Genomic DNA, 57671 nt, shown 5'->3' on the forward strand with positions numbered 1-57671 from the left:
GTGTTGGTATATATGAGTTTCTTTTTCCATTTGATTTTTAAATAATAGACTATTATAAAATTAAAGTTTATTTTTATTAATTCAAATGGTTTTTTCATGAAGATATGGTTTAATTATTTTGGTACATTATTATATATCATTATCTAAAATTATTGTACTCATAGAGGTCCCATAGAATAGGTTCTCGCTTTACCTGCTACAATCACTCTTTCCTTTGTCTTTAAAGAGAATAAAGGATGTTTGCTTACTAACTTCATGATAGGTGATTCACCTTTCCAGTCCGTATCTTTATCCAGAAAATAAAAAATAGCTCCATCGTGGGTTTTAATTTCAAAAAAATACGAAGTAGATTTATCCAGAGCATTACTTACAGGCATATAAAATGTATTCTATTATTTTGAAAGAGTTGTGAAAAAAAATATTCGCAAGGGTATGAATTTTCTAATTATAGTTGAAACAAAAAAATCACCACTTTAAATAAGTGGTGGCCTTTTGTGTTAATAGAATTTTGCCTGATAAAGGTAAATGGGAAATTTTACCTGTTGTATCTAATTTCAGTGACTATTCGAGTCGAACTACACTTATGATGAAAGGAGCTGCAATATTTGTTGAACCCGGAGTTGATCCAAAAGAAAGTGCCTGAAATGAAAGGATCTGACCAGCATTCATTTTTAAGAGAGTTGAGTTTGTGCATGTAACAAATGAAGGGGCTCCGTTTTTTTCTGGGAGCGTAACTTTATTACTTGTAAAAGATTGCTGAACTCCGTTTAAACTGATTTGAGCATATCCCGTATATCCATCTCCATCGTCTTCAGTGGCATCTCTTTGAGGATAATTAACCATAAAATCAACCTTATATAATCCGGTGGCATTTGCTGTAAAAGTATTTCCTGTCATTTCATTCAGATTATCAAAAGTCTTTGCGGAAGTTGTAGCATTTGTAAATGTATTGTTTAATGTGATTACCACTACACCGGTTCCTCTTGCGGCACTTACATTGGATGAGTTACGCAATTGTACAACGCCTGTACTGTTTACCGCTAAACTTCCTACCGGACTTGATGCCCCCTGCAATCCTTCCAGCCTTATAGGGTTGGTCGCATTGATGTGAAGTTTATTTGTTGCCGTAGATGTTCCAATGCCTACATTTCCTGTTATTGAATTGATTCTCATTCTTTCAATCAAACCTCCACCAACAGAGTTTCCAATATAGAAATCTTCTTCTGATCCGTTGATTAATGTGGATCCTGTACGAACAGATCCCAACGCCCAGTTAGCCCCGCCTGACGAAGGTCCGCTATTGGTAAAACCAAGTAATGAATAATTTCCTGTGGCCAGAGCGGAAGTATTTCTTAAAGCCAGAATTCCGTATGGGTTGGTTCCGGCGGTCGCATCAATCAAATTATATCGGTTTGAAGATGGAATGGCAGAAACTACATGAAATCGTGTTTCAGGAGAAGCTGTTCCCAATCCGGTTCTGTGATTAGCCGCATCTACCGAAAGGGTAGTCCCGTCAATAGAAAAAGCATTCACAGAGGTAGAGGTAAATGCTAAAGTATTGGCATCTTGAGTTACCACTCTATTGCCCGTGAGACTTCCATCCGAATTGTAAATATTTGTTGAAATTGCTACCCATTGCAATCCCGTAAAATAGTGATATCCGGTATTATGAATACTGCCCACCTGTGCTATACTTGGGATTAATCCGGTTGGTGAAATAATGTCTGTAATATAAACAATGGCTCCAATCTGGTCACTTCCATAAGTTCCGGAGTCTTTTGCGGCTAATTGTTGCTTAGAAACCCTTGGTGGTAAAAGGCCATCCTTCATATTAGGGTTTGTAGTTCCTGCAACATCTAAAGTTGCATTGGGCGTGTCTGTATTTATCCCTACCTGTGCATTTAATATTACAGTTGCACACAAAGCGATCAGGGAGTAGAATTGCTTACCTTTCATGGTTTCGGTTATTGGTTTTCGTTTTCATGGATGTGATTTTAATAAATAATCAATATATTTCATTAGATTGTGATAAATAAAAAAATCAATTAGATATGGTAAATCAGATGCACAAACTTATTTCAATTTTCAGTTTTATCATTACGTATAAATACTGCATTTTATAGAAAATTGCTTTTAAGATCTAAGTGAATAATATAGGAGTAAGGCCATATTTTTGTGCGCAGATTAAGAATTTAATGTATTGTAAATGCCATTTTATTGTGAAATTGTCAAATTTAAGATTGGGGGTTGTACTCAGTGGTACTTGAGATTGAAATGGAGCAGTTGATGGTCATGATAATGATGAAATCAGGGTTTGAATCCGATGTTAACAGCTTTATTTCTTTAGTTGTCAATATTTTACAATTCCATATTTTTGTTTAACTTGGATCTGTTGAAAAAAGATTGGCTGCATTAACGTCATCTGACTTAAAATAAGTAATACCACATTTAATCAATAAAATGAACGAATTAAAAATAAATGCAATTATTCAGGACCTGTCAAATTCCTTACAGACAAGAAGCTATGACAGGTTTGTTAGCTATTTTACAGAGAATGCAATTTTTGAAATACCGTTTACAGTTAATGGAGGAGCTGTAATAAAGGGAAAAGAAAATATAAAAAAGCACTTTGACAATGTACAGCAAAATCCACTGACTAAATTGATTGAAATAGAAAGTGTTTATACAAAAATATACCATTGTGCAGATGACCTTACAGTCACGGTTGAGTATTTCACAAAGGGAAAATCATTAGCTACAAATGAAGCTTTTAAAATACAATCTTCTATTGCACTTATTCAATTTGACGCAAGTGGTATTGTTTATTATAAAGATTTTCCAAATACCCTGGGAATTGCTCAAAAAGCAGGTGTTCTTTCTCAACTGGCAGCAACTTGGATAAATTGAGCTAGATTTACAGTATTCATGTAGAGATGAAAGCTAAAAAAATGACAATAAAAATCTATAGACCTGAAAATCCTATATTAAAAAAGTATATCGAATGCTTTTATATCCTCGAGCAGACCTCTGAAGAATCTTCTGCAACTTATTTTACCTTTCCGAGTATCTATACCATTGTCACGATGAGTGAGAAAACAGAAACTCTGATCATGGAAAACAAAATGACAATTAGATACTGCCAGTCTAATCCCATTGAAACAAATCTTGTGTGTAATTTTAATGAACCTGTATTGATAAACTATGAAGGCGTAATCAATGAAATTACTACGTACTTCAAACCGTTAGGGATCAATGCTTTTATACCAAATAATTTAAGAGATTATGCGGAAGGAAACTTTCCTGATTTTAATCCATATGAGGATTATAAAGAAACCATGGCAGCCATTCTTTCTATAAAAGATCCGGATGAAAAAATCAGAGTGCTGGAATTGTATTGGCTTTCAAAATTTCGTCCGTTTGAGAATGTTTTGTTGGCAGAGGTACTGACTGAAATGTTGCATACAAATAATATCAATCAATCTATGACGAAATTGTCTTATACTACGGGTCGGTCACGAACAACGATCAACAAGCATTTTGATCAGCATATTTGTAAAACGCCTTCCCAGTTCAAAAAAATTATCAGATTCAGGGCAGCTATTCAAAGCCGGCTTGACGACCAAAATCGAGTAGGATTGTCTTATAGTGTTGATTATTTTGACCAGTCACACATGATCAGGGATTTTAAAAAATTAACAGATTTTACACCAAAAGTTTTTTTTTCAAAAATAACAACACTTGAAAAAGGTGTTATAAAATGGATGTTTATTTAGTGGGTTTACAAAAATACAATGATGCTGGTTTATTAAGTAGTAACATTGCAGTCTAGTAATATCATTAAATCGTCTATGAAGCTAACACTACTAATTCTGTTATTTCCATTTCTCATTTTTGGACAGAAAAATGTATCAGCTAATCTTGAGAAATATATGCAGGCTCAGGTTGAAGTCAACAACTTTAGTGGAACTGTCCTTGTGAAAAAAGACGGTCATGTTTTACTAAAAAAAGCATATGGTTTGGCAGATTATGAATGGAATATTAAAAATACTGTAGATACTAAATTTCAGTTGGCTTCAGTAACCAAACAATTTACTGCAACCGCTATACTTCTGTTGGTTGAAAAAGGGAAACTCTCCCTTGATGATAAACTGAGTAAATTTCTGCCAGATTACCCCAAGGGTGATAGTGTGACGATCCATATGTTGTTATCGCATAGCTCAGGGTTGGCTATGGGCTTTAAAGAAATAGCCTTAAGCACTAAGGATCAAGATTCTGCCTATGCCGAAATAAAGAAAATACCTTATGAATTCTCTCCTGGAATTAAAAGCGGATACAGTAATATTGGCTATTATTTATTGGCTAAGATCATTGAAAAAGTCTCGGGGGAGAAGTATGCAGTTTTCTTAAAGAAAAATATATTTGAAAAAGCCGGGATGAAGAATACAGGAGTCAGTAATAATGATTCTATAGTTTTAAAAAAAGCAAAGGCTTACTATCGGACAGAAAGTGGGCTTATTCATAATCCTTATATCAACTGGCAAATTAATGTAGGTCATGATGGCGTTTATTCTACTGTTGAAGATCTGGCCTTATGGGATAAAGCTTTATATGGAACAGATATTCTTTCCGCGCAGATGAAAAAATTAATGTTTAAACCTTATGGTGATGAAAATTGGGGATATGGATTTATCATCAATCCGTTCTACAATCACGGACATCAATTAATAGCCCATGATGGAGGCTTTTTTGGAACAATGACTTCCTTTAACCGGTTTACAGATGACAATCTTTTTGTGACCGTACTTTCTAATAACGAATCATTTTCCTATATTATAAGTTATGGGCTTTCCGCCATTGCATTGGGAAAAGAGGTGGAGCTTCCTTATAAACACCACCGAATTGAAATAGATCCAAATTTATACAATCAATATGCAGGGAAATATGATAAAATTACCGTATTGAAAATTGATGGTAAACTTTATTTTAACGATGTGGAAATGGAACTTATTCCAGAGTCTAAAACCAAATTTTTTAGAAAAGATAATAATGACAGGACAGTAGAATTTATTCCCGATAGTGCGGGGATTTACAACGCTATAATTCTGACAAAAGGTGGGGTGAAAGAGGTTATCAGAAGGAGTAAATAGCCACAATGACCCTGAGGTTTACCAGCTGGCCCAATCAGATACAAATCTATCAGCTTCTTTCAATTTCAAATCTAAAATTCAAAATTTCTACAAAATCATGATGGTTATTTGTACTATAAATTAATAAAATAGTACAATGAAAAAGTTAACATTTCTAGTGGCTGCCTTGGCTGGTATTTCGTTTGTCTGTGCACAGCGAATTCAGGAAAAAGATGTTCCTTCAAACGTAAAAGCTGGATTTCAGAAGCATTTTCCCGAGGCCAAAAACGTAAAATGGGAAAAAGAAGAAGGCAATTATGAAGCCGGATTCAAAGCCCAAAAAATAGAACATTCCGTTTTGCTGGATGCTTACGGTAATATTGTAGAGAGTGAGGTAACAATAAACAGGAGTGAACTTTCAGCTCCCATAAAAGACTACATCACTAAACATTATCCAGGTAAGAGAATAAAAGAAGCTGCAAAAATTACGGATGCTAAAGGTGTACTGACTTACGAAGCGGAAATAGAGGGAATGGATATTATTTTTGATAAGTCAGGTACATTTATAAAAGAGGTGAAAGACTAATTCGGTTTTGAGGAGAAGACTTCAAAAGAGTTGTATAAATGATTTTTTACTGTAAAAGTTGTTTTAAAGATAGTTCCTGCATGCACGTTGACACAACAAATTTATATTACTCTGAGGATTTTTTGAATAAGATTGAGAAATGAGTTCAAATAAAATGATTTAGTAATTTGTAAAAAAGAAATAAAATAACAACTCGGGCAATTTAAAAACAGGGTTACTTTAAAAATAAGTAGCGCTGTTTTGCTCTGTATGAACTCCACAAGACGCTCTTTCAAGTATTTTATTGCCGATTTCGAAAATATTTTACATTTATGCTATTGAAAATCATTGATTTGGGATTTATTCGTTCGTTAACGAGCTATTTAATGCACTTTTGATGAAAAAAAATCAAACAAAGTCAATCTAATTTTTATATTTGCATCTGTTGGATTTTTAACTCTGATAAACCTTCAGGATTCCAATGAAAATTTAAAAATAAAACAGCAATAAACAAATAAGAGTAAAGAATGGATAATATTAATTTATTAGTTATTGTAAACATCGTTTCTTTATTCATTTCATTGTTTTTAGCCTTTTTTCTGATTACCCTTAAAACAAAGTACAAAATCAGTAATTGTTTGTTCGCTTTTTTTCTAATATTAAATGCAATAGATATTAGTGAGCCCTTGTTTAACATGGTGGTTGATGGCCCGTCTAATCTGGGAATGTTTAGAACCACCTTCGCATTCCTCCAAATTCCTGTTTTTTATCTTTATATAATATCAGTCTGCTACTCTGATTTTAAGCTAAAGCCAAAGTATTTGCTACATCTGATCCCATTTTTAATGGTTAATTTGGTGTTACTGCCCCGTTTTTATACAGTGGATGCAGCATCTAAAATGAGTTTTATTCAGAATCGTCAAAATATGATAGAGTTCCAGTTCATTCATATTTTAATACATCTTCAGATGGTTCTATATATCATTACTGTTTTTAGAGTACTAACAAAAACAAAGAAACTATATCTTGAAAACTATGCCGGTAAAAACATCAGCTCCTATAATTGGTTATTCCAGTTTACCGTTGTACTAACTATTTTATATGCGGTAGCTTTTTTAAAAAATATTTTAAAATTTTCTGACTATCAAAATATTTCGGAATGGATCAAGATCGGACTTTTATCGTCTTCTCTTTTGGTTTTTTGTTGGTATTTATTCAAAGCGTTAAATAACCCTGGCCTTTTTAGAAATATTGATTCGAAACTAAAGCTTGTTTCTGAGATTGTTTCAGAAGAAAAAAGCCGTAAGGAATCAATAGTAGATGAAAGAGAATATAATGAGGAACTTTTAAAGCTAAAAAAATATATGGTTGAGAAAAGACCATATCTCAACTCTTCGCTCACCATTCAGGATGTTTCCAATGATATTGAAATTCCTGTTCGCGATTTATCTCTTTTAATCAATCATCAATTAGGGCAACATTTTTATGATTTTGTGAATGCCTATCGAATAGAAAGTGCTATGGGTATTTTAAAAGATACTTCAAAAAGTAAAGTGACGGTTTTAGAAATTCTATACGAAGTCGGTTTTAATTCAAAATCTTCTTTTAATACTGCTTTTAAAAAACACACAGGCAATACCCCAACGGCTTATCGTAAGGGTGTGTAAAACAGTGTTTTGTAATTATTCGAACTCTTTTTTATAAAGATTCCTACTCATTTTTTATACAAATTCGACCGATTGCTTTTACTCGGTCGCATTGCTTTAATGCCTTCCGCATCTTTGTATCGAAATAATTTTTAACATAAAAAACGATACCATGAAAAGCCCCTTTTATTTACTGATTCTTATAGCACTGGTTTCAAGCTGCCAAACAAGTAAAAAAGTTTTTTCGGAAAATAGAGATTACCGTTTTCTTACAGATAGTTTAAACATTGAACCACAATTAGAAAAGTACAAGCTTCCTGGATTTAGCCTTGTGGTTTTTGAAAATTATAAGATTGTTTATTCAAATCAGGTAGGAGTGAAGTCAATGGATTCTAAAGAAAAATTAGATGTAAACACTGCTTTTTCCACAGCGTCAATCACAAAACCAATCACCGCACTTCTTTGCCATATCCTTGAAGAAAAAGGATTAATTAACCTGGATGAGCCCATTGATAAATCTTTAAAACGCTGGCATTTACCCAAAAGTAAGTTTACTGAAAACAAGAGTCCAACCTGGAGACTATTTTTTAATCATACTTCGGGTACAAATCAAGGTGGATTCTCAGATTATTATAACGGAGATGTTATTCCAACTATAAAACAAAGTCTTTTAGGACAAATACCAAGATATGATAAAGAAATTGAATTCCTGTTTACGCCGGGAACCGGTTTTGAATATAGCGGGGGAGGATATGTAATTGTCCAAATGGCATTAGAAGATACTTTCAATAAGTCTATTGCAGAACTGGCACAGGAACATCTTTTTACCCCTCTTGGTTTGATGAATACCACCATGATACAGCCTAATGAAAAGGGGTTTCTAACAGATGTAGCTTCTGTTCACGATAAAGATGGAAAAGTGATAAAAACAGGCTTACCAATTACGCCACAGATTGGAGCATCAGGAGTATGGTCTACGCCTACAGATCTAGCGAAGCTTTCTATTGAGATACAAAATGCTTTACGCAATAAAAATAATAAAGTCATTTCTCATCAGGTTGCCAAAAGAGTAACGGAAGTAACAGCGTTGAAAGATGCCGTTGGAGGTTGGGGGTATGGCTGGCAAAAGTCTGTTGCTTATAATCACTATGATTGGTTTATGTGTAATGGCTCCAATACGGGAGTTGGGGGAAGTATTTTGGCTACTATGGAAGACGGAAATGGTTTTGTAATTCTTGCGAATGGTGAAAAACCTAATCGTATTCCGGTGATCAACGAAGCCCGCATAAAACTTCTGACTTTAATGAACTGGAATAAGAAAATATCCAATAAAAATATTCAGGAACTTCCTTTGGGTTTAAAAAAACAACTTATCGGAACGTATAACGATTTTCTTTATGGACAGGGAGCAGAAACGAAAATTGTAGAAAAGGATAACCGTCTCTATGTTGAGTCTCCATTTTTGGGATATTTTAAAGGAAAAAATGCTAATGAATTGCTGTATATGGGAAATGGGACCTTTACAATTGTAGATTATCCCAACCTATTAAAATTCGATTTCAGCAATGGAAAGGTAAACTCTGTCATCTTAACAAGAGATTCTCTGAAAACAGAAGTTCAAATTATTAAAAAATAGATCTGACAAATAGTAAAAAAAACAAAACTTAAACCCAAGAAGAATGAACCCATTATTTTTAATTCCAGTCGTCATAATAATTGCAGGTATGGCTTTGATGATAATCATGAATAATAAACACAAAGTTGCAAAATCGGAAATTGATTTGGATTCTGAAAGAACTCAATATGACCAATACAAACAAGAGCTTCTGGCTCAGGATTTTTCAAAATTACAAGAATGGATGGAAGATAAACCAATTGATGCATTTACTTCTGCCTCTGTTCCCCAGTCAACAGCCAATAAAGTGCAGGAACTTGTAACTGACGGGATAAAAAATGTAGCATTATCTACGATTGGTGTAAAGCTTAAACGAATTGAAACAGATTGTTTTTGGGTGTTAAGTGGAAACGATCTGCATTTTTTCAGTACCGATACAGTTGGCGGATTAGATGAGCACATTGTATTTGATCATTTTAAAGTTGAAAAAGCTAGCCTTCAATATGGAGGACTTTTGAAATCGCAATTGGGCGTTTATTCAAAATCATCAGAAGAATATTTGCCAAAAACATATATTATCACCTTTGATATTGACGGAAGTTCATTACCCCTTGAAATTCATGATAGACTTAATTATAGAGTGGATCCGGAAGATATGCTCAATTTAAAAAAGCAATTGGAAACAAGAGTGAAATATCAGGTAGTGGGTGAAAAATTTGTAAAAATTTCTCAGGATAAATTCCCTAATCTAAAAATGTTTTAACAGAGGATGAGAATTTTATCAAAATTTTTAAGCTCATTTAAAAGCATACGATTAAATGATAAAATGAGTGGATAGTGCAGATTGTCAATAATTTATTGAACAAGAAGCCCACTCAACAATAAAACAAAGAACTATTTTAAAAACCCGGCAAGTATATTAATGAATGATATAAAAAAATGGCACCATTTACATTAAAATGATGCCATTTTAGCTATTTGTGGCCAGATGAGTATATCTTCAAACGCTTTTAGAAATGATTTGATTTCGCTTTTTTTATTGAATCAGATGCATTGCATCAGATGGTTTGCAAATACAATTCCTGCAATTCCTCAGCAGAAAACGATTTGGACGGAAGATTTTGTACCAGTTCGCCCTGTTTCATAATTCCGATATTCGTAGCAACACTTACGGCATTGAAGATATCATGGGTTGCCATTAAAATAGTTCTTCCTTCGTGGCCCAGCTGTCTTACAATTTCTGTAAATTCAGCAGTGGCAATCGGGTCAAGTCCGCTAGTGGGTTCATCAAGGAGTAATACTTTAGCATCTTTGGCAAGAGCGATAGCAATTCCAACTTTCTGTCGCATTCCCTTTGAATAACCGCCCAATGGCTTTTCATGGGCAATTTCCTGCAAACCGGTACGCTGCAAAAGCGTGGAAAGTTCTTCTTTATTATAATGAAAGCCTGCAATTTTTGAGAAGAAATCAAGATTTTCAATTCCGGTAAGATTCGGATAAAGCAACACCGTCTCAGGAATGTACGCCAGATGTTTTTTGATTTTTTCAGGATGGTCTTTCACTGAAATATCATGGATGAAGGCATCACCGGAAGTCGCTTTAATTAAACCTAAAAGGATATTGATGGTTGTACTTTTTCCTGCACCGTTTTGTCCGAGAAGGGCAAAAATCTCTCCTTTCTGAATTTCGAGATTAAGAGATTGTAAAGCAGTGAAATCATTGTATTTTTTATGAAGATTGATGGTTTTTAACATAGCTTTCTGAATTTATTTTGTGAAAGGATTAACAATAAAGAAATGAGAATGAAGTAGGGAAGGAACACGCTGAAAAGATTAGGTTTCTCAGCACTGATGAAAACCTTTACGGTCTGTTTCGTCCAGTCTATAAGTTTTCCGTTTGCATTTTCAAAAATATAAGGATAAAAATACAGTCTTTGTTTCTCGTGGAAATTTTTCAACCCTTCCGCATAATTCAGCTGATTTTCCATTCCTGTTTTGGCTGCTTTACTTTGAACCAGTTGCGTATGGATATTCGGTAAAATATATCCAAGGTAAATGGATGCGTTATTTCGGTTCTGCATTTTTTCATGATATTGCTTTGAAGATGCTGCTGATTCAACATCTGCCATGTGCTGCATCGCATAATACCAGGTGTAAGAATAGCCGCTGTTTTCCGCAACGGTGTATTGGCTGAATTGCGGATAGATTTTATGAAATTTTTGCATGGTAGGAATTTTCGCTTCATCCCATTTATTGTGATACCCTTCCCGTTGTTCAATTTGGGCCTGCAAACCTTCTTTTACAGGAATCAATTGCTGAATGACCATGTTTCCCGTCATCGGAATTATGAAATTCATACCCATCCAGAAAATCACCAAGGTCAAAGCATTCCACGAAGAAGATTTCTGATATCCAATAATCCATCGGCATAATGCAAACCAGAAAATCAGATAAAGTAAACCTGACAAAGTGAAAATGATGAAAGCAGAATCCAGTGGAATCTTAATGTATAAAACGGCAGCAATTAGTAATAAAAAGTAAACCGAACTTACGGCAAGTAGGCGAATCATTAGTTTAGTATCAATCAGCTTTCTTAAGTTTTGACTTTGCACGGAAAGCAACTTCCAAGTTCCTTTTTCCTGATCTTCGGAAATAATATTGTAACAAAAAGCAATAATTACTAATGGAAAAAGAAATACCAGGACAAAAGAGAAATCGAAATTTCCAACAGCTGCATTCGCAGGATTGAAAAAATCGGAATTGTTTTTCTGTTCTTCCAGATTTCTGATTGTAACCCCTTGAATAGAAGGATTCAAATCTCTCAAGCCGATATTTAAAGCCGCCAGTTTGGGCATTTCATTCACAAGATTGAATTTTACATAATACAGCAAAAGGCCAACGTCTTCGCTGTGTAATGCCACATTTTTATCGAGGCTGTTTTTTTGATAGGTTGAACTTTTAGCAATAATTTCTTCGTTTCTGTCCAGAAATTTTTTACCAGTGTACAAAGAGCTCAAACCGGCAAAAATCAGAATTAATAAAGAAATAATATAGGCTTTGTTGCGGTAAAACTGTTGGTATAGATAGTAATTCATTAGATTAATTTTAAATTTTTTGCACTTAATTCAACCATCAGAATACAGACAAGAAGCCAGAAAATAATAGCCGCCAATGGAAGAATCTGATGACTCAGACTTTCTTTGATTGAGGTAAATTCATACTGGAAATCCGGAAACTTATGCCAGTTTTCTTTGCCTACCATAGCGGGTTTTTCGTTCTCTTTGGGTTTGATGTTGCTGATGTGTTCAATCTGAAGGTCATTCATTCGCTGGGCGAGTTTATAACGGTATTCTTCCGCTTGATTCTGAAACTGCTGATAGGCAAAATAATCTGTTCCCGAGGCGGTCATCGAAAGATTTTTAATCGCCATCACAGGATTGATGAAACCAAAGATTTCACTCAGTTTTTGCTGTTGATGGTATTGGTCCTGAAGTTTTTTCAAATGATCGACATACAGTTTTGCACTGATTCTTTCTCCTTCTTTCATTACAATTCCTCCGTAATTAACAGGAAGCTCGTCGGTGGTTTTCACATTGTATTTTATCAGCAGAGAATCTTTAATGTGTTTAAAATGCGGATCTTCAGGATTGTGACTGTCACCCACTTTCATCACATCTTCCTCTACCTGAGTTTCAAAGGCAATTCTTGATGGAGTAGGATAGAGATTCTGCGCTACAAACTGAACTCCCTTAGGTAAAAAAATCACCAGCATTAGCCATGAACCAATTAAACCGATTAAAGCGGATGATGAAGCTTTGCTTCTTGCAGAAACTAAAACCGTTAAAGTACAGAAGAAAAAATAATACACCATATACGCCGGAAACAGGAGCAGCATTCGGGAGACAATATCATCAATACTGCTTGATTCTGCCATGATTCCAATGACTAAAACAAAAGGAATCACAGGAATAAGAAACACTAAGGAAAATTGCCAAAGCCCGAGGATTTTACCCCATAAAATAGCTCTTGGCGAGGCTCCCTGAACAGTTAGGATTTTCAATGTGGCCTCTTCTCTTTCCCGGACAATAAGTCCAAAACCGAGAAATAAAATAATCAAAGGAACAATAGCCTGCAGAATAAATGCGGCACTGAATGTTCCGAAACGCACCAGAATTCCTGAACTTCCTGCTTCCGAAAGATTGGCGGTGTTCTGTTTGTGAGCCTCAAGGAAAATGACATTTCCAAGGTAATCGTCCAATCCGTTATCAAAAATGCTTAGAGGATGTCCGATCCTGAAAACGAGATATCCATAATGCGCCATTCTGTGCGGATGTTTATCCGGCCGGTGTTCCCAGTTTTCACGGGTTTCTTTACGATATTCTTTTACTTTCGAATAGGTTTCGCCGTATTTGGTAAACCCGATTCCGAGGCTTAAAAAGCAGAACAGGAGAACCGTAACGGCAATGAGCAGGTTTTGTTTACTTTTAAATAAATCCTGCCGGGTTTTTCTTACAATGAGTTTCAAGTTTGAAAAAGGCATAGTTTAAAATTTATAAGTTGCTGTAAATAAATAATTTCTTGGTGCTCCGGGGAAGAGTCTCAGATAATTCTGCGCTCCTATCCAGTAGGTTGTATTGCTGATATTGTTCACATTCAGAGCCAATTGGAGCTTGGTTTGCGGCACAGAATAATAAATTGCGGCATCCAAAGTAGCATACGCCGGAAGCTCAAAACTTCTGGTGAACCAAGGGATCTTTTTACTTTGGTATAACATTCCCGCACCTATTCCGAAGTCCTTTAAAGCCTGAATATGGGTGAAATTATACCTCGTCCAGATAGTCACTGAATTTTTGGAAGTATTTTCTTTAGCCAAACCAATTAAAGCAGGATTGGAATCATCCAAAACTTTTGCGTCAATATAGCTGTAGCCTGCATATATGTGCCATTGTGGAAGAACGTAGCCTGCCAATTCGGCTTCAAAACCGCGGCTTCTGTCTGCACCCCGATGAATCAACTGATCCGGTTCTGCTGGATTATTGGCGTTCACCAGGATATTTTTCTGATTAATTTCATAAAAGGAAAAACTCGCGTCAATCTTTTTGAAAAGTCTGGTTTTGACTCCTAATTCTTTTAAATCCGAAAGCAAAGGCTTGTATAAGGATGCGGAAATTGCCCCCGTAAAACCTGCCGTCTGTGGCATCAGAGAAATTGTATTTGATTGTGGCTGGTACCCTGTAAGATAGGTTCCGTAGATATTAATGTTTTCGGTAACGCTGTAGGTTAAACCGACCCGGTAGAGCATCTTCTGATTCCTGAAAGAGTTTTCTTCCGCTTTTTTATAGTGGGTAATATCCTGAAACCATTCCTGTCTGAGCCCGGTCAAAAGTTTAAACTTTTTCCATGTTAGTAAATGCTGTACATAGGCTGCGTGAGTAGTTGTTAATGCCGTTGGTAGAGGATTGATGATATTTAAAATGGTATAGCTGTTTCCTTGATGGTTTACTGCACCTGAGGTAAGATCAAATGGATTCACATTGGGTTTGGGAAGTGTAATTCCATTATACATCATTGTCTGATATAAAGCGGCATTGGCGGGATTGTAAGAGGAGCTTACCGTTCCGTCTTTCATCATAAAACCTCTTGCAGCATCTTGTTTCCCACCGCTTTTTTTCTCCCAGATATGGCTGTCATATCCTACTAAAGTCTGATGTTCAACAGCACCTGTTCTGTAAGTGAAATTAAAATAAGCATTTATATTATCTATCGACCAATGCTGAATTCTTTCCATGTACTGCATCATCGCCAGACTCGAAATCTGCTGATTATTGATGTCCGGCACAAATGAGTTTGTGGTTCTGGTCTCATGAATGTCTTCGTCCCAGAACTGCTTCATATAAGACGCATTAAAACTTATATTTTTATTGAAATGATGAGCAAGGCTTCCCATCAGGGTCAGGTCTTTTGTTTTGAAATAATCTCCCGGTGCACCGAGATTTAAACTGATAGGTGTACTGTTGAGGTCGGTTTTTCCGGCAACTGCTCCAAAGATAGGCTGCCCCCTGTCTAGGTTTCCGTTCATTTCGTTGTAGATCATTTCTACATTCACCGAAGTTTTAGCATTAGGGATAAAAGAAATAGAGGGTGCTATCAAAATGCCGTTATTTTTTACATGATCACGAAATGATTTGGCATACTGATGGGCTCCGTTGAAACGGTATAAGAGTGTTTTGGATTTATTCAAAGGTCCGGTAATATCGGCTGAAAGACGATACGTGTCAAAGCTTCCTCCGGATAAACTTACTTCATAATGAGGCGTTAACAATGGTTTTTTAGTCACCATGTTGATGGTTCCTCCCGGATCTACACTTGACATAGTAATACTTGCCGGACCTTTAAAAACTTCTACACGCTCGATATGTGAGGTCATCGGCTGAAGAAAATAATATTGTCTGGTACGCATACCATTGATGATCTGGCCTTCCTCATTCTGGCTGATTCCTCTGATACTGTACTGATTGTAGAAACTTACATTGGAAACCCCTGCCACATTTTTCAGAACATCACCCAGTCTGAATGCATGCCTGTCATTGATAAGTTCCTTGGTAACAGTATTGAGCGTAAGCGGAAGATCTTTGTTTTTCATCGCAATCTTAGTAGCAGCGAATGAATAATCGGAAATGTAACCTTTAGATTTTCTCCCTATGATTTCTACAGTTTGAATGGTTGCAGGAATCGAATCTTTTTCCACTTTCTGAGCACTGATTGCCGTTGAAAATAATATAAAACCTAAACCTGTTAAATGAAAAGTTTTACCGGATATACCATGTATGATTCCGGCTTGATAAGAATTAAATGACATAAATATTGAGTAAGAGGTATGCTTAAATACCAAGTGAATAAAGAATATCTTACTTAAGCTTTAAAATAAAATATCCCAAAAGACCGCTGCTAAAGATCATTAGACCTGCAGGTAAAAGAGTTTAGTATCAAAAACTAAAATTATGAAAGACGGGGAGGAGCTCTTGAAGAGAAATAATCCAGTAAACAACGATAGGTTTTGGCCTTCGGTTGAGGCATCTCGTTATTATTGGTGATGTTAAAAGTGAAATCCTGATTTTGATTTTCCGGAAGGATACTTGTATTCATCTGCAAATGGAGTGCACATTGGCAATCGTCATTTTGAGAAACAGTAGGTACCTTTTCCTTTTTAGAATCTTTTTTATGAAGGGTTTTGGCGGTGGCATGTTTCGCATGCTCAAGACATATGCTTATTCCACTGACGTTCGATAGAAAGATCAGTAACAGAGAAAAGACAAAAAAGGTTTTCAATGTTTTTTGCATAAGAAGCGTCAAAAATAAGGATTAAATTTCATAAAATGAAACTTTGTTGCAATAATAAATAGTAAACAGCCTTAATATAATCATCCAACAGAAGCTTTATGCTTGAAAATTTAATGGGTGCTTTCCATTCAGAGATCTGATGCTTTTAGCTTTGTGGTGTATTCATCAGGATATTTTTTTAATCATTAAGTTGATAAATAGGATTGAAAACTCTTTTTGGATTTATTATTTTTGTCTGAAAAGAAAATAATATGAATCAAGATGTGATTGGATTGAAGAGGGTAGCGACATTATGTATATTAAGGAACAACGATAAATTTTTATTGCTGAAACGACTGAAGGAGCCCAATAAAGATATGTATGTTCCCGTTGGAGGCAAAATTGATCCCTTTGAAAACCCCGATGATGCAGTGGTACGTGAAGTAATGGAAGAAACAGGCATTCATATTACTTCGAAAAAGTTTTGTGGAATTTTAACGGAAACTTCCCCTGTTAAATACAATTGGATAAGCTATGTTTATATATCTGATATAGAATTTGTTGAACCACCCTACTGTAACGAAGGAGAACTGCAATGGATAGATGCTAAAGATCTGGCAGATATTCCAACTCCTTTAACGGATTTATACATCTACGACTATGTGGCTAAAGGTGAAATTTGTGCTTTTAACGCTGTTTATGACTTAGAATTAAATCTTATCTCTTTACAGGAGCAGTATAGTAACACGATCATCAGATAGATTTAACATTCCTCTGCTGCTCCGCTGCGCAAAGTCTCCCGACTTTGAGCTTGTACATAAAAGTATACCCTTTATACTTGCTCCAAAGTCAGGAGACTTCGGAGAGCAGGAGTAAAAATAATATAAGTATTAATCGCTGTTTTTAGGATTGATCATTGTTTTTCGAAAACAGGTCAGCGTAATCCCTTTGTATTTTTTATAGAATTTATTGATGTGGCTCTCATCGGTAAAGCCAAACTCTTCAACCAGTTCTCCAATCCGTTTGTCACTGAACTTTAGTCTGTGTTCTATTAGTTTGAGCTTATAATTTGCGATATAATCCTTATAGTTTTCCCCACACTGCTTTTTAAAGTAAGTACTGAAATAATTAGAGGATATCCCGAATTGTTTACTGATGACTTCCATTTTCAGAAGGGAAGGGGTATAGATATTATTTTCGATATAGGTCAATATACTCTCTATCTTATTGTCTGTAGTTTCTGAGAATCTGTCCGGTTTTTTTTCTGAAATGTTTCTGGCAGCAATTACAATCAGGGAGTTGATGTAATGCAGGTTCAGGTCCTGGTAATAAAGCTTCTTTCCGTCAAGGCTCAGAATAAGTGATTCTACAATTTTAGCAATGAGAACCTTATCTGCTTCATCAGTTATTATGGTGCCTGAGGTTTGATCCGCTGTATACAGTAGATCTTCAAGATAGTTTATTGTTTTCCATCGGTAGTCTCTCAAATATGAAAGATGAAACTTCATGATTAAAAACTCTACCATTCCATTCAGATCAAAATAGTTCTCTTTATCTGGTGTAAGCAGAACCAAATAGCCTTCCTTAAATGGAATTAAATTTCCATTATGGTGATGTATTCCTTCCCCTGAAATTACGTAAACAAATTGAAAAAAGCTGACGTTGCTTTTAACGGACCAGGTATCTGTTTTTAAAAAATAGGCTTCAATCTGTTCATATTTCTGATTCTTAATCATAAATAAAAATTACATATTTATGAAGTAAATATACCTATTTTGAATGTAGTTTTCGGTTTATTTTTGCGGTGTAAAAAGTTAACTATCGCGATTTTAACTGACTAACATTATTAACAAAAGAATAAAAATGATTAAGGATACACAATGTAAAGAGCCTTTGATGGATTCAGATAATGTTGAATCTCAACAGGAATATGCGAATCACAAAACTTTTCCCCTGGCGAAGCTGCTATTGCTTAGTATGACAGGTTTTATTGCCATCATGACGGAAACAATGCCGGCGGGGATATTGCCGCTAATCTCAAAAGATCTGGGAGTTTCGGAATCATTATCCGGACAACTCATCACGCTTTATGCGCTGGGCTCTGTATTGGCAGCCGTTCCGGTAATTACAGCTACAGCGCATTGGCCCAGAAAGAGATTGCTTTTATTTTCAATATTGGGATTTTTTATTTTCAATCTTGTTACAGCCATATCATCAAACTATATCCTTACCCTGTTTGTTCGGTTTTTGGGTGGAGTTTCGGCTGGTGTAGCTTGGGCGATATTGATAGGTTTTGCCAAAAGGATCGTGCAGCCATCTCATGAAGGAAAAGCAATAACGATTGTCGGGATGGGGCAGCCATTGGCACTCGCATTCGGAGTTCCTCTATGTACATGGATAAGTTTGTATTTGGGATGGGCAGGAGCATTTTGGATAATATCAGGTATTTCGTTATTCTTACTTGTTTTTACCTACTTATCCATTCCTGACTTTAAAGGGATCGAAAGTAAGAAGAAGGTTTCCCCCAGGTTTGTACTTGGGATGAAAGGTGTTCTTATTACTCTGGTAGCTATATTTCTATGGATTTTTGCGCATAATATGCTGTATACTTATATGTCTCCCTTCCTTGCAATCTATAGATTAGCAGATAAAATAGATGTCTTCATGTTATTATTTGGGTGTTCATCATTGCTTGGGATTGCAATTACCGGAGCCTTGATTGATAAATTTCTAAAATCTTTGATACTCTTCAATTTGCTGTTATTTGCTTTTTCTGCACTGGTTATGATGGGTGGAGACCATTCAACCTATTGGGTTTATATTGGAGTGTTTGTGTGGGGTACATCCTTCGGAGGAGCTCCGTCTCTCCTTCAAAAGCAGTTGGTGGATGCCAGTGGGGAATATGCAGATATTGCACAATCGATGCTGGTAACCGTCTTCAATTCAGCAGTTGCCATGGGAGGAATAGGAGGAGCATTTGTGTTGGTTTATTTTAATGCGATTTCAATTCCAATGTCTCTCGTTATCATTAGTTTATTGATTTTGGTGATTTTTATGCTGGAAAAATTATCAATAAAAAAGACTTAAATAAAAGGTTGTCCGATAAATTTTGGATAACCCTTTTTAATTTTGCCTATACTTTCTTTATTGATGGCATCTAATAAATCATGCTTGGAATTATTTTTTGATTAAAAGATTAAACGCAAAGTTCATGAATGTTTCCGCCTTATTTTAAGTGAGCAAAGCAATGCAACTTCGTCACTGAAGAAGCGGTATGCTTATCCGTACGCTTCTACGAATCAACAAAGTTGATTCTATCTTTGCTCCCTTACAATCAGCGGTTTCAAAAATAAAAGCTTTGCGTCAAAAAATATCATCTGCACATTATCATAAATTCTGCTTAGAATTATTTTTTGATTAAACGCAAAGTTCATGAATGCTTCCTCCTTATTTTAAGTGAGCAAAGTGATGCGACTTCGTCGCTGATGAAGCGATATGCTTATCCATCCGCTTCGAGAAATCAACCTTGTTGATTTTATCTTTGCTCACTTACAATCAGCAGTTTCAAAAATAAAAGCTTTGCGTCAGGAAAAAATATCATCCGCACATGATCATAAATTCTGCTTAGAATTATTTTTGATTAAACGCAAAGTTCATGAATGTTTCCGCCTTATTTTAAGTGAGCAAAGTGATGCGACTTCGTCGCTTAAGAAGTGGTATGCTTATCCGTACGCTTCTACGAATCAACAAAGTTGATTCTACCTTTGCTCTCTTAGAATCAGCAGCTTCAAAAATAAAAGCTTTGCGTCAAAAAATATCATCCGCACATGATCATAAATTCTGCTTAGAATTATTTTTGATTAAACGCAAAGTTTATGAATGCTTCCACCTTATTTTAAGTGAGTAAAGCGATGCGACTTTGTCACTGATAAAGCAGTATACCTATCCATCCGCTTCGAGAAATCAACCTTGTTGATTTTATCTTTGCTCACTTACAATCAGCAGTTTCAAAAATAAAATCTTTGCGTCAGAAAAAATATCATCCGCACATGATCATAAATTCTGCTTAGAATTATTTTTGATTAAACGCAAAGTTTATGAATGCTTCCACCTTATTTTAAGTAAAGCGATGCGACTTTGTCACTGATAAAGCAGTATACCTATCCATCCGCTTCGGCGAATCAACAAAGTTGATTCTATCTTTGCCCACTTAAAATAAAGCGGCTTCAAAAATAAAATCTTTGCGTTAGAAAACATCATCCACACATTATCTTTTTAATCACTAAAATCCTTAAATCTAGGTACTTCCTCATTCGCATTTTATTTGTAAGTTAGTGCCGCCAAAAAGCAGTACAGTATAAAATATACCGAACGATTTTGATGCAGAAGGATTCAAGTTGCTTTATCCCTCACTATTTTAAAAGAAATTATACGCCATAAACCTAAAATTTATTAATATGAAGAAGACCCTGATTATTCTGTCCATAGGCGCTTTGCTTGCTGCCTGTAACAAAAAGGCTGAACAAAAAACAGATACCGCCCATGATACTGTCGCCATAGAAGATTCTAAGGCAGCAGAAAAATCTTCGGGAGGAACAAATAATTTTGATATCAACTCCATACCGGTTTCTACGGCTGAAGTAGGTGATCTGCCTTTTTTCAGTTTTCCCAAAGGACTGGAATCCCAAAACAAACCGGTACAAAGAAGCTATGATATGTTGTTTTTCCCACTTAAAGGTGTAATGACACCTATAGAAGGAAAGATATGGAAAACGTATGTTGTCAACGAGAAAAGTAATACAGAAGAATGGTCATTGCCTTATTTTTTGAAAAGCTATGATGATGCGATTACAAAAGTGGGTGGTGTAAAAATATTTGACGGTAAAGTTTCTCAGCAGCAGCTTGACAGAATAAAAGAAGACGCCAAATACTTTGGTGAAGAAGGCTCTATAGATTATTGGAATGAACCTGTAAAAGTGTATGTCATCAGAAGGAGCAGTGGCGATGATATTTATATTCAGCTGTATGGAAATACTTCAACCGGAGGAATACAAATTCTACAGAAAGCGCCGTTTGAACAAACCATTTCGATCCTAAAATCTGATGAAATAAAAAAAGAATTAGATGCAAAAGGCAAAGCTGTATTGCATATTAATTTTGATACCGACAAAGCGAGCTTACAACCCGATGGCAAAACAGCCGTAGATGAAATCACAAAAGTCCTGAAAAACGACAGCAACCTAAAATTGGCTATCAACGGATATACCGATAACAGCGGAAATGATGCGCACAATCTCCAACTCTCAAAAGACCGTGCTACCGCAGTATTGAATGCGATCACCACTTCAGGTATTGATAAATCAAGACTTTCAGCAGAGGGCTTCGGCAGCAAAAATCCAATTGCAGATAATAGTTCTGAACAAGGCAAGGCGCAAAACCGTAGAGTAGAGCTGGTAAAAAAATAATGTAAAACCCATAAGAATACAGCATTAGATATTCTTTTGCTTAAAAAATCCCAACGAAAGCTGGGATTTTTTTATTTTGATTTGTGATGAGGAAAGCCTTAGAACTTTGGCTTGGTAAATAAAATCATTTCCTTTCAACTTACTCCAAAGTCGAAAGATTTTGAATAGCAAGGGTATTTATTTCTATTTTCCAATACAGATATGCTATATATTTAGAAATCCATTACCGTATCCAGCCCACGTTTGAGTCCTTTAAAAGAACCTACTTTTTCGATAGCGAGCAATGCTCCTTTTACATAAGGTTCTGCTCCGGAACCGGAATCATGACGTATGGTAAGCTTTTCATCTTTTAGTCCAAAGATAGCCTCCACGGAAATGACAAAACCCGGCAATCGTACAGAGTGTACCTGAACGTCGTCCAACGTTGCACCGCGGGTGGCTTTGTCGCCAACGAGTTCATCTTGTGAAATATGTACATTGGGCTTTTTAATCTGAGAAAGTCTATAGGCGAGTTCTCTTGCCGTGCCGCTGGGGCTGTCTATTTTGTCTTCATGGGCATAATCTATAATTTCATAATTAGGCATGTATTTCGCAGCCATTTCCGAAAACTTCTGAAGAAGTACGACCGATATGGCAAAATTCCCAACAGCAAGTACGGAGGTGTCGTTATCGTTGGCTGTGTCTTCAATTTCCTTTAAGTCATCATTCGTTAATCCGGAAGTGCCAATCACCACTTTTTTTCCTCTCTTTAAGGCTGCAATGACATTCTTCTTACCTACTTCAGGTTTAGTATAATCCACCAGAACATCAAATTCAGTCGTGTCAAGGGCGGTCTCGATATCATCAAATATAGGGATGTCACCACCTTCAATTCCAAGGACTTCTGAAAGATTTTCTCCATTGTGTTTTCTGGAAAGGGCCCCAACCAATTTCATTCCCTGATTTTTGCAGATCCCTTTACTTAATGCAGATCCTGCCCAGCCGGTAGCTCCGGCAATAAATACTTTTATCATTTTTCTTTGTTTTTAAATTTTTCCGTGTTCTTGCTTTTATTTTTTCTTCAATGTGATCAGGTCAACATCAAATCGTAGCGTTGTTCTTTTAAAGATTTACCAAACTCGGTAGAAGGTTTCTCCTCTGTCAGTCTAAAACCATATTTTTTATAAAGATGGTGGGCTGCCAGTAAATCATCTGTTGTCCATAGATATACAGATTTATATTTCTTTTCTTTGGCGAACTCTACCAAAGCCAACATAAGTTGATTGCCCAATCCTAAACCTCTGGTTTCTTCATCAAGATAGAAGTACCTAAGTTGGGCAGTCTGATTTTCCCGGTGCATTAATAGTAGAAAACCTACGATCTTATCATTTTTTTCACAAATCCAGACCCTGTCTAATAATGGGTCGTAGTTTTTATAAAATTCATATAATCCATAGCCTACATAGGTTTCGAAAGATACTCCATAGTTGTATTCTTTGCCATACAATTTACCGTGACGATACATGATATATCCTAAGTCCCCAGGATTGATAGTGGTTCTGATTGATACTCCATTTGCTGTAATTAGGGGCTCTTCCATCATAAAATTCTTTTATTTAGTATATTTTGTATTTCATTCATTTTCTTGATGACTTTATTAAGTTCATCCGGAGTGCAATGTCCAAAAATCTCCCTTATCTGTTGAGATGAAGCTTCGTTTAAAAGCTGAAACTCGGCCTTGCCTTCCTCTGTAAGTTCAAGATTTGTACTTCTTTTATCTTTTCCGGAGACTATTCTTCGGATGAGACCCTGCTTCTCGAAGTTTTTCAAAATTTTACTGAGGTATCCTTTATCAATACCCAGATAAGATGCTATGTCAGAAGCAGGTTGGTTTGGATGATGATGCAGTTCGAATAAAATTCGTACTTCAGGAAGAGAGTATTTACTGTTCAGTATGTGACCATTCAAAAGTCCTATGATGTTGGTATAGAATCTGTTGAAAAATCTTATATCGCCTATTTGCTGAGAATTCATAGTACAAATATATAGAAATAGTTGATTTTGACAACTATTATTGTTGAAAAAGTCAACTATTTTTATTTCATTGAAAACTTTTAAGTATTTATTTTTATGTTAATTATCTCTACTTATACCTCAATACTAGAACCCCGCTGCGCAAAGTCTCCTGACTTTGAGCTGTTAAATAGATCCCTTTATACTTTATACCTGCTCCGAAGTCAGGAGACTTCGGAGAGCGGAGGAGCGGACGATTTAATTTCCATACATGGAACAGTCAGGTGAATGTATGCTTTGCTGTGTTCAATCTTGCAGTGGGTTGAATGTATTATGAATAACATATTTGATTTATTGTTACATTAGTACTGCGTTAATTTTAAATCAATTATGAAAGCATTGGTCATTTCAGGAGGAGGGAGCAAAGGGGCTTTTGCAGGCGGGGTAGCTGAACATCTTATAGAACATAATAAAAACGACTATGAACTCTTTGTAGGGACTTCAACCGGAAGTCTTCTGATTCCTTTTCTGGCTCTTGGAGATATCCAAAGAATTAAAAAACTTTATACCACCATCGAGCAGTCCGATATTTTTACGGTTTGTCCGTTTAAAATAACGAAGAAGAACGGTAAAGTAAAAGTAGGGATCAACCATCTGGGGATTATCAGGCAGTTTATAAAAAAACAAAAGACATTAGGAGACAGTACCAACCTCAGAAATCTTATCCGCAGTAGCTTTACAAAGCAGGATTTTGAAAAAATAAAAGAGCTGAAAAAAGAAATTGTAGTCACAGTAGCCAACCTTACAACGCAGCAAATAGAGTATAAGTCTTCTAATGAACACCGTTATGAGGATTTCTGCGACTGGATCTGGGCTTCATCCAATATGGTTCCTTTGATGAGCTTATGCCAGAAAAACGGAAATGAGTATGCTGACGGAGGCTTTGGAAACCTTATCCCTTTACAGCACGCCCTGGAAAAAGGAGCATCATCCATAGATACCATTGTATTGCGGCTGGAAAAAACGTCATACAATAATCCACCGCTCCAGAATGTATTGGATGTTTTTGCCCGTACCACAGATTTTATGCTGAATCAGATTGCCAGTGACGATCTTATTATTTCACAGTTGGAAGCGGCAACCACCAATGTACATATCAATTTCTTTTTTATCAACAGGATACTTACCACCCATTCATTTATATTTGATAAAGAGGAGATGACGAAATGGTGGCAGGAAGGACTGGAACTTTTCCAAACCACCGAATGCAAAAGTTTATTGTTAAAAGCGAAGCCTGCAGACCTTATTTAAATGAATGATAAGGAGAGTTACAAATGCTGGTTGGCTATGATTAACAAAAATGTCGGAAGCCGAAGGGCTACATACAAATTGACACCTATTGATCCGAAGTTTTTATCTGATCCGGAAAATCCTGAGTGGCATAACGAACCTTGAGGTCAGGCAGCATTAAAACGGGTGGTTTTTTACCGGGCATGATTAATACCTGATCGATGGGACGGGCATCTGCCGGTGAATCTGCAACGAAAGCCTGAATGAGTCTTATACCTGATACTGGCAGGAGGTTCTGAGGAACGGAAATAGAACGTCTCTTCATTTTTAATAGCCATTCTGGGCGTCCATTGATAAGTTTAACCGGCGGATGAACTACCTGTAAATCTACAGCACCGGATAAAAGGCCCGTAGTTAAAGGTTTACCCTGATTCAATAAAACGACTGATGTTTTTGGAGCCTTTAATGAGGCAATTTTGTATAGGTCAACGTCAGGTCTGTTCATTGGGATAGGGGATAGTCCGGCTTGATCAATCGTCAGAGGGTCTATGCCGGTTTTAGCTTTAAGAATAGCGGCCATTTTCAGATAAGGTTTTTCTTCATTGAGAATAGGCCCTTCAGCGGCGTGGCGCTCGCCGACATACATAAGAATTTTGGCTTCCGGAAAAGACTGCACAGCACGACGAATAAGATTGTCAGCCTGTTTCTCTTCGCGCTCCTGAGCCGTATATCCGCGACCGGCTGTCTCGTAAGATACCGGATGATAACCCATTGCTAACGATTGTCTTACGAAATCAGCGAAAATGGGATCATCAAAATAATAACCACTATAGAAATCACCTGTTCCTCTCACGACTCCATCTGCCGACAGTTGATCCATTTTGCGGCGTTCTTCCTGATCATCTGCATACGGTCTCAAAGCTTCCATAGCAAGAATGGTATAGCCAAGTGGTTGTAAAGCTTGGGCCACTTCAAGTCCGAAAGCACGCCCACGAGGATCCAGGTGATTCTCATTCAGGATAACGATACGGGTATGGCGCGCACGCTTGACTATTTCATCGATGGCATTAGTACCTTTAGATAAACGCAAGTTCGCAATCTGTTCTTTAGGTACATGGAAGTCCGAACTTTTAGCCTTATTGAATGTTAGTATTCCGGTCATTGCAGACATCACCTGTGCCCATTGATCCACCACATCGGGATCATCAAGCTGATCCACACTTTCTACATTCAATTTTTTGAGCATACCGAATGAAGCATCCAGATATAACCCATGTGAAACATCATCAATAGATTTCTTATAAGCCACTAAAAGTGTATCGTTATCTATTTTCTTTATCGGAAGAACAGCAGTTGATTGTGCTGGGATTATGGTAAAAGCAGATGTAGTAAGGATGGTCAATAAACTAAAGCGAAGCGGTATTGCAGTTTTCACAGGGATAATCATTTTTTAATGATACAATTATAGTCAAAAAAACGATTAAGTTGAGTATTTGTTATATTATAGATTACAGATTGACAGGAGTTCTATGCTGCGCAAAATATTACAGGTTTTGGGTAGTCAATAAGATTATTTCCTTTAAACGTACTTCAGGTCAAAAGACTTCAGCAGCAAAAACCCGATAGCAGATAACAGTTCTGAACAAGGAAAGGTGCAGAACCGTAGAGTAGAGCTGGTGAGAAAATAATGTCAAGCTTATAAGAATATAGCATTAGATATTCTTTACTTAAAAATCCCAACGAAAGCTGGGATTTTTTTGTTTTAATTTCAGATGTGAAAAATGAGGAAATTTTAAGCTGTAAATAAGATTATTTTCTTTACACTTGCCTCAAAGTTGAGATACTTTGGAGAACGCTGTGAATATAAGAAGCCTACATTGATCTGAAAGGATTGATATTTAGTGTTTTTAGAATCTTTGTGCGAAGAGCTTTACTGATCAACCGGGGAGGCTACAATATCTATGACTGATCTTAAATCTGAATTGGCTGTACTGTTGGTTCCGAAAGTAGCGCGTACTCCTACCGGGTCAGAAGGATTCGCGTATACAAAACCACTGAAATTCATGGTATAGGTGCCGGCGTCCAAAACAAATTTCCGGCTGCCGTTCAGTTGAAATATTCCTACAACATAATTATTTCCTGAATTGGTAAAAGTTTCGGTGTCGCGTACTATATTTTGGTTACTGAACGCAGGTGAATCTGTTTTGGACAGGTAAACATTCAGTCCAAATAATTTAGAAGCACCATCCACAAGGGTCTGCCCGTTTGCTCTTAAAAGATTGGTGACCGGAACAGAAAAATAAACTTCAACGATAGATTTCCTGCTCAGCGTAAATTGCTGGGAAAATAAGGTGGCCTGAGTGGTACCGCTGGTACTCAGAACAGTTTCGGGGATCATGGTCCGGTTCAAAATATTACCACCCGCAACAATAGCCGGATCTCTCTGAAACATAGAAACCCACTGTCCGTTTGTTCCCAGGCTGGCATTAAATTCATAATAGCCTTTAGCCCTGACATTGATGGTCCGGTTTGTTGTTTCATTCACTGCTAACGGCTCTGTAACATATACAATAGCTCCATCCTGTGTGCTGTTGTAGAGGTTGTCTTTGGCTTTCAATTGGTTACCGGTTACTCGTGGTGCAATAATGCCATCTGTTTTGGCAGCATCTTCTGCATAACCTGTTACATCTAGCGTAGCCTGTGGTGTGGTTGTGTTTACTCCTACCTGGCCGTACAGGTTATTGGCGACAGTAAATAATAAAAATGACAGTGCAATTTTAACCGGCCTTAGTATTTTTTTCATAGTTCTGTATCTAGCGATTTATGTTGTTTCAAACAATCATGCAAAGCTATATGGAACCGGAAAAAATAAGGTTGCTTATTTCATCGATAAAGTTATTGGATTTATTACATTTTTTGATCTCGGCTGCGCAAAGTCTCCTGACTTTGAGCTGGTAAATAAGATGACTCCCGCTATACTTGCTCCGAAGTCAGGAGACTTCGGAGAGCGGGAAAGTCTCCTAATTTTAAGTTGATGAAATAATATCATCTCAAAGGTGAGAGCTTTCGTAGAACTAGGTTAAAATAAGCTTAATTGTTCAAATTTTGACAAGTATTTAGGATTTGTTGTGAGATACCAAGCTTTAGCACCTGTTTCCTTACATTTCTTTTTTTCCACTTCCCAAAGCTTTCCTGCTTTTTCTAGATATCTTTTGTACCTACAAATATTCTTTTGAGGAACACCTGTTTCCCTAGCTACCATTGAAGCTGTTGCAACATTATTTTGTAAGTATTGAAATATTATTTTCAATTGATTTTCAAAAAATAAATGCTGGTTACTCTTTTGATAAAGAAAAACTTTTGGATTATTAAATTCTTTAGCTAGTTGCATTTCTGTTTTTGGGAAATGCTTAAATTTTAATGCTTTCATTATACAAAGTATTTATTGTTATACTTTGCAATATTATAGGGGGCATTTAGGGGCATCAATAGGGGAGTACTCCCTATTTTAATTCTTCATAGTCCTTTATTACCTTTTCTTTATGTTTAAAGGCTGTGTAACGCTTTTTGTTTTCAGTTGAATTTTTCAAGAGACTATAAACATTACCTTTAATTGTCCTGCCATCCTTAGCACAGTTAAACCATTTAGCAACTTCACTGTATAATTTGGACTTGTTTGTAAAGTGGTTCTTTTCTAAATAACTGAAATAATTCAAGTAGTCAAGCATTGCTACTATATATGGTAGTTTATTTTCACTTATTAATTGAATCAAAATCTTCTGATTTTTTTCTGAAAGTTGTTTCAGCTTTTCAAGCTCAAAGAAACCGTATTCGTATAAGCTTTCGCTTAGTATTTGTGCTTTTGTTTTTAATTGTTCAGTTTGCTTTGAATTGTAGTTTCTATCAAGATCTCTTTTCTTTAATCCTTCTAAAGTTTTTAAATGTATGTCTATATCAACTATTGACTTTTTATGAAACTCTTGTAGTTCTGTGAATTTATTTTCAATAAGAGAGCTACCCACCCCTTCAATCACACATCCTTTGTCTATTTTTGAGTTTAATGCAATGGAACAAATACTTTTTATCTGATTAAATTGGCGCTCTAATAAATCATATTCAGAGGTTTGCAATGGTTTCTCTGTCGCCGATAACATTTTTGAAACCAAATCTAAGAGTTGTTCTTCTCCATTTTTTAGATTCTTTTCATATCTCCGGTAAATCGACTGGTTATGCATTTCACATTTTTTTTTCCGTGTATCCCAATCATCATCAATATTAAAATCATAAGGTATCGAAAAATAACCAATAGTCTGTGTATTTTTTTTAGTATAAACTTCTCTTTTTTCTTCTAACCATATTTTATAAAGAAAATACTTTGCATAGGTTAATAAAGAATTGTTTTTTTGCCCATAATTAAAGTATGTGTGATAACTATAGTATGGCAAATTAGCATTTTCATAATACCTATTTGCTAGTCGCAAGTATTCTAAATAATCTGATGTATCTTTGTTTTCAAAAGCATCTAGAGTTGACAATTTATTTGCTTCCTCTATGAATTTGTATATGGGCTTTAGCTCATCTTCGATTATTTTTACATTTATGCTATTTCCATATTTCTGTGAAAAAATTTCTTTTAGATATTCAAATCTTTTCTGGGCATCATATTTTTTTAATCTCTCAATTGCTTCCTCTCTGTTTTTTGGTTCTGGGATTTGAGAGCAGGTATCTCCTTCTTTTATTCCAATTTGTTTAAAAAATGGATTTTTTTCAAGATCTTCTTCAGTTACATCTCTAGAAACTCTTATAGATTGTTCATACTTTTGTGATTCTGACAAGTTTTTGAATTCCTCTAGTTTTGAATTTAAAAAAGATTGTCTTTTGTCCAAGGTGTTTAAAAATTGTTTTTTGAATCTACAAGGCTCATTTTCAGTATCACCTAAAATTGACATTTCATTGTAAACAGGTTTTTCTAGTTCTTTTAAAAGTGATTTACATTTTTCTAACTCACTTTTAATAAAATCAATTTTATCAACATCAATATTCGAATTGATAAACTCGTCTTGTAAACTCTGAAATTTTTCTTTGTACCTCTCAGTTTGAAGAAATAAGTTGTTTATGTTTTCTAAATATATTCTAAATAGTTCGATCTTTAAGTATCCCAATAAAATATTAACATTCACTGTCATTGGGGTTTCTAATTCAGGAGATCCAATATTTAAATCCAAATAGTCTTTAAATATTTTTTCTATTGACAATTCGTTGGTTCCACTAATTAGCTTTGAAATATTGATTTCAGATTTTAGAAAATCATTGAGCTTACTTGTATTTTGAGCTTTACACTGTTCTAATATCTCCGCTTGTATAGTTAACAGTGGAAGACTTATATCTTGAGAAAATTCAAAAATATTTTTGTCATTTATTAACCAATTATTTATATCAAATTCGAATTCAAAGGATTTACCTGTCAATTTATTTACTGCATTTCTAATTCCTTGAATATCTAAACTTTCAATAGTAACCATATGTCTATTGAATTGTATTTCTTTACTTTTATTAATCTTAAGTTTATCATCTAAAGATAGAAAAGGCTTAAAACAATCAAGTAAAATTTCATTAAAATCTTTAGCCAGACCATAAGGTAAAAAATTGTCTAGACTTAGTTTTAGGTTTTCTAAAATTGAAACGTATTTTTCTTTTGCTTCTATAATTAATTTAACATCCTCTTTATCATATTTTCGAGTTTCCACAAGTATTATAAATTCTCCAATATGATAAAAATGATCATTACCAATATTAGGTATATCTGTAATTTCTAATTCATTTATTTTTTCGTTAATAGTATTTTTACATTCTCGATGAAAAATACCAATTAGCTTATTTCCTTTTTCAGCTATTCTTTCTCTTTCAAATTTATGTTCAAAATTTGTTTTAGGATCCAAATCATTATATATTTTTCTTAACTCAGCAATCTCATCAAGTAATCTTTCTTGCTTGTTAAAATTTTCGATATTTGAATGCAAAAAATCGATAAAATAAAATATATGTTTAACCCTTTCTGTTACCATTTTCTTGGTTTTTGTTTTTCAAATTTATTTAAAACATTATTATATGTCCTAGAGTTGGAGAGGTAAGTAAAAATACCAAAACTAATTTACAGTCTTTTACAAAATAATAAATCCCGACTCTCGTCAGGATTTATTTTAGGAAAAAAAATTCTTATTTAAAATTTGAATTATTTTCCAAGGTGCTTTTGAACTGTGGCAGCAGAAACTCCAACTGCCTTAACAGCATTTTTCAATTGTTCTTTGGTAACACCAAATTTTTTTGACCAATATTCTAGTTCCCAACTCTCGTTCACATTCACTTTAGTTGCATCTTGTGGTCTTTTTTTACCTAAATCATCCGGCATAATAAATATTTTTTTAAGTTAATAAATCTAAAGATAGTCAGGCTTTAGACTATATCATTACGGGTTTCCGTAAAAACAAAAAATCCCAACTTTCGTCAGGATTATTCATTTATAAGTTTAAAGAAATCAGATAAACTAATTTTTCTTGCTTCACATATTTTAAAAAGTGTTTCAACAGGTATTCTGTAAGTTTTTTCACTTTTAATTTTTCTAATGGTACTTTCTTCTACACCATGATTTTTGGCAAAAGAATTTTGTGACTTGCCTTCTTGAAGCCAAGGTATCAACCATTTTTTTGTAATGTATAAACAAATTTTCTCGTTTATATCTGTCATGAGACAAATGAAATAATTAAATAATAAAAAATTACGGTCGATCGACCGTAATTGAATTTATTTTCTTACATTTATAAAAAAATACAAACAATGAAAAAGATAAAAACACATTTCGATACCCGGTTTCGGGCAGGCAACAAGCACTCCGGCTTGCAGCTGATGGAAACTTTCTTTCATTTCAATGAGCTGGATGATTCCAAAGAAATGCTCAGCAACTTAGTGAACTATGCCGTAAAGAGAAATAGCTGGATCCATGAAGATCCGGCGGTGATCTTCCAGTTTCATCAGTCGATGAGGTCGTTGATCCGGGCAGGATATCTCATGATGCTGAAGGAAAGAAAATGGACTGTAGATACCCAGCCGGAAAAGATTTCCCCGTGGCTTCTTGGCTTGCTTTCGGAAAAGGAATACCGGAATCCGCTGCTGGTTTTCAAAAAAACATTCAGAGCATACACTCTCAAAGAATTTGATTATTTTATGTCCGGAATCGTCTATTTCTCCATGGGTGTCTATGAAAATCTACCGGAAAGGAATATCGTGATGCCTTACATCCATACGGTTAAAATGCTGGATGCTGCACACCTTATTGTTCAAAGAAAAAGAGAAAAGAGAATGGCTGACACTCATTCAGGATAAGAAGGTTGTGTGTAAATTATTGATTCAGATTGTTAATGTATTGATGATATTTTTTAGACGCAAAGATTTAGTTTTATTATGCATATTTTCAGGGAGCAAAAGATAGAATCAACTTTGTTGATTCGTTGAAGCGCGTGGATAAGCATACCGCTTCATCAGCGACAAAAGTTGCATCACTTTGCCTCCTTATAATAAAACGGAATTATCCATATACTTTGCATTTAATCTTTTAATCAAAAAATAATTCCAAGTATGATCTCCGGCTGAGCAAAGTTTCCTGAATTTGAGCTTATAGAGTCACCAGGTTATTTCTTTTAAACTTGCTCCAAATTCAGGAAACTTCGGAGAGCGAGATCCATGAATGTACCATACACTTTGTATATAAATAAAAAATGCCCCTTTTCAGGGGCATTATATTATGGTGCTTTTACTTGTTCTATCTTGATGAATATTTTAGTAAGATTGGGTTGGGAATTGCCTGAAGTGGGAGCTCCTGCCATAATGGTTGCGGTATAAGCTGTTTTTGAAGAAGGATTACTGTCTATCCAGGTATATCTTCTATGCTCAGGTCCGCCACTGGCCCCATCTATAATTCCTATATTCCCCCAGTAAGCGTTACCCATTGCTCCTGTGCCTTGAGGATACCAGGTGGCTGATGAATCTGCCATACCGCCCCATACTCCTGAAGTAATATTGGTTGTTGTTACCGCTGAACCAATATAACCACCATATTCCGTATTATAATTCCAATACAGATTAACGGTAGTCCCTGTATTATTGTACAATTGTACATTAGGATTGGCAAGGGTGGTACCACTTGTGGTATCAAATATTACCCTGATCGAATACTTACCATCCGGGGTAGTAAGAGGGAAAGTATAAGCCTGTTTCCCATTGGCGTCGGTTGTTAGGGTAGAATATCCCATCACAGCGACAGATGAAATGTCTGCACGGCTCGTATTTCCCACAGTAGCATTACAGTTTTGTGCTGCTGTTAAGAAAGGAACGGTAGTGCTGGTCATAGGAATAGTCATATCATTAGCAGTGGTAGGCGTTCCACTCACTGAAAATACCAATTCGCCATCACCAAACTCTAAAGTTCCGGGTCTTAGCTGGAAGGTTAATCCGTTCACGGTGAATGGTGCTCCTGAATTATACGAACCTCCGTTTCCCTGGTTATAGACAACTCTCAGGTTTCCGTTGAAAGGAGTACCCGGCGTATACGTAGAAGGATTTAAGTAAGCCGTAGTACATTGTAATGCAGAAATTGCTGGAGAGGCGGTATTGGTTGCCTGTGTAAGTCTTTGCCATACCGCTCCGTCAAAATAATAATAACCCATAGCAGTAACATTGATACGTTGTCCGGCATTATCTCCACCAGTAACATCCGTAATATAAATTAATGCTCCTCTCTGATCGCTGCTATAGGTACCCGTATTGGCGGTAAGCTCAGCTCTTGTAAGCCTCGGAGCCTGCAATCCGAATATTTGTGTGTTATCCGTAATCACTCCTGAACCATCTCTTTTAGCAGACACATCCATCGTTGTTTTTGGTGAAGTTGTATTGATGCCAACTTGGGCAAATGAGAATCCAGCAATAAGAATAGCACTGAACTGTGTAAATTTTGTTTTCATATTAAGGTGTTGTTTTGGTAAGTCAAAGATAGCTTTTTTTATGAATAAATAAAAAAAATACCTTTATAGTTGAGGAAAAGTAATTAATTCGTAATATTCTATTAAAGTATGCGATTTTAAATAAGTTTGTCATGTTTTTATTGAAGTGCTTTATGTTGGATTAAAACTCGTTATTTTATCTAACCGGCTCTAATCATTTTGCTCACTTAAAAAATAAAACAGAATGATCATGAACTTTTCGCTTATCCTTATTAATGCAAAAATCAGATCAAATAATTAAAAAATAGCATTTTTCTGCATTATTCTACATGCTAATTTTGCTCTCAAATAAAATGACTGTTACCCTTGGGACAGAACCGGACAAAAATTCTATGAACGCCTTGGAGCAAAAGAAAATAAAGATTGGTTGAATTACGAATGGACAGTATAGAAAATGGAAATGACGATAACAAAAATTACGGAAAACGATATAACAGAATTACAAGAGATCAGTAAAAAAACGTTCTCCGAAACATTCTCCGAGGATAATACAGCAGAAAGCATGACGCAATATATTGAAACAAGTTTTGCAGCAGAAAAGCTTCATGCCGAGCTCAACGACAGAAACTCCGAATTCTACTTTGCCAGGCTGGATCAGAAAGTCATAGGATATTTAAAGCTCAACACAGGTTTATCACAAACTGAAATGAAAGGGGATCATGCGCTTGAAATTGAAAGGATATATGTTTCTAAAGATTTTCACGGAAAGAAAGTAGGACAGGCTCTTTATGACAAAGCGATTGCCATTGCCACAGAAAAAAATGCAGATTACGTTTGGCTGGGCGTTTGGGAAAACAATTTGAGGGCTATTAATTTTTACAGCAAAAACGGATTTAAAGCGTTTGATAAACATATTTTCAGACTCGGAAATGAAGAACAGACCGATATTATGATGAAACTGGATTTAAAAACCAACAAAATGAAAACTGAATTTTTTATAAAATCATTCGAAGAATTATCCACTATCGAACTCTACAATATATTAAAATTAAGAAGCGAAATATTTATTATAGAACAAAATTGTGTGTATCAGGATATAGATGATAAAGATTTAAAATGCCATCACCTGATGTGTTTAGTGGATGGAAATCTGGCAGGATATACCAGAATTGTTCCGCCTGGTTTGACCTACGAAGATGCTTCAATTGGCCGGGTGGTAATTGGTTCTGATTATAGAGGATTGGGATTGGGAAAACAGCTGATGGAAAATTCTATCAAAGGGTGTCAGGATATTCTTAAAGAATCAAAAATCCGGATCAGCGCACAATTGTACCTGCTGAAATTTTACAATGCTTTAGGCTTTAAAGAAGTAGGAAGTCCTTACGATGAAGACGGAATTCCACATATAGAAATGGTTTTAAACTAATTCCAGAATATTTTTAAGAATCGGGTTAGGGTCGTCTTTCCGCCATTGGATATACAAATCCGTAACAAAGGGAAGGGGAATAAAACGGATTCCGGTATTTTGGTGAAGATGATAAGAATGCGGCAGAATCGAAATGCCTAATCCGTTTTTAATCAGTGAAATAATGGTAGATCCAAACTCACATCGAATATACGAATCAAGATTGATGTTGTAAAAATCGAGGACTTCCTTAACCAGCACATTGTAACTGCTGCCATCATCTCCTGTGGTTAAAAGAAATTTCTGATCTTTCAATGTTTCTTCAGAAATATCAGATAAGGTTTTGAAATGATGATTTTCAGGAACGGCTAAAGACAGGTTTTCCTGGTATAATTTCTTTTCATTAATTCCAGAATACGTATTGATATCACGGGAAAATGCCAGATCTATCTTATAATTTTTAAGATAATCTTCCTGAATTTCATTAGTCAGCTGAAACAATTCCAGATGAAGGGTTGGAAAAGCAGCCGAAACCTTTTTTATAAAATCGGGTAAAACCGAAGAGGAGATAGAATCGGGATGTGCAATTCTTATCGTTCCATATTCACCTAAATGAATTTGCCGGGCCAACTGATGAAAAGATTCCATTTGACTAAGCTCTTCGCTCCATTTTTCCTGCAAAAATTTTCCTGCCGGGGTAAGTTTCACATTTCGCTTATCACGATAAAACAGCTGAACACCCAGTTCACTCTCTAAAGACTGAATGTTCCGGCTCAAAGCAGATTGTGTAATATTCATTTTCGCAGACGTATTCCAGAAATGAAGTTCTTTTGCCAATGCCAGAAAATATTTGAGCTGTTGTAGATCCATTGATGCAAATTAATCATTAGTTAAACAAATTTAATAAGTAAATTGAATTAAACGGACCTCAATAAAAGAAAACTATAAACTTTAAAAAATCGGAATCAGGTATTGATACTAAGAAAGCACTACTTTTTTAAAGCAGTGCTTTTTAATTATTTGTAAACTGGATTTAAAAAATTTGTGGCTCATGGAAAAAACTCGCATCTTTAGCCCGTAACATCATGCAGCGGCAAGATGTTGGCGGCTATTATACCGCAGAAACTATTTAACTGTGAAAACAAAATAAAAAACATGAAAAAGATAACGCTATTTTTTGCTTTAGCTTTTGGGATTATAGTATCCGGACAGACTCAGAAAACGAAGATTTTATTAATCGGAACGATTCATTTTGAAACCCCGCATACCGATCAGTTTGAATTAAAGGTAGACGATTTTTTAAGTGCAAAACGACAGAGTGAATTAGAAATCTTAACGAATGTTCTGTCTCAGACAAAAGCTACTAAAGTAATGATTGAAAGACCAATTGACAAACAACGCTCAACTGACAGTTTGTACAGTTTATATGTAGCAGATCGTTATAAAATGACAGTTTCAGAAAGAGAACAAATTGGTTTCAGGTTAGCTAAAAAATTAAAATTAAATCGTGTCAACTGTATAGACAAATTTTATGGAATGACGCACGATAGTTTAATGGCTGCAACTGCAAAAGAAAACAATCAACTTTATTTATTGAAGGACTTACAGGTCCATGCAAAAACAATGATCAGTGATTTTGATAATAAACTGAAAAATGGTACCATAACTGATGTTTTAAAATACATCAACAGACCTGAAGAATTAAAAAGGAACTTATCAATTTATCTGAATTATATAGCAAAGGTTGGAGCAGGTAAAAACTTTGCAGGAGCACAATATGTATCAGATTGGTATTTAAGAAATCTTGCTATTTATTCAAATATTCTCGATCAAATTGAACCTTCAGACAACTATGTCGTTTTAATTTTTGGACAGGGACACATTCCTATCTTAAAACATTTTTTAGAAAACAATAATAATTTTGAGGTGGTGGAGCTTAAAAATGTATTAAAATAAAAAAAAAAAAAACAACCACCCCTTTTGAAGCAGTTAAAATGGAGTCAATACCGTTTGTATTAAGTTTTCGTTAATCTAAAAACTGAACATCTATGCATTTTCACGCATCTAAAAGTATTGAAACGCTGAATATCATTTTCAAACAACAGAAATAACTGAAGTTGCTGGAATTAACAATTTTATAAAATATAATCGGGCAGATTCAGGTATAGAATGCCATAATTTTCTCTATATTTAGACGATCTATATAAAAATGGCCTGTGTCTGCAATTTGTGGTCTACAGCATGCTGATAAACAAATATAAAAAGGACAATGCCAATACATCAATTCCCTCTGGACGGAGGTATGTTATATAAAGAAACAGATATGGCCCAGTTTTTCCCTGAGCCGCTAAATGCAATAACAGCTGCATTCTTTTTAGCCTTAGCCATTTTTTGGACCCTTAAAATGAAAGGACATTTTAAAGAATATCCTTTTTTAACATACTGCCTGGTTTTATTATACATAGGTGCCATAGGAGGAACTGTCTATCATACATTCAGGCAATGGCCGGTATTTATCATGATGGATTGGTTGCCTATTATGGTATTGTGCTTTTCTGCCGGGTTTTATTTTTTAGCTCAGAGCCTCAAATGGTACTATGCTGTTGTAATGGTTCTTGTATATCTGGTATTGATGCTCGGTTTGAGAAATTGGATTTTGGTAGATAAGACTTCTCTTTTTATCAACGTAAATTATGCAATCATGGCTTCATTTGTGCTTTTTTCGGTATTACGATATTTAATCTATACCCAATGGAAAGCCGGTAAATGGGTAGGTTTTGCTTTATTGTCGTTTGCTCTTGCACTCACTTTCCGGATCATTGATAAATGGGAATGGTTGAGTTTCGGAACCCACTTTTTATGGCATACTTTTGGGGCGGTAGCCACATTTTGCATGTTTAATTATCTCTACCTTACACGGAATATAATGAGAAAAAAATAAGTGGCTTTAATTTTCTTTGAAACTTTAATTCATACGTGATTATCAATATTTTGGTTCTTTTTAATTTCATCGAACTCTGAGTTTGTGATTAAAAGAGTTTCCCGCAGATTCCACAAATTTCACAGATGTTTGTGAACATTTTCTCTCGCAGATTTTATTTTATAAAGGGACTAAACCTTATAGGTTTTTAATATGCATAAGTTTTAAAACCTATAAGTTTTGATTCGGTAATTTCCAAAAGATCTCAGAATTCTTATGGGTGAAAAATCTGCTCAATCTGTGATAATAATAGAAATCTTTGATTTTTTAAAATTCTTACATACAAAGTAGATAACTTAAATCGCCTAAGTGTTTAAAAAGCTTTTGTGTCTCCTTTGGGGTTTAATAAAAAAGTTTAAACAGCTTTATAGATAGCAATAAAGTTTGTTTTATTTTGTGAAATTCAGAGTCTGATTCTTTTACTATTGAAAGAAAGATGATTTACTTATATTTGCCCTGCAAAGCAAATCTAAATGTTCAAAAAAGTAATCACTGTATTTATCCTTAGCTTTTATACGGGTTTTTGTTCGGCCCAACAGGTGCGGCCCTCCAAATCATCTGAAATTTACCGCGATCTCAAAACGCTTAAAAAGCTGCCTAAAGTTTTATATCTTGCAGCGCATCCCGACGATGAAAACACAGGATTACTTTCCTGGTTAATCAACGACCAAAATGTAGAAACGGGCTATTTGTCTTTAACGAGAGGCGATGGTGGTCAGAATTTATTAGGGACAGAGCAAGGGGCTGCATTGGGTTTAATCAGAACGCATGAGCTTTTGGAAGCGAGAAAGTTAGACGGTGCCCAACAGTTTTTTACCCGTGCGATTGATTTCGGGTTCTCTAAAAATACCACCGATACTTTTAAACAATGGGATGCAGACAGCATTACAGCGGATGTGGTTTGGGTCATCCGTAAATTTCGTCCTGATGTTATTATTTGTCGTTTTCCTCCTACTGCTGCGGCAGGCCACGGACAACATGCGGCTTCGGCTGTAGTGGCAGAAAAGGCTTTTAAGCTGGCAGGGGATAAAAATGCTTTTCCAGATCAATTAAAATATGTCAATGTATGGCAGCCTAAACGCGTATTGTGGAATACTTTCCGATTTGGTGGGGTTAATACAACAGCTGAAAACCAACTGAAAGTTACCGTTGGACAATATGATGCGCAACTGGGAATGGGCTATGGTGAATTGGCAGGATTGAGCAGAAGTTTACATAAAAGCCAGGGGGCAGGAACACAGTCTGTAGCCGGCATCAGAACTGAATATTTTGCCCATGTTATGGGTGAACCTGCAAAAACGACACTTTTTGACGGAGTCTCTAAAACCTGGACTTCACAAGGAAATGCTGACATTGACCAGACACTAGATACAATTATTTCCGCTTTCAATTTCAATAATCCGGACCTTAGTTTACCTGCTTTGCTTGCCTTGCGAAAAAAGGTGATGGCGTTAAAAGATACAGATCTGAAAAGGGATAAACTTCAATCTCTTGACCAAATCATTTTAAGCTGTGCCGGATTTATGGGCGAGGTGGTGACCAATCAGGCTGAAGCTGTTGCCGGAGACCATTACAATTTCAGGTTAAATCTGATATCAAGAGCTACAAATCCTGTCGCTTTAGAGAATGTAAAATGGTTAAGTCAGTCAGAAAGCTTCAATAAAAAACTTTCAAAAGATTCTTTAATTACCATTCAGCATGACATTCAGATTCCTGCTGATGCAGCACTCACGGAACCTTACTGGTTAGCAAAACCTCCTACGAACGCAGCAACTTTCTCTGTTCCGAATGAGACTTTAGTCGGTTTGCCTGAAGCAGAATCACCATTGAATGTTTGGGTTGGTTTAAAAATCGGTTCTGAAAATTTTCAGGTTAAACTTCCTTTATCTTTCAAGAAATTAGACCCGGTGCGTGGAGATGTCGTTGAAGCCTTGCGCATTGTTCCTGCAATAGAACTGAAATTTACACAGCCATTGTATGTGGCCAAAGACAATGAAGATGTACATTTGAGTTTAAATCTTAAGGCTAATTCTAATAAACCGTATAGTAAGGGGGTTCTAAACCTGATGTATAACGGAGAACAATTAGGCAGTGCTGATGTTAATTCGATCAATGGGAAAAATACTACCATCGATTACGTTATTCCAAAAGCTAAGCTTGCTGCAATACACTCATCTCGTCTGCAATTGGATGCCAATTTTGTTGCAGATGGAGTTACCTATCATAAAAAACAAATAGTAATTCAGTACCCGCATTTACCTTCCTTGCAATATTTTGAGCCTGCAACAGCCACTGTAATGAAGGGCGATATTCAGGCAAAGGTTAAGAAAGTAGGGTATATAGAAGGTGCGGGCGATTTCATTCCCGAATTCCTACGCATTGCAGGGATTCAGGTAGAGGTCCTGAAAGACGAAGATTTTTATGGCAACATAGATGGATCTGGCGGAAATGGTAGTCAAAACAAGCTATCGCAATATGATGCCATTGTATTGGGTGTTCGTGCCAATAACACTGAGAAAAAACTGGGTCGCTGGATGCCTTTTTTATGGTCTTATGCAAAAGCGGGAGGTAATTTGGTGATGCAGTACAATACCAACCAGGATACATCCGTTGACCAATTGGGAATGTACAATTTCAGCATTGCCAATAAGAGGGTTACCGAAGAAAATGCTGCGGTTACGTTGTTAAATCCCAATCATAAGTTACTGAACTTTCCGAACAAAATTACTACAGATGATTTTAAAGGCTGGGTGCAGGAGCGTGGTGCCTATTTCCCTGCCCAATGGGATGCGGCATATGAACCGCTTTTTGAAATGCACGATACAGATGAAGAACCTTTGAAGGGATCAACTTTATATGCCAAATACGGAAAGGGTAATTTTATTTATACCCCGTTGGCATTTTTCAGACAGCTGCCTGCAGGAAATGTGGGAGCGGCACGTTTATTTTTAAACTTTTTATCTGCACAGAAAAACTGATGAACAAGCAACTTAAAAATTGGAATATCTGGTACATACTATTAGCTGTTGCATTAGTATTGCAGATCGCATTTTATTATTGGTTTACTAAATTCTGGGCATGAGTACTATAGATTGGACAGTTCTTATTTTTACACTTGTTGTAGTGGTGGTTTACGGCGTATTGATCGGTCGTGGCCAAAAAAGCAACGAATCTTACCTGAAAGCAGATAATAAAATGCCCTGGTATATTGTGCTTTTAGGGATTATGGCTACCCAGGCAAGTGCCATTACCTTTCTTTCAGCACCGGGCCAGGCGTATACAGACGGGATGCGTTTCGTGCAGTATTATTTTGGTTTGCCTTTGGCGATGATTGTGATCTGTATCACTTTTATCCCGATTTTTCAGCGTTTAAATGTTTACACTGCCTATGAATATTTAGAAAACCGTTTTGATAAAAAAACAAGGGTACTTACCTCATTGCTTTTTCTTTTTTCGAGAGGTTTATCAACAGGAATCAGTATTTACGCTCCGAGTATCATCTTGTCAAGCGTTTTAAACTGGAATATTTACTTAACCAATGTTTTAACAGGAGGTATTCTGCTGATTTATACCTATGTTGGTGGAGCAAAAGCAATTGCTCATACCCAAAAATTACAGTTTCTCATTATTCTGGGAACCATGGCTTTTGCAGGGTATCTGCTTATTCAGAATATGCCAAATGGAATTGGTTTTAACGATGCGCTTTATCTGGCAGGGAAATCAGGAAAGCTCAATGTTATCACCACAGAATTCGATTGGAAAGATAAATACAATATCTGGAGCGGGCTGATTGGTGGTTTTTTTCTGGCACTTTCTTATTTTGGTACTGACCAGAGTCAGGTGGGGAGGTATATTACAGCGAAAGATAATACCAATGCAAAAATGGGTTTGTTGTTGAATGGATTGGTTAAAATTCCGATGCAGTTTGCTATTCTTTTGATTGGCGCTTTGCTTTTCGCTTTCTTTTCCCTGAAACCGGCTCCAATTTATTTTAACGAACGCTCTTATCAATATTTAAAGGAAACAAAACCTGAACAGGCTGCCGTTTTTGAAAAAGAGCATCAGGATTTACAACTTAAATTCAATGCAGAATCAAAAGAAATTCTAAAGTTGAAAGAGACTCATTCTCCCGAACTCAATAAAACAATTCAGGATTTTAAAAACACACAAACCGAAGTAAAAGCACTTCACGGAAGGGTAGAGGAAGCAATTAATCATTCAAACTATAATGCGGAGAAAACGGATACCAATTACATTTTCCTGTATTTCGTAAAAAATACCTTGCCTGTAGGGATGATCGGTTTACTGTTTGCTGTCATTTTTCTGGCCAGCTGGGGTTCCATTTCGGCAGCACTGAATTCTCTTGCTGCCTGCTCATTAAAAGATGTTCATCTGATATTTAAAAAAGAAATTCCTGATGATGCCACCGAATTGAAGTATAGCCGACTGCACACTTTGGCCTGGGGTATTTTCTCAATCGGTGTGGCCATGTTTGCAACGCAGATGGGTTCCCTTATTGAAGCGGTTAACGTATTAGGTTCTCTTTTCTACGGCCCAATATTAGGGATTTTTCTGGTCGCATTTTACTACAAAAAGATTACCGGTTCCAATGTATTTATAGCGGCGATATTATCAGAAATTACGGTGATTGCCGTTTATCAGTTTGATATCGTTTCGTTCCTTTGGCTTAATGTAATTGGGGCAGCGGCAGTCATAATATTTTCTGCAATCGGGCTATTGTTTTATAAGCCGAAAGAAGTAAATTCGTAAACAAACAATAATAAAAACAAATAAATAAGAATAGTATGAAAACAATGATTAAATCAGTGGTCGTAGTTATGGCTGCCATGACAATTTCAGTGAATGCATTTGCTCAGGAGGCTAAAAAACCAGCTAGCCCTCCGGCTACGGCAACCGGAAAAATTAAAGATGCAACTATTACAATAGCTTATAGCAGTCCTTCTGTAAAAGGACGTACCATCTGGGGTGGTTTAGAAGCGTATAATAAAGTGTGGCGCGCAGGTGCCAATGAAGCCACAACTTTCGAAACGGATAAAGATATTACTGTTCAGGGTAAAAAACTGGCTAAAGGTAAATATAGCTTTTTCTTAATTCCTAAAGAAAGCGGAACCTGGACTGCCATCTTTAACAAAGAGCCAAAACAATGGGGTGCTTATAAATATGAAGAAGCAAAAGATGCTTTACGTGTTGATGTAAAAACAAAAGCTTTACCAGCCACACAGGAAACTTTAGTGTATAAAATAAACAATAATGGATTCACAATGGATTGGGATAAAATCTCAGTTCCTGTAGAGATCAAATAAATGTAAATAGAAGAATTTAAAATCCCGGTTAATCCGGGATTTTTTTTTGTTTAAAATTTTAATACTGTATCAAAGATTACAATAACTTTACTGGATAATCGCTCGCGTAGATCACTGAATTTCCCGATTCAGAAATAAATCATATCGGTTCTGATCCTTTCATTTGTTAATTGTACCATTCCATAAATTGTCCTCAGGCTTTTCCTGTTACCGTCTTGTTTAGATTTTTTGAAGAATAGAATCTTTTATTTTTAAATGGTCACAGTTTTGATGTAAAAAGAAGGAACATTGAATTCAGAAACTGAAAACAAAAAATTCAAAATGTTTTTCGATCTTTTTCTTTTACCCATTTACAAAAATTATTAATTAAAAATGTAACAATGGAAAATAAAAACTTAACTCAAAAAAGTATTGATACAGTAAGGGTTCTCTCAGCAGACGCAGTACAGAAAGCAAATTCAGGACATCCGGGAACGCCAATGGCTTTAGCACCACTGGGACATTTGTTATGGTCTGAAGTCATGCATTACAGTCCACAAAATCCAGGATGGGCCAATCGGGATAGGTTTGTTCTTTCTTGTGGTCATGCCTGCATGCTGCAATACTGCTATTTATATTTGACAGGGTATAACGTTACATTAAGTGACATAGAAAATTTCAGACAGCTGCACAGTATTACTGCGGGTCATCCCGAATATGGGCTCACTCCGGGAATTGAAGTGACGACCGGCCCATTGGGACAGGGATTTGCGAACGGAGTCGGAATGGCGATTGCTCAGCAATATATGGCAAAACGTTACAACCAACCGGATTTTAATATATTTGATTATAATATTTATGCCATATGCAGTGATGGTGATATAATGGAAGGTGTTTCTGCAGAAGCAGCATCGCTTGCCGGACATTTGGGTTTAGGGAATATGATTTATTTCTACGACAGCAACCATATTACGATTGAAGGAAATACTGATCTGGCTTTTGATGAAGATGTTGTCAGAAGATTTGAAGCGTACGGATGGCATGTACAAGATGTACAGGATATTAATGACCTTGAAGCATTATCCATTGCCATCAGGAATGCACAAAAAGAAACAGGACGCCCTTCTTTAATAAAAGTTCGTAGCCATATCGGTTATGGAAGTCCCAATAAACATGATTCGGCGTCAGCACATGGCTCACCTCTGGGAAAAGAAGAAGTTCGTTTAGTAAAAGAAAATTTCGGATTTGATCCTGAAAAAAGTTTTATCGTGCCTCACGATGTACTGGATTTTTATCGTGAAGCAGGCAGGAAATCCTCAGAGAATGAGGATGAATGGAATACCTTGTTTGAACGTTACAAGAAAAAGTATCCTGATCTTGCTGAAGAATACGAGTCTATCTCTTCCGGAAAATTACCTCAGGGCTGGGAAGAAAAGCTGCCGGTATTTGAACAAGGGGAAGAGATAGCAACACGTAAGGCTTCTGGCAAAACACTAAATGCGATTGCAGAATATTTACCTCAATTAATAGGCGGTTCAGCAGATTTGTCGCCTTCTACCAATACAGTTCTGGAAGCTTATTCATCATTTTCCACAGCCAACCGGGACGGTCGTAATTTCCATTTTGGAATCCGCGAGCATGCCATGGGAGCTGTGCTTAACGGAATGGCTTTAAGCAATTATTTAATTCCATACGGCGCAACATTTTTAATATTTTCAGATTATATGCGTCCGGCACTCCGGCTTGCAGCGATTATGAAAATACGCCAGATCATGGTCTTTACCCACGATAGTATTGGTCTCGGAGAAGATGGGACAACGCATCAGCCGGTAGAACAACTGATCGGATTACGAACAGTTCCGAATATGACCGTTATTCGTCCGGCGGATGCAAACGAAACCGTACATGCATGGCGGGTTGCGATTGAACACAAAGAAGGACCTGTTGCTATTGCACTGACCAGGCAGGAAATTCCGGTTATCGATCAAAAAAAATATATGGATGCCAAAAACCTGGAGAAAGGGGCTTATATTCTTTCAGATTCGGAAGGAGAACCTGATATGATCTTAATTGCCAGTGGATCTGAAGTTCATTTAATTTTGAAAGCTCAGGAAGAACTGAAGAAAAATAAGATTGACGCCCGTGTGGTAAGCATGCCTTCCTGGAATTTATTTGATCAGCAGGCTGATGCCTATAAAGAAAAGGTTTTACCCAAAAAAATCCGTAAGCGATTGGCTGTCGAAGCGGGTTCATCAATGGGATGGATGAAATATACAACTGACGATGGTGATATAATCGGAATCGACAAATTTGGCGAATCTGCACCGGGAGAAGAAATCATGAAAGAATACGGATTTAGCATTGAAAATATAGTACAAAGAGCGGTTGTTTTATTTTCGAAAAACATATAAATTTTTTACGACCTTAGTATGTATTCTTTACGATGACAAAAATATTCTAGAATTAAATAATAAATTGGAATGTCGGTATTCATAAAAATTGGAATCTGCGCAGATCACGGTGGTTTTGAACTTAAGGAAAAAATAAAATCTTTTTTGGTTGAACATCAATTCGAACCGGTAGATTATGGTGCAATGGAACTTAATAGTGCAGATGATTTTCCGGATTTTGTAATTCCACTTGCAAAAGCTGTGGCTTCAAAAGAAGTTTTCCGCGGTATTGCGATTTGTGGCAGTGGGGTGGGAGCCTGTGTTGTTGCCAATAAAATTCCCAGTATTCGGGCCGCATTGATCACAGATTATTTCTCGGCACATCAGGGTGTTGAAGATGATGATATGAATTTAATCTGTCTCGGCGGACGGGTCACAGGTTATGCAATGGCCGAAGAATTGGTTTTAGCTTTTCTTAAAGCAAAATTCATCGGAGCTGAAAGACATCTGCGACGCCTGGGGAAAATTCGGAATCTGGAAGATCGTCCATCATGATAAGTGTTTTAAAAGCTTAGTATTCTAAAGCAATCAATGAATGACGGGCTGTTTTTCATATGAAACGGGTGATGAAAAATTTTAAAAACTAACCTGTTGTTTTAATTTAAGTTTAAAAAAAGTAAATAAAAAATGTCAAAAACTTCAGATACAAAAGTAGACCCTACAGTCTTAATTATTTTCGGAGGAAACGGAGATTTGACTCAACGGAAAATCATTCCTGCATTGTATAATCTCTTTCTTGAAAACAGATTGCCTGAAAAATTTGCTATTATAGGAACTTCAAGAACAGAATTGAGTGATCAGGAATATCGGGATTCCCTGTTGGAAGGGATCAATCAGTTTTCCAGAACAGGGAAGGCTAAAAAAGAGAAGTGGGCAGAGTTTTCTTCAAATATTTCGTATCAGGCAGCTGATATCAATGATGTAGCTTCTTACAATAAATTTTATTTGAAAGTAAGTAAGCTGAAGGAAGAGTGGAAACAGAATCCTTCAATACTGTATTATTGTGCTGTTTCACCGGATTTGTTCTGTACCATTGCAGAGAATATTTCCAAAAGCAAACTGGAGAATGACCAGAAAACCGCTCGCATCATCATTGAGAAACCATTTGGCAGAGATCTGGAATCTGCAAGGGCTTTAAACGCAAACTTACTGACCATTTTTGATGAAAAGCAAATCTACAGGATAGATCATTATTTGGGAAAAGAAGTAGTTCAGAATGTGATGGCTTTTCGCTTTGCCAATACCATTATGGAACCTCTATGGAACCGTACGCATATCGAACATGTTCAGATCTCGGTGACCGAACAGATTGGTGTAGAAAATAGAGGAAGTTATTTTGACCGTGCAGGCATCTTGAGGGATATGATCCAAAACCATTTGCTGCAATTGTTATGTATTGTTGCCATGGAACCGCCTATCAACTTCGATGCCGACCTTGTGCGTGACCGGAAGGTGGATGTTTTGAAGGCTATCCGGAAAATTGTTCCGGGTAAAATTGATACCATAGCTGTCAGAGGGCAATATGGATCAGGCTGGGTTGAGGGGAAAGAGGTTCCCGGTTATCCTGAAGAAACTGATGTGCAGGCAGATTCAAATACTGAAACCTATGCCGCTATGAAATTCAATATCGATAACTGGCGCTGGCAGGGTGTTCCTTTTTATTTGCGAACCGGTAAAAGACTCTCTAAAACAGCTTCCTATATCGTGGTGCAATTTCGGGAAGTGCCACATAATATGTTCAATAATGAAGAACACGCTATTCCAAAACAGAACAGGCTTATTATTAGTATCCAACCAGATATGTCGATTAAATTTCAGCTTGAAAGCAAAACGCCGGGTCTTGAAATGATGCTGAATACGGTGGATATGGTATTTGATTATTCGGAAAAAACAAAGACCGAGTCGCCGGAGGCTTATGAAACACTATTGTTAGATGTTATTTCGGGAGATCAGACCTTATTTATGCGGGCTGATCAAGTGGAGGAAGCGTGGAAAGTTGTCATGCCGATTCTTGATCATTGGGAAAATAGTAAAATGACAAGTTTCCCGAATTACCCTGCCAACTCATGGGGCCCTGAAAATGCAGATGCACTCATTGCCAAAGACGGTTTTCACTGGATCAATTTACCTCAAAAAAAATAGTATAACCAAAAATGTTACGTTTCTAAATCTAATTAAAGTAGACCGTTTTGATAACCGTTTTATTTTTAAAGGCTGAAATTATATAAAAATTTTTGAGCTTACACCATTTGTTTTTTGTCCTCTCAATAATATTGTATTCATTTAGTTTTCAATATTTAATATAATTTTAATTTTATTGATGCTTAATTCGTGAGATTGGTCTGTAGTTTGGATATAAATGATTGGAAAAAGGATATTATTCAATAGAAAATAAATAATGGATTTATTTTATTAATATTAATGTCTTTATTCCCAAAAATAATTAAGAGTAATCCCCATACATTATAGTTTTTCAATTGTAATTTTTTGATAACTATAACCTCTATGAGGTATGATATAATAATTTAAATCAAACCTTAAATCTCTTTTTTATGAAAACAAACACAATTTCCTATCATGAAGACGTATTTCTAATGAAGGATGATATGATCTCAGACGGTACTCAATTGCTTGCTGCAAAATTGTACCTGGCTCTGAAAAAATTGATAATGCTTTCCATTATTGCTCTCTTTGCAACAACTTCTTTTTTTGCACAGAATACTGGGTATATTGATGATCAAACGACTGTTACTGTAAAAACTCAGCTTGCACCACCTGCATTACCGGATTATGTACAGCCTCCGTGTCCGGGAGATGGTTATTTGTGGACCCCGGGATATTGGGCCTGGGATGTGAGTGGATATTACTGGGTTCCAGGAGTCTGGATTTTGCCTCCTTCTGTTGGCCTATTGTGGACACCTGGATACTGGGGATTCTACGATAGCTTCTACGGATGGCATCCTGGATATTGGGGACCTAGAGTAGGGTATTATGGAGGAATCAACTATGGTTTCGGATATTTTGGAAGCGGTTTCTATGGCGGAAGATGGGATCATGGCCACTTTATGTATAACACTTCAGTGTGGAGAGTGAATAATAATATTCACAATACCTACATCAATAAAGTGAATATTGTCAATAACAATCGTATGAGCTTTAATGGAGGAAAAGGCGTAATGTATCATCCGAATAAAGATGAAATGGATGGTATGCGTGATAACCGTGTTTCCGCAAGCAAAGAACAAATGGATCATGAAATGAATATGAGGAATAATATGGGACAGTTTCATCATAATTCCGGACCAATGATTCACAGCATGAACTTTCCGGGCGGACAGGGATTTGACAGAGGAGGAAGAGAAATGGGAATGGGAGGAATGAACAGAGGTGGTGGTGGAAGAGGCAGAAGATAAAACGAATTCCCGATCTTATAGGTAATAAAAACCGTTTCACTATTGGTATGAGACGGTTTTTTATTTTAAAGCAGTTTATTCTTTTCATGATGTATTAAAGTAGAGCTATTGGGCTTTTTTTGAAAGTACTTACAATATCGGGGAAGAATTTCTTTCATTTTTTATAATTCTGTATGGCCCAAATCAGTAATGCATTTTTTTCTTTTGGAATGCCCAGTTTTTCTATAATTCTGGTACGGTGTCCTTCTACTGTTTTTTCAGACAGGAAAAGTAGTTCTGCAATTTGCTTACTGGTTTTTTGACCCGCTATTAATTCTATTATTTTTCTTTCAGAAAGTGTTAATAGGTTGAGTTTGCCAAGGTCATCCGTGTGTTCTATGGTGTAATTTTGAAGTAAAGCTCCGGAATAATATTTCTTTCCTAAAGCAATTTCTTTCATGCATTTTTCTAAATCAGGGCAAGCTTTTTCTTTTAAAATATAGCCATCTACTTCAAATTCTTTTGCTTTGTTCAGAACTCCAGTTTCATTGTGCATCGTAAGGATGATCACTTTGGTATGCCATTTATTTTCCATTACTTTTTTGGCCACTTCCAATCCGTCCAGACCGGGCATATTTAAATCTAAAACAGCTACATCCGGCAAATAAATCTGAATGTAATTAAGTGCAGCCGTTCCATTAGAGCAGGCACTCACTACGTTATATCCCAAATTGGTAAGGTAAGAAACGGTTCCATTCAGGGTTAAAGGATGATCGTCTGCAACGAGAATTTTCATTGTATTATTTTTTTATTTGTACCACTATTTTTGTGCCTTTATCACTTGATGTGATATGAGCTTGCCCACCAATTGCTTTGCTTCTTTCTATGATATTGTGTAAACCAAAAGCATCCTTTTTTTCCAGCGTTTCCTTTACATTAAACCCTTTTCCATTATCCATAATTTCTAAAATAACGCTGTCTTTGTTTTCTGTTAAAATTACTTTTGCGGCGATAGCATCCGCGTATTTTATAATATTTGAAACAGCTTCCTGCACAATTCTATAGATTTGTAATTCTTTTTCAGTCGTGAGACCATCCTGATAATGGATTTCGGATGAGATCATAAAACGATGGGTATTTTGAATACGTTCCATGAATTGTTCTAAACTGGCTTCGAGTCCTATTTTTTCAAAAAGAACGGGATGTAAATTTCTGCTGATGGCTCTGATGTCATTAATAATGCTATCCACCTTGTCGTTTAATTGAAGCTGGCTTACCTCAAACGAGTGCTTAAGAGACAATAGTTCATGGCTCACGCTGTCATGGAGATCAGAGGCGATTCTTTTGCGTTCTTCCTCGGTTTTATCCAGAAGGTTTTTGGTAAATTGCAATGATCGTTCTTTTTCTAAAGACAATTTCTTTTGTTTTTGCTTTAAATAATAAATAATAATGGCTAATAACAAGGCAATAAAAACGAGTATTAAAGCCACAATAACAGCATTTTTATTGATAATAGTTTCTTGTTGGAGTTTAATTTCCTGCTCTTTTTCTTTCGTTTCATATTTTGCTGCGAGTTCTAAATTGATCAGCTTACTTTTTGCGCTCGATAAGCTGTCCTTGGTACGGTACACTTCATTATTATAAAAAACAACCTTGTCTGGATCTCTGCTTTGAATTGCTTTTTCTAATAAAACATTATAAAATAGGTTAGCTCTTTCGTAGTTTTTATGTTCAAGCAAATTGGGTAGTGAATTTTCTATATATTTTGTGTTACACGTTTTTACATCTCTGGCGATTTGATATAAAGCTAATGTTGCCTGGTAATCCTTTTGCCAATTTTGAGAGGTGTTTTTTTCTGCAACAGGCTTTATTCTGTCTAAAACTATTTGGGCCTCGTTTAATCTATTTTCTTCAATTAAAGCTTCTATTTCGTAATCAGAGATACAAAGCAGCAGTACATCATTATCATATGGGCTGGCTATGTATTCTTTGTAAGTTTCGTGGATGTATTCATTTTTCAACTGATGCTTATTAAAAAAACCATACACAGAACATTTGTTATATTTTCCCATAAAATAATCATACGTGTTCCCGATTTCTTTAGATACCTTTATCACTTCATCCGCACTTGCGACCGCCTTTTGGAAAGAACCATTGGCTTTGTAGATATTAACATAATTCGACTCTACAGAAGCTATACTTTCCCGATCTCTGATTCTTATGGAGTAGTTTCTTGATTTTTCATTCGCTTCTATGCTATTTTTTAAATCCCCTAAAACAAAATAAGTATATGATAAATCATAATAAGCACGGGCTATTTTGTAACAGCTTTTATAATCATCCGGTTCTAAGGCTGTAATTTTTAAAAAGTAATCCTTAGCCTTGTTGAGATGGTCTCTGTCAAATTCTAAATTGCCATAATAACTATCAATGTAAATTGTTTTTATCGGTGGTAATTCTCTTCTATACCTTTCATCAAATTCTTTTACAACGTTGGTAAGACGAGGGTCAAAATCATAAAAATAAATAAATTTTGTAGTCACTAAATCCAGAATTTTGGAAGCGTCTGAATAATCACCTTTTGTCATTTTACTTTGATAGTAGTCCAAAAAAACTTTCAGGTAACGTTCTTTATCTGCGTTATAGTTTTCATTTTTTCTTAACCAGACTTTTGTAGGCTCTTCTTTTGGCGGAGTTACTTTTTCAAAATAAAAATTTTCCTTTTTTTCTCTGCATGATAATGTGAAAAAAGTAATGAATAAGAATATGATTTTCTTAATCGTAGGCATACCTATATTTTTTTACAAATGTATCAATTTCTAATATTGAAAATTATACAATCTTCAATTCAGGGGTTTACCCTTATATGAATCTCCGGAAGAATAATACAATTTTGTGAAGTAATTAATAAAAATTCTTATCATGAAAAGAAAAATACTTTTAATGCCTTTCAAACTAAATTTTCAAAAAATTTGGGTTGCCTATTTTTTAATGATTTTCCAATTTGGATTTTCTCAGCAAGGATCAGCGCTGGATTTTGATGGCGCAAACGATTATGTAAACTGTGGAAGCATTTTACCTACAAGTTATACCAAAGAAGCTTGGATTTATGTGAAAAGTTTAAGCACCCAGAACAACATTATCTCTGGTGGTGATTCGGATGGGCTGCACGCTTTCTGGATCCCCAATAGTTCCGGTAAACTTTCTGCTGGGCATAATGGTGGTTGGTTTAGTGTGGAAGACTCCGTGCCATTGTCTATTAATACTTGGTATCACGTTGCAGTAACGTATGATGCTGCTACTAGTACAATGAAATTGTATAAAAATGGAGAATTAGTTGATACCAATAATGATATTGACCCAGTTGAAGGAGGAAATATGGTTAGATTAGGCGCTTTTAATAATGCTGCCAATAGCTTTACAGGAACTATGGATGAAGTAAGAATCTGGAATAGAGCTTTATCTCCCGGTGAAATAACAAGCCATATGAATTGTGAGCTGTCGGGTCCGGGAATAGGATTAATGGCGTATTATAAATTCAATCAGGGCGTTGCTAATGCGAATAATGCTTCCATAACAATCTTGCAAGACAGCAGTGGAAATAATTACAATGGAACTCTTATTGGTTTTGCTTTAAACGGCAACTCTTCTAACTGGGTTGGCAATAGTATTATAAATACCGGGACTACATGTTCTGGTTCTTTAAATGTATCGTCAGTAGAAAAAACGAAATTTAAATTCTTTCCTAATCCTGCTACAAACAAGGTGTTCCTGAGATCCGAACAACCTATTGTAAATGTTGAAGTGATTAACTTTCTAGGACAAACTCTTATAAAACAGGAAATAAGCAGTGGGGAAGCAGAAATTAATTTGTCATCCCTTATTCCAGCCTCTTATTGGATTAGGGTAAAAACAGAAAAAGGTATTGAGACCATAAAAATCATTAAAAAATAAAGACGGTAGAAATTCGCTTTCTTAATAAGGGATGTAGAATAGAAACGTTATTTAAATTATTATTTCCTGGCAGTCTGATCAGGTATTGTTGTGGGTATGGCTTTCTCTGAGGCATACTCACATCTTTTTCAAAAATTGTTATAGAGAGTTCAACGATAATTGCTTTGGATGATTTAGCAGAATGGTTAAAAAAAGAGCATTGATTTTTATAATCAATGCTCTTTTTTTATTGTGATAATTTATCTGTTCAGATAAGCCTGTTTTTATTGTTCTTCAAGAACTCCAATAGCATAAGGAGTTTTGTCTTCCTTTTTTTCAAAAATGTAAAATCTGTAAGCGGATGGAGATATTTCGTCTTTCACTAAAGTAACAAAGCCTGTGGGTGTACATTTATCAAGACCCTCTTCAATTACTTCTTTAAATAAGATTTTTTTTCCTTCCTCTTTTATCAGAGTCCATTTACCGGAGCATCCTAATACAGGATAAGAAACTACAACATTTTGTTTTGTAGACAGATTAACATTAATAGCCCAAGCTTCATTTTCTCCCTTTTGAAACCCTACTCCTGTAAGTTGTTGAGAAAATAACAGGGCAGAAGGTAATAAGGTTAAAAGTGAAATAATTTTTTTCATATAGATAATTAATTAAAATGTGACGGTTTGATGAGGTTTTAAATAAAAATAGCACCAGTATTATTGGTGCTATTTTCAGTTTTTGTGACCTTCACGAGCTTATCTTCAAACACTTTTATCGATGATTTGGTTGGTTTAAGTCAAATTAAGCAAGAATTGGTACTCTCAAATATTGCATCTAGATTCTTATAGATGTATAAAGTCTATTCCAATATAGCCTTTCGCATATGTAAAAATAAAAATCTATGTAATTGGACAGTCGTTGGCTTCAACTGTCTTTTATATTTTTTTAGTAAATATTTAACTACTAAAAAAAGTATGATTTTAGTAGCCGAATTGTACTTTTACAAAAAAAAATAAACCAATTGGTTTATTTTTTTTACCTTTGTAGCGTAAAGTTATTAAAAGAGTAATTCAGATGAATAAGTCAGAGAGAACAAGACAGGATATTATTGAAAAAACGGCAGTTCTTTTCAATGAGCAGGGGTTTGCTGGGACCTCCTATAAGCATCTCATGGCAGCAACAGGACTTTCTAAAGGCTGTATTTACGGACATTTCGAAAGTAAAGATGATCTTGCTCTTGCAGTATTTGATTTTAATATCAGTAAGTTGACCTCTTATTTTGAGGAAAGAATCTCAAAAAAGGAAAATTCCGTTGACCGTTTGCTTGTATATCCAACTACATTAAGAAATTTTTTAACCCTTCCAGCTTGGGAGGGAGGATGTCCAATTCTTAATACATCTACAGAGGCTGATGATACCCATCCACTATTAAAGAATAGAGCTTCCAATGCGCTTATTTCATGGCAGAACAAAATTGAGCAGTTAATCTTAGTTGGAATTGAGAGAGGGGAGATTAAGTCTTCTACTGATGTTACAGAGCTTGCTGTTGTTATCGTTCTGATGATTGAAAGTTCTGTTATGCAGACCAAGGTTACAGGAAGGCTTTTGGAGCTGAATATTGCTATGGGTTTTTTAGAAAAAATGATTAGAAATATAGCTAGATAATTTTTTTTACACAAAAATAAACCATTTGGTTTATTTTTTATAATTAAACAAAGTAATAATAAAAAAAAGAAACAATGAAAATCGTTTTATTAGCGGCAAGCGGCCAGGCGGGTCGCACCGTATTAAGTGAACTTATTAGCCGTGGACATGAAGTGACTGCAGTTTTACGTAACATCGAAAAGCTCCCTGAAAGTATCACCCGTATTCAGGACGATCTAAGTGATATCAATAGAATTGCCGAAATTATTGAAGGAGCTGAGGTTGTGATTAGTGCATTTGGTCCACCAAAAGAGGATAGATTTTTTACAGATGTAAGTTATACCGATATGCTTGCTGAAGTCACCGGAAGAATAACCTCCGCAGTTGAAAAGTCGGGTGTTGAAAGGCTTATTGTTGTTGGTGGAGCAGGTTCGCTTTGGTTCTCACAGGGGGTTACCGTTCTTGATTCGGGGCATTGGCCGGATATTCTGGCTCCCATTGCGAAATCACATATGAAAACTTTTGCTGGTCTTAAGGAGTCTGTGATCAACTGGACATATTTCAGTCCACCGATGCTGATCGAACCTGGAGTTAGAACTGGTGTTTATCGTCTTGGAGGTGATGATCTGATCAAAGACATAAATGGAAAAAGCTGGATTTCGTTCGAAGATTACGCAGTAGCCCTTGTCAATGAAATTGAAGATCCAAAACACGAAAATTCAAGATTTACAATCGGATATTAAATAAATTTTTATGTTTCTCTGAGGTTGTTTTATCTCAGGGAAACATAACTCAATTAAAATTAAAAAAACAATGAGCAATATTTTAGAAACACCGATACAGATCGGTGCATACACTTTGAGAAATAAAGTAGTTATGGCACCGCTTACCAGAATGAGATCTACAGGTAATTTTGCGCAGCCTGAACTGGCCGTTGAATATTACGGACAGCGTGCGGGTGCTGGGCTGATCATCGCTGAAGCAACGCAGATCTCCCAGCAGGGACAGGGATATCCTAATACACCTGGTATCTACACTGACGAGCAGATCGAAGCATATAAAAAAATAACAGATAAAGTTCATGAGGAGGGCGGTACAATATTCCTACAACTTTGGCATGTTGGAAGACTTTCTTTTAAAGACTATCAGCCCAATAATAGTCTTCCAGTTGCCCCTTCAGCTCTCGCAGCTCCCGGTCATGCTTATTTACCTGACTTTTCAAGAGCAGATTATGAGACACCCCGTGAACTTACAGTAGCTGAAATCAAAGAAATCGTTGAAGATTATCGTCAGGCAGCAATCAATGCTAAAGAAGCCGGATTTGACGGTGTGGAAATTCACGCTGCCAACGCTTATCTTCTGGAACAATTTTTAAAGACCGTGAGTAACCAGCGTACAGACGAGTATGGCGGGGCTGTAGAAAACAGAGCGAGATTGTTATTCGAAGTTCTTGATACTATTTTAACCGTATGGGATAACAGCAAAATTGCGCTACGTATTTCACCTTTTAATGTCAGTGGAATTGCTCCTGAACCTGATCCATACAGTATTTACGATTATGTTGTTAAGAGGCTTGCCGATTACAAACTGGCTTATCTTCATGTGATCGAGAACAAAGAGATTGATCCTGGGAACGGTGCGACAGTAACTTTTGATACGGATAAATTGTACATCAAACATATCAGTGATTTTTATACTTCGCCGGTTATTGTTGCGGGAGGTTTTGATAAGGATAAAGCTGAGACGGTTATTGAAAAAGGATATGCCAGTGCTGTCGCTTTTGGTAAAAATTATATTTCAACTCCAGATTTAGCTTATAGACTGGTTAATGATCTTGAGCCGAATGCATTTGACAGAGCCACTTTCTATGGTGGAGGGGCAAAAGGTTATACTGATTACCCTTTTTATAAAGTTTGATACTGAAAGTATTACTATTGAATCAATCTAATTTTATTAATTTTTAGATGATAATTATTAATAAAAATGGTGCCTATTGTCTTCAATTGGCACCATTTGGAAGTGTGTGTGAACTCGCTGGTAGGCTATCCACACTATTTTTATAACGATATCGAAAATATTTTAGAGTTATGTAGTTGAAAATAAGGTGTTTATATTGTTGTTTATTTTGTTTGATTCCTGTTAAGTTATCTTCATGGGATTGTAATTTTAAAATATTTCAATTCGTAGTTCGAATCTTTCGCGCGCCTACTAACCAATTATTTTTATCTGTAATGGTAAATTTTTAGTGTGATTATTTGCCAGCACTGATTTGGCCTTTCTTTTTTTATTCATAATTTTAAAATTAATCTGCAAGAGTTTTGACTTATAAAATATTTGTCCTTTTTATATGGATGTTTGCTATATTTTTAGAGAAGTAGCACTAATTTAACAAATTGGCTGTCAACAAAGATAGAATTGAAATTCTTATCCTATTTAGTCTAAAGATTTCCTAATCAAAAAAGGAATTTTTCTCCGTATGAATTGGAGCACTTGGACGAAACAGCTTTACATTTTTTAGGGCAGATCGATCTAAAACCTAAACCATCAAAATTCAAA

General features: G+C 35.9%; 48 protein-coding genes. 26 read left to right on the plus strand and 22 right to left on the minus strand.

Annotated features, from left to right (window positions below):
- Positions 1–158 precede the first annotated feature (158 nt).
- Complete coding sequence (locus NBX25_RS23390) at positions 159–377, minus strand: hypothetical protein (protein WP_250255670.1); 219 nt, start codon at positions 375–377, stop codon at positions 159–161.
- A gap of 184 nt (positions 378–561) precedes the next feature.
- Positions 562–1956 carry a phage tail-like protein gene (locus NBX25_RS23395; protein WP_250255671.1) on the minus strand — a complete coding sequence of 465 codons (1395 nt, stop codon included), beginning with the start codon at positions 1954–1956 and terminating at the stop codon, positions 562–564.
- Positions 1957–2460: 504 nt separating this feature from the next.
- On the opposite strand from NBX25_RS23395, the gene NBX25_RS23400 reads away from it, so the two are divergent.
- The 7 genes from NBX25_RS23400 (at position 2461) to NBX25_RS23430 (ending at position 9715) form a co-directional block, all read left to right on the plus strand.
- Entirely contained in the window at positions 2461–2907 is a 447-nt protein-coding gene (locus NBX25_RS23400) for a nuclear transport factor 2 family protein (protein ID WP_250255672.1), read from the plus strand.
- Between the two features lie 41 nt (positions 2908–2948).
- A complete protein-coding gene (locus NBX25_RS23405) occupies positions 2949–3773 on the plus strand; it encodes a helix-turn-helix domain-containing protein (RefSeq protein WP_250255673.1) in 825 nt (274 codons plus the stop codon).
- Between the two features lie 75 nt (positions 3774–3848).
- Complete coding sequence (locus NBX25_RS23410; RefSeq protein ID WP_250255674.1) at positions 3849–5147, plus strand: serine hydrolase domain-containing protein; 1299 nt, start codon at positions 3849–3851, stop codon at positions 5145–5147.
- Positions 5148–5283: 136 nt separating this feature from the next.
- A complete protein-coding gene (locus NBX25_RS23415) occupies positions 5284–5712 on the plus strand; it encodes a PepSY-like domain-containing protein (RefSeq protein ID WP_250255675.1) in 429 nt (142 codons plus the stop codon).
- A 506-nt stretch (positions 5713–6218) separates the two neighbouring features.
- A complete protein-coding gene (locus NBX25_RS23420; RefSeq protein ID WP_250255676.1) occupies positions 6219–7358 on the plus strand; it encodes a helix-turn-helix domain-containing protein in 1140 nt (379 codons plus the stop codon).
- Positions 7359–7509: 151 nt separating this feature from the next.
- A complete protein-coding gene (locus NBX25_RS23425) occupies positions 7510–8973 on the plus strand; it encodes a serine hydrolase domain-containing protein (protein ID WP_250255677.1) in 1464 nt (487 codons plus the stop codon).
- 43 nt (positions 8974–9016) lie between these two features.
- Positions 9017–9715, plus strand: a complete 699-nt coding sequence (locus NBX25_RS23430; protein WP_250255678.1) for a Z-ring associated ZapG family protein — start codon at positions 9017–9019, stop codon at positions 9713–9715.
- 295 nt (positions 9716–10010) lie between these two features.
- On the opposite strand, the gene NBX25_RS23435 is transcribed toward NBX25_RS23430, so the two are convergent.
- The 5 genes from NBX25_RS23435 to NBX25_RS23455 all read right to left on the minus strand — a co-directional run bounded on the left by NBX25_RS23435 (position 10011) and on the right by NBX25_RS23455 (position 16280).
- Positions 10011–10706, minus strand: a complete 696-nt coding sequence (locus tag NBX25_RS23435) for an ABC transporter ATP-binding protein (protein ID WP_250255679.1) — start codon at positions 10704–10706, stop codon at positions 10011–10013.
- Positions 10700–12046 (minus strand): DUF3526 domain-containing protein, encoded by a 1347-nt coding sequence (locus tag NBX25_RS23440; protein ID WP_123910973.1) that lies wholly within the window; start codon positions 12044–12046, stop codon positions 10700–10702. The genes NBX25_RS23435 and NBX25_RS23440 overlap by 7 nt, the downstream gene beginning before the upstream one ends.
- Entirely contained in the window at positions 12046–13491 is a 1446-nt protein-coding gene (locus NBX25_RS23445; protein WP_250255680.1) for an ABC transporter permease, read from the minus strand. The genes NBX25_RS23440 and NBX25_RS23445 overlap by 1 nt, the downstream gene beginning before the upstream one ends.
- Positions 13492–13494: 3 nt before the next feature.
- Positions 13495–15810, minus strand: a complete 2316-nt coding sequence (locus NBX25_RS23450) for a TonB-dependent siderophore receptor (protein ID WP_250255681.1) — start codon at positions 15808–15810, stop codon at positions 13495–13497.
- Between the two features lie 140 nt (positions 15811–15950).
- Positions 15951–16280: a hypothetical protein gene (locus tag NBX25_RS23455; RefSeq protein ID WP_123910976.1), complete on the minus strand. Its 330-nt coding sequence runs from the start codon at positions 16278–16280 to the stop codon at positions 15951–15953.
- A gap of 263 nt (positions 16281–16543) precedes the next feature.
- On the opposite strand from NBX25_RS23455, the gene NBX25_RS23460 reads away from it, so the two are divergent.
- Entirely contained in the window at positions 16544–17032 is a 489-nt protein-coding gene (locus NBX25_RS23460) for an NUDIX hydrolase (RefSeq protein WP_250255682.1), read from the plus strand.
- 129 nt (positions 17033–17161) lie between these two features.
- Here NBX25_RS23460 and NBX25_RS23465 read toward each other — a convergent pair whose 3' ends face one another.
- Positions 17162–18007 (minus strand): AraC family transcriptional regulator, encoded by an 846-nt coding sequence (locus NBX25_RS23465; RefSeq protein ID WP_250255683.1) that lies wholly within the window; start codon positions 18005–18007, stop codon positions 17162–17164.
- A gap of 127 nt (positions 18008–18134) precedes the next feature.
- On the opposite strand from NBX25_RS23465, the gene NBX25_RS23470 reads away from it, so the two are divergent.
- Together NBX25_RS23470 and NBX25_RS23475 are read left to right on the plus strand one after the other, a co-directional pair.
- A complete protein-coding gene (locus tag NBX25_RS23470; protein WP_250255684.1) occupies positions 18135–19358 on the plus strand; it encodes an MFS transporter in 1224 nt (407 codons plus the stop codon).
- A 1370-nt stretch (positions 19359–20728) separates the two neighbouring features.
- Positions 20729–21736 carry an OmpA family protein gene (locus NBX25_RS23475; RefSeq protein ID WP_250255685.1) on the plus strand — a complete coding sequence of 336 codons (1008 nt, stop codon included), beginning with the start codon at positions 20729–20731 and terminating at the stop codon, positions 21734–21736.
- Positions 21737–21948: 212 nt separating this feature from the next.
- Here the strand turns inward: NBX25_RS23475 and dapB are convergent, their stop codons facing one another.
- Genes dapB through NBX25_RS23490 form a run of 3 tightly spaced genes read right to left on the minus strand, consistent with a single transcriptional unit; the run spans position 21949 to position 23749 of the window.
- Complete coding sequence (gene dapB, locus NBX25_RS23480) at positions 21949–22749, minus strand: 4-hydroxy-tetrahydrodipicolinate reductase (RefSeq protein ID WP_250255686.1); 801 nt, start codon at positions 22747–22749, stop codon at positions 21949–21951.
- A gap of 56 nt (positions 22750–22805) precedes the next feature.
- Positions 22806–23318 carry a GNAT family N-acetyltransferase gene (locus NBX25_RS23485; RefSeq protein WP_250255687.1) on the minus strand — a complete coding sequence of 171 codons (513 nt, stop codon included), beginning with the start codon at positions 23316–23318 and terminating at the stop codon, positions 22806–22808.
- Entirely contained in the window at positions 23315–23749 is a 435-nt protein-coding gene (locus NBX25_RS23490; RefSeq protein WP_250255688.1) for a MarR family winged helix-turn-helix transcriptional regulator, read from the minus strand. Before NBX25_RS23490 ends, NBX25_RS23485 begins: the two co-directional genes overlap by 4 nt.
- Before the next feature lie 369 nt (positions 23750–24118).
- Between NBX25_RS23490 and NBX25_RS23495 the strand changes: the two genes are divergently transcribed.
- Positions 24119–25039, plus strand: coding sequence for a patatin-like phospholipase family protein (locus NBX25_RS23495; RefSeq protein ID WP_123910981.1), 921 nt, complete (start codon positions 24119–24121; stop codon positions 25037–25039).
- Positions 25040–25124: 85 nt separating this feature from the next.
- Here the strand turns inward: NBX25_RS23495 and NBX25_RS23500 are convergent, their stop codons facing one another.
- From NBX25_RS23500 to NBX25_RS23525, 6 genes are all read right to left on the minus strand, one after another.
- The gene (locus tag NBX25_RS23500) at positions 25125–26453 is read right to left on the minus strand and encodes a hypothetical protein (protein WP_250255689.1); all 1329 of its coding nucleotides are present in this window, start codon (positions 26451–26453) and stop codon (positions 25125–25127) included.
- Positions 26454–26948: 495 nt separating this feature from the next.
- Positions 26949–27821: a phage tail-like protein gene (locus tag NBX25_RS23505; RefSeq protein ID WP_250255690.1), complete on the minus strand. Its 873-nt coding sequence runs from the start codon at positions 27819–27821 to the stop codon at positions 26949–26951.
- Positions 27822–28097: 276 nt separating this feature from the next.
- Positions 28098–28448 (minus strand): hypothetical protein, encoded by a 351-nt coding sequence (locus NBX25_RS23510; RefSeq protein ID WP_250255691.1) that lies wholly within the window; start codon positions 28446–28448, stop codon positions 28098–28100.
- A gap of 73 nt (positions 28449–28521) precedes the next feature.
- Positions 28522–31083, minus strand: a complete 2562-nt coding sequence (locus NBX25_RS23515; RefSeq protein WP_250255692.1) for a hypothetical protein — start codon at positions 31081–31083, stop codon at positions 28522–28524.
- Between the two features lie 167 nt (positions 31084–31250).
- Entirely contained in the window at positions 31251–31427 is a 177-nt protein-coding gene (locus NBX25_RS23520) for a DUF3606 domain-containing protein (protein ID WP_250255693.1), read from the minus strand.
- Positions 31428–31528: 101 nt separating this feature from the next.
- On the minus strand, positions 31529–31762 hold the full coding sequence (locus NBX25_RS23525) for a helix-turn-helix domain-containing protein (RefSeq protein ID WP_250255694.1): 234 nt from the start codon (positions 31760–31762) through the stop codon (positions 31529–31531).
- Positions 31763–31852: 90 nt separating this feature from the next.
- On the opposite strand from NBX25_RS23525, the gene NBX25_RS23530 reads away from it, so the two are divergent.
- Positions 31853–32398, plus strand: a complete 546-nt coding sequence (locus tag NBX25_RS23530) for a hypothetical protein (protein ID WP_250255695.1) — start codon at positions 31853–31855, stop codon at positions 32396–32398.
- Positions 32399–32814: 416 nt separating this feature from the next.
- Here NBX25_RS23530 and NBX25_RS23535 read toward each other — a convergent pair whose 3' ends face one another.
- Positions 32815–34032: a phage tail-like protein gene (locus NBX25_RS23535; RefSeq protein WP_250255696.1), complete on the minus strand. Its 1218-nt coding sequence runs from the start codon at positions 34030–34032 to the stop codon at positions 32815–32817.
- A gap of 439 nt (positions 34033–34471) precedes the next feature.
- Here NBX25_RS23535 and NBX25_RS24850 point away from each other — a divergent pair, with 439 nt between their 5' ends.
- Positions 34472–35437, plus strand: a complete 966-nt coding sequence (locus NBX25_RS24850) for a GNAT family N-acetyltransferase (RefSeq protein ID WP_349815595.1) — start codon at positions 34472–34474, stop codon at positions 35435–35437.
- Here NBX25_RS24850 and NBX25_RS23550 read toward each other — a convergent pair.
- Positions 35429–36286 (minus strand): LysR family transcriptional regulator, encoded by an 858-nt coding sequence (locus tag NBX25_RS23550; RefSeq protein ID WP_250255697.1) that lies wholly within the window; start codon positions 36284–36286, stop codon positions 35429–35431. The two genes, NBX25_RS24850 and NBX25_RS23550, sit on opposite strands and share 9 nt — an antisense overlap.
- 285 nt (positions 36287–36571) lie before the next feature.
- Here NBX25_RS23550 and NBX25_RS23555 point away from each other — a divergent pair, with 285 nt between their 5' ends.
- From NBX25_RS23555 to NBX25_RS23595, 9 genes are all read left to right on the plus strand, one after another.
- On the plus strand, positions 36572–37372 hold the full coding sequence (locus NBX25_RS23555) for a DUF5694 domain-containing protein (RefSeq protein ID WP_250255698.1): 801 nt from the start codon (positions 36572–36574) through the stop codon (positions 37370–37372).
- A 313-nt stretch (positions 37373–37685) separates the two neighbouring features.
- Positions 37686–38357 carry a hypothetical protein gene (locus tag NBX25_RS23560; RefSeq protein WP_250255699.1) on the plus strand — a complete coding sequence of 224 codons (672 nt, stop codon included), beginning with the start codon at positions 37686–37688 and terminating at the stop codon, positions 38355–38357.
- 512 nt (positions 38358–38869) lie between these two features.
- On the plus strand, positions 38870–41374 hold the full coding sequence (locus NBX25_RS23565) for a PIG-L family deacetylase (protein WP_250255700.1): 2505 nt from the start codon (positions 38870–38872) through the stop codon (positions 41372–41374).
- Between the two features lie 100 nt (positions 41375–41474).
- Positions 41475–43166 carry a sodium:solute symporter family protein gene (locus tag NBX25_RS23570; RefSeq protein WP_123910994.1) on the plus strand — a complete coding sequence of 564 codons (1692 nt, stop codon included), beginning with the start codon at positions 41475–41477 and terminating at the stop codon, positions 43164–43166.
- 35 nt (positions 43167–43201) lie between these two features.
- Positions 43202–43720 carry a DUF2911 domain-containing protein gene (locus NBX25_RS23575; protein ID WP_123856572.1) on the plus strand — a complete coding sequence of 173 codons (519 nt, stop codon included), beginning with the start codon at positions 43202–43204 and terminating at the stop codon, positions 43718–43720.
- A 380-nt stretch (positions 43721–44100) separates the two neighbouring features.
- Positions 44101–46110 (plus strand): transketolase, encoded by a 2010-nt coding sequence (gene tkt / locus NBX25_RS23580; RefSeq protein WP_250255701.1) that lies wholly within the window; start codon positions 44101–44103, stop codon positions 46108–46110.
- 69 nt (positions 46111–46179) lie between these two features.
- Complete coding sequence (locus NBX25_RS23585; protein WP_250255702.1) at positions 46180–46644, plus strand: RpiB/LacA/LacB family sugar-phosphate isomerase; 465 nt, start codon at positions 46180–46182, stop codon at positions 46642–46644.
- A gap of 132 nt (positions 46645–46776) precedes the next feature.
- Entirely contained in the window at positions 46777–48291 is a 1515-nt protein-coding gene (gene zwf, locus NBX25_RS23590) for a glucose-6-phosphate dehydrogenase (RefSeq protein ID WP_250255703.1), read from the plus strand.
- Between the two features lie 410 nt (positions 48292–48701).
- Positions 48702–49562 (plus strand): YXWGXW repeat-containing protein, encoded by an 861-nt coding sequence (locus tag NBX25_RS23595; protein ID WP_250255704.1) that lies wholly within the window; start codon positions 48702–48704, stop codon positions 49560–49562.
- A gap of 154 nt (positions 49563–49716) precedes the next feature.
- Here NBX25_RS23595 and NBX25_RS23600 read toward each other — a convergent pair whose 3' ends face one another.
- Together NBX25_RS23600 and NBX25_RS23605 are read right to left on the minus strand one after the other, a co-directional pair.
- Entirely contained in the window at positions 49717–50337 is a 621-nt protein-coding gene (locus tag NBX25_RS23600; protein WP_123910998.1) for a response regulator transcription factor, read from the minus strand.
- Positions 50338–50341: 4 nt separating this feature from the next.
- Entirely contained in the window at positions 50342–52330 is a 1989-nt protein-coding gene (locus NBX25_RS23605; protein ID WP_250255705.1) for a sensor histidine kinase, read from the minus strand.
- A gap of 133 nt (positions 52331–52463) precedes the next feature.
- On the opposite strand from NBX25_RS23605, the gene NBX25_RS23610 reads away from it, so the two are divergent.
- Positions 52464–53495, plus strand: coding sequence for a LamG-like jellyroll fold domain-containing protein (locus NBX25_RS23610; protein ID WP_250255706.1), 1032 nt, complete (start codon positions 52464–52466; stop codon positions 53493–53495).
- A gap of 263 nt (positions 53496–53758) precedes the next feature.
- Here NBX25_RS23610 and NBX25_RS23615 read toward each other — a convergent pair whose 3' ends face one another.
- The gene (locus NBX25_RS23615) at positions 53759–54127 is read right to left on the minus strand and encodes a hypothetical protein (RefSeq protein ID WP_123911001.1); all 369 of its coding nucleotides are present in this window, start codon (positions 54125–54127) and stop codon (positions 53759–53761) included.
- Between the two features lie 418 nt (positions 54128–54545).
- Here NBX25_RS23615 and NBX25_RS23620 point away from each other — a divergent pair, with 418 nt between their 5' ends.
- The 3 genes from NBX25_RS23620 (at position 54546) to NBX25_RS23630 (ending at position 57032) form a co-directional block, all read left to right on the plus strand.
- Positions 54546–55136 carry a TetR/AcrR family transcriptional regulator gene (locus NBX25_RS23620; RefSeq protein WP_250255707.1) on the plus strand — a complete coding sequence of 197 codons (591 nt, stop codon included), beginning with the start codon at positions 54546–54548 and terminating at the stop codon, positions 55134–55136.
- A 74-nt stretch (positions 55137–55210) separates the two neighbouring features.
- Entirely contained in the window at positions 55211–55858 is a 648-nt protein-coding gene (locus NBX25_RS23625; RefSeq protein WP_250255708.1) for an NAD(P)-dependent oxidoreductase, read from the plus strand.
- A gap of 70 nt (positions 55859–55928) precedes the next feature.
- Positions 55929–57032, plus strand: coding sequence for an alkene reductase (locus tag NBX25_RS23630; protein WP_250255709.1), 1104 nt, complete (start codon positions 55929–55931; stop codon positions 57030–57032).
- Positions 57033–57671: the final 639 nt, after the last annotated feature.

This window comes from Chryseobacterium sp. Marseille-Q3244, assembly GCF_940807095.1.
Taxonomy (GTDB): domain Bacteria; phylum Bacteroidota; class Bacteroidia; order Flavobacteriales; family Weeksellaceae; genus Chryseobacterium.

What these genes read in the sequence shown, in the direction of transcription:
- NBX25_RS23390 (WP_250255670.1), bottom strand. Translation starts at nt 377, where the DNA reads ATGCCTGTAAGTAATGCTCTGGATAAATCTACTTCGTATTTTTTTGAA.
- NBX25_RS23395 (WP_250255671.1), bottom strand. Translation starts at nt 1,956, where the DNA reads ATGAAAGGTAAGCAATTCTACTCCCTGATCGCTTTGTGTGCAACTGTA.
- NBX25_RS23400 (WP_250255672.1), top strand. Translation starts at nt 2,461, where the DNA reads ATGAACGAATTAAAAATAAATGCAATTATTCAGGACCTGTCAAATTCC.
- NBX25_RS23405 (WP_250255673.1), top strand. Translation starts at nt 2,949, where the DNA reads ATGACAATAAAAATCTATAGACCTGAAAATCCTATATTAAAAAAGTAT.
- NBX25_RS23410 (WP_250255674.1), top strand. Translation starts at nt 3,849, where the DNA reads ATGAAGCTAACACTACTAATTCTGTTATTTCCATTTCTCATTTTTGGA.
- NBX25_RS23415 (WP_250255675.1), top strand. Translation starts at nt 5,284, where the DNA reads ATGAAAAAGTTAACATTTCTAGTGGCTGCCTTGGCTGGTATTTCGTTT.
- NBX25_RS23420 (WP_250255676.1), top strand. Translation starts at nt 6,219, where the DNA reads ATGGATAATATTAATTTATTAGTTATTGTAAACATCGTTTCTTTATTC.
- NBX25_RS23425 (WP_250255677.1), top strand. Translation starts at nt 7,510, where the DNA reads ATGAAAAGCCCCTTTTATTTACTGATTCTTATAGCACTGGTTTCAAGC.
- NBX25_RS23430 (WP_250255678.1), top strand. Translation starts at nt 9,017, where the DNA reads ATGAACCCATTATTTTTAATTCCAGTCGTCATAATAATTGCAGGTATG.
- NBX25_RS23435 (WP_250255679.1), bottom strand. Translation starts at nt 10,706, where the DNA reads ATGTTAAAAACCATCAATCTTCATAAAAAATACAATGATTTCACTGCT.
- NBX25_RS23440 (WP_123910973.1), bottom strand. Translation starts at nt 12,046, where the DNA reads ATGAATTACTATCTATACCAACAGTTTTACCGCAACAAAGCCTATATT.
- NBX25_RS23445 (WP_250255680.1), bottom strand. Translation starts at nt 13,491, where the DNA reads ATGCCTTTTTCAAACTTGAAACTCATTGTAAGAAAAACCCGGCAGGAT.
- NBX25_RS23450 (WP_250255681.1), bottom strand. Translation starts at nt 15,810, where the DNA reads ATGTCATTTAATTCTTATCAAGCCGGAATCATACATGGTATATCCGGT.
- NBX25_RS23460 (WP_250255682.1), top strand. Translation starts at nt 16,544, where the DNA reads ATGAATCAAGATGTGATTGGATTGAAGAGGGTAGCGACATTATGTATA.
- NBX25_RS23465 (WP_250255683.1), bottom strand. Translation starts at nt 18,007, where the DNA reads ATGATTAAGAATCAGAAATATGAACAGATTGAAGCCTATTTTTTAAAA.
- NBX25_RS23470 (WP_250255684.1), top strand. Translation starts at nt 18,135, where the DNA reads ATGATTAAGGATACACAATGTAAAGAGCCTTTGATGGATTCAGATAAT.
- NBX25_RS23475 (WP_250255685.1), top strand. Translation starts at nt 20,729, where the DNA reads ATGAAGAAGACCCTGATTATTCTGTCCATAGGCGCTTTGCTTGCTGCC.
- dapB (WP_250255686.1), bottom strand. Translation starts at nt 22,749, where the DNA reads ATGATAAAAGTATTTATTGCCGGAGCTACCGGCTGGGCAGGATCTGCA.
- NBX25_RS23485 (WP_250255687.1), bottom strand. Translation starts at nt 23,318, where the DNA reads ATGATGGAAGAGCCCCTAATTACAGCAAATGGAGTATCAATCAGAACC.
- NBX25_RS23490 (WP_250255688.1), bottom strand. Translation starts at nt 23,749, where the DNA reads ATGAATTCTCAGCAAATAGGCGATATAAGATTTTTCAACAGATTCTAT.
- NBX25_RS23495 (WP_123910981.1), top strand. Translation starts at nt 24,119, where the DNA reads ATGAAAGCATTGGTCATTTCAGGAGGAGGGAGCAAAGGGGCTTTTGCA.
- NBX25_RS23505 (WP_250255690.1), bottom strand. Translation starts at nt 27,821, where the DNA reads ATGAAAAAAATACTAAGGCCGGTTAAAATTGCACTGTCATTTTTATTA.
- NBX25_RS23510 (WP_250255691.1), bottom strand. Translation starts at nt 28,448, where the DNA reads ATGAAAGCATTAAAATTTAAGCATTTCCCAAAAACAGAAATGCAACTA.
- NBX25_RS23515 (WP_250255692.1), bottom strand. Translation starts at nt 31,083, where the DNA reads ATGGTAACAGAAAGGGTTAAACATATATTTTATTTTATCGATTTTTTG.
- NBX25_RS23520 (WP_250255693.1), bottom strand. Translation starts at nt 31,427, where the DNA reads ATGCCGGATGATTTAGGTAAAAAAAGACCACAAGATGCAACTAAAGTG.
- NBX25_RS23525 (WP_250255694.1), bottom strand. Translation starts at nt 31,762, where the DNA reads ATGACAGATATAAACGAGAAAATTTGTTTATACATTACAAAAAAATGG.
- NBX25_RS23530 (WP_250255695.1), top strand. Translation starts at nt 31,853, where the DNA reads ATGAAAAAGATAAAAACACATTTCGATACCCGGTTTCGGGCAGGCAAC.
- NBX25_RS23535 (WP_250255696.1), bottom strand. Translation starts at nt 34,032, where the DNA reads ATGAAAACAAAATTTACACAGTTCAGTGCTATTCTTATTGCTGGATTC.
- NBX25_RS24850 (WP_349815595.1), top strand. Translation starts at nt 34,472, where the DNA reads ATGACGATAACAAAAATTACGGAAAACGATATAACAGAATTACAAGAG.
- NBX25_RS23550 (WP_250255697.1), bottom strand. Translation starts at nt 36,286, where the DNA reads ATGGATCTACAACAGCTCAAATATTTTCTGGCATTGGCAAAAGAACTT.
- NBX25_RS23555 (WP_250255698.1), top strand. Translation starts at nt 36,572, where the DNA reads ATGAAAAAGATAACGCTATTTTTTGCTTTAGCTTTTGGGATTATAGTA.
- NBX25_RS23560 (WP_250255699.1), top strand. Translation starts at nt 37,686, where the DNA reads ATGCCAATACATCAATTCCCTCTGGACGGAGGTATGTTATATAAAGAA.
- NBX25_RS23565 (WP_250255700.1), top strand. Translation starts at nt 38,870, where the DNA reads ATGTTCAAAAAAGTAATCACTGTATTTATCCTTAGCTTTTATACGGGT.
- NBX25_RS23570 (WP_123910994.1), top strand. Translation starts at nt 41,475, where the DNA reads ATGAGTACTATAGATTGGACAGTTCTTATTTTTACACTTGTTGTAGTG.
- NBX25_RS23575 (WP_123856572.1), top strand. Translation starts at nt 43,202, where the DNA reads ATGAAAACAATGATTAAATCAGTGGTCGTAGTTATGGCTGCCATGACA.
- tkt (WP_250255701.1), top strand. Translation starts at nt 44,101, where the DNA reads ATGGAAAATAAAAACTTAACTCAAAAAAGTATTGATACAGTAAGGGTT.
- NBX25_RS23585 (WP_250255702.1), top strand. Translation starts at nt 46,180, where the DNA reads ATGTCGGTATTCATAAAAATTGGAATCTGCGCAGATCACGGTGGTTTT.
- zwf (WP_250255703.1), top strand. Translation starts at nt 46,777, where the DNA reads ATGTCAAAAACTTCAGATACAAAAGTAGACCCTACAGTCTTAATTATT.
- NBX25_RS23595 (WP_250255704.1), top strand. Translation starts at nt 48,702, where the DNA reads ATGAAAACAAACACAATTTCCTATCATGAAGACGTATTTCTAATGAAG.
- NBX25_RS23600 (WP_123910998.1), bottom strand. Translation starts at nt 50,337, where the DNA reads ATGAAAATTCTCGTTGCAGACGATCATCCTTTAACCCTGAATGGAACC.
- NBX25_RS23605 (WP_250255705.1), bottom strand. Translation starts at nt 52,330, where the DNA reads ATGCCTACGATTAAGAAAATCATATTCTTATTCATTACTTTTTTCACA.
- NBX25_RS23610 (WP_250255706.1), top strand. Translation starts at nt 52,464, where the DNA reads ATGAAAAGAAAAATACTTTTAATGCCTTTCAAACTAAATTTTCAAAAA.
- NBX25_RS23615 (WP_123911001.1), bottom strand. Translation starts at nt 54,127, where the DNA reads ATGAAAAAAATTATTTCACTTTTAACCTTATTACCTTCTGCCCTGTTA.
- NBX25_RS23620 (WP_250255707.1), top strand. Translation starts at nt 54,546, where the DNA reads ATGAATAAGTCAGAGAGAACAAGACAGGATATTATTGAAAAAACGGCA.
- NBX25_RS23625 (WP_250255708.1), top strand. Translation starts at nt 55,211, where the DNA reads ATGAAAATCGTTTTATTAGCGGCAAGCGGCCAGGCGGGTCGCACCGTA.
- NBX25_RS23630 (WP_250255709.1), top strand. Translation starts at nt 55,929, where the DNA reads ATGAGCAATATTTTAGAAACACCGATACAGATCGGTGCATACACTTTG.